At 64.6% G+C, this 43,467-nt stretch carries 36 protein-coding genes and 1 other RNA gene; 21 read left to right on the top strand and 16 right to left on the bottom strand.

Annotation, left to right across the window (positions count from 1 at the left end):
- A partial coding sequence (locus L630_RS21600) for a transposase (protein ID WP_034330568.1) occupies window positions 1-266 on the top strand: 266 nt, incomplete at its 5' end.
- 163 nt (window positions 267-429) lie between these two features.
- Here the strand turns inward: L630_RS21600 and L630_RS21595 are convergent.
- From L630_RS21595 to ffs, 3 genes are all read right to left on the bottom strand, one after another.
- On the bottom strand, window positions 430-753 hold the full coding sequence (locus L630_RS21595; protein ID WP_034330566.1) for a YbaB/EbfC family nucleoid-associated protein: 324 nt from the start codon (window positions 751-753) through the stop codon (window positions 430-432).
- Window positions 754-771: 18 nt separating this feature from the next.
- The gene (locus tag L630_RS0115790) at window positions 772-2,622 is read right to left on the bottom strand and encodes a DNA polymerase III subunit gamma/tau (RefSeq protein ID WP_024849210.1); all 1,851 of its coding nucleotides are present in this window, start codon (window positions 2,620-2,622) and stop codon (window positions 772-774) included.
- A gap of 112 nt (window positions 2,623-2,734) precedes the next feature.
- An RNA gene (gene ffs, locus L630_RS22530) (signal recognition particle sRNA small type) lies at window positions 2,735-2,832 on the bottom strand.
- A gap of 123 nt (window positions 2,833-2,955) precedes the next feature.
- Here ffs and L630_RS0115785 point away from each other — a divergent pair.
- Window positions 2,956-3,378, top strand: a complete 423-nt coding sequence (locus L630_RS0115785; protein ID WP_024849209.1) for an HIT family protein — start codon at window positions 2,956-2,958, stop codon at window positions 3,376-3,378.
- Between the two features lie 20 nt (window positions 3,379-3,398).
- The gene (gene nudC, locus L630_RS0115780; protein WP_024849208.1) at window positions 3,399-4,340 is read left to right on the top strand and encodes an NAD(+) diphosphatase; all 942 of its coding nucleotides are present in this window, start codon (window positions 3,399-3,401) and stop codon (window positions 4,338-4,340) included.
- 399 nt (window positions 4,341-4,739) lie between these two features.
- Here the strand turns inward: nudC and L630_RS0115775 are convergent, their stop codons facing one another.
- From L630_RS0115775 to L630_RS0115765, 3 genes are read right to left on the bottom strand one after another with little or no spacing between them, the layout of a single operon-like run.
- Window positions 4,740-5,648 (bottom strand): DMT family transporter, encoded by a 909-nt coding sequence (locus L630_RS0115775; protein ID WP_198019552.1) that lies wholly within the window; start codon window positions 5,646-5,648, stop codon window positions 4,740-4,742.
- A 2-nt stretch (window positions 5,649-5,650) separates the two neighbouring features.
- Window positions 5,651-6,526, bottom strand: coding sequence for a prephenate dehydratase (locus L630_RS0115770; protein ID WP_024849206.1), 876 nt, complete (start codon window positions 6,524-6,526; stop codon window positions 5,651-5,653).
- Window positions 6,526-7,257 (bottom strand): 3-deoxy-manno-octulosonate cytidylyltransferase, encoded by a 732-nt coding sequence (locus tag L630_RS0115765; protein WP_024849205.1) that lies wholly within the window; start codon window positions 7,255-7,257, stop codon window positions 6,526-6,528. Before L630_RS0115765 ends, L630_RS0115770 begins: the two co-directional genes overlap by 1 nt.
- A gap of 210 nt (window positions 7,258-7,467) precedes the next feature.
- Here L630_RS0115765 and L630_RS0115760 point away from each other — a divergent pair, with 210 nt between their 5' ends.
- From L630_RS0115760 to L630_RS0115700, 13 genes are all read left to right on the top strand, one after another.
- Window positions 7,468-8,223, top strand: coding sequence for a cytochrome c family protein (locus L630_RS0115760; RefSeq protein ID WP_024849204.1), 756 nt, complete (start codon window positions 7,468-7,470; stop codon window positions 8,221-8,223).
- Between the two features lie 208 nt (window positions 8,224-8,431).
- Window positions 8,432-10,261, top strand: a complete 1,830-nt coding sequence (locus L630_RS0115755; protein ID WP_245263766.1) for an extracellular solute-binding protein — start codon at window positions 8,432-8,434, stop codon at window positions 10,259-10,261.
- Entirely contained in the window at window positions 10,258-12,135 is a 1,878-nt protein-coding gene (locus L630_RS0115750; RefSeq protein ID WP_024849202.1) for an extracellular solute-binding protein, read from the top strand. Before L630_RS0115755 ends, L630_RS0115750 begins: the two co-directional genes overlap by 4 nt.
- Before the next feature lie 71 nt (window positions 12,136-12,206).
- Window positions 12,207-13,301, top strand: a complete 1,095-nt coding sequence (locus L630_RS0115745) for a microcin C ABC transporter permease YejB (RefSeq protein ID WP_024849201.1) — start codon at window positions 12,207-12,209, stop codon at window positions 13,299-13,301.
- Entirely contained in the window at window positions 13,301-14,449 is a 1,149-nt protein-coding gene (locus L630_RS0115740) for an ABC transporter permease (RefSeq protein WP_024849200.1), read from the top strand. The genes L630_RS0115745 and L630_RS0115740 overlap by 1 nt, the downstream gene beginning before the upstream one ends.
- Complete coding sequence (locus L630_RS0115735) at window positions 14,446-16,080, top strand: ABC transporter ATP-binding protein (protein ID WP_024849199.1); 1,635 nt, start codon at window positions 14,446-14,448, stop codon at window positions 16,078-16,080. The genes L630_RS0115740 and L630_RS0115735 overlap by 4 nt, the downstream gene beginning before the upstream one ends.
- 17 nt (window positions 16,081-16,097) lie before the next feature.
- The gene (locus L630_RS0115730; RefSeq protein WP_024849198.1) at window positions 16,098-17,048 is read left to right on the top strand and encodes a glyoxylate/hydroxypyruvate reductase A; all 951 of its coding nucleotides are present in this window, start codon (window positions 16,098-16,100) and stop codon (window positions 17,046-17,048) included.
- Between the two features lie 331 nt (window positions 17,049-17,379).
- Window positions 17,380-18,960, top strand: a complete 1,581-nt coding sequence (locus tag L630_RS0115725; RefSeq protein ID WP_024849197.1) for an ABC transporter substrate-binding protein — start codon at window positions 17,380-17,382, stop codon at window positions 18,958-18,960.
- A gap of 171 nt (window positions 18,961-19,131) precedes the next feature.
- Window positions 19,132-20,109: an ABC transporter permease gene (locus L630_RS0115720; protein ID WP_024849196.1), complete on the top strand. Its 978-nt coding sequence runs from the start codon at window positions 19,132-19,134 to the stop codon at window positions 20,107-20,109.
- Window positions 20,110-20,115: 6 nt separating this feature from the next.
- Window positions 20,116-21,066, top strand: a complete 951-nt coding sequence (locus tag L630_RS0115715) for an ABC transporter permease (protein WP_024849195.1) — start codon at window positions 20,116-20,118, stop codon at window positions 21,064-21,066.
- Window positions 21,066-22,694 carry an ABC transporter ATP-binding protein gene (locus L630_RS0115710; protein WP_024849194.1) on the top strand — a complete coding sequence of 543 codons (1,629 nt, stop codon included), beginning with the start codon at window positions 21,066-21,068 and terminating at the stop codon, window positions 22,692-22,694. Before L630_RS0115715 ends, L630_RS0115710 begins: the two co-directional genes overlap by 1 nt.
- Window positions 22,695-22,715: 21 nt before the next feature.
- Window positions 22,716-23,267 carry a DUF924 family protein gene (locus L630_RS0115705; protein ID WP_024849193.1) on the top strand — a complete coding sequence of 184 codons (552 nt, stop codon included), beginning with the start codon at window positions 22,716-22,718 and terminating at the stop codon, window positions 23,265-23,267.
- A gap of 99 nt (window positions 23,268-23,366) precedes the next feature.
- Window positions 23,367-25,529 (top strand): long-chain-fatty-acid--CoA ligase, encoded by a 2,163-nt coding sequence (locus L630_RS0115700; protein WP_024849192.1) that lies wholly within the window; start codon window positions 23,367-23,369, stop codon window positions 25,527-25,529.
- Between the two features lie 1,004 nt (window positions 25,530-26,533).
- On the opposite strand, the gene L630_RS0115695 is transcribed toward L630_RS0115700, so the two are convergent.
- The 6 genes from L630_RS0115695 to L630_RS0115670 form a co-directional block, all read right to left on the bottom strand.
- Window positions 26,534-26,791: a formate dehydrogenase subunit delta gene (locus tag L630_RS0115695; protein WP_024849191.1), complete on the bottom strand. Its 258-nt coding sequence runs from the start codon at window positions 26,789-26,791 to the stop codon at window positions 26,534-26,536.
- Entirely contained in the window at window positions 26,781-27,605 is an 825-nt protein-coding gene (gene fdhD, locus L630_RS0115690) for a formate dehydrogenase accessory sulfurtransferase FdhD (protein WP_024849190.1), read from the bottom strand. The genes L630_RS0115695 and fdhD overlap by 11 nt, the downstream gene beginning before the upstream one ends.
- A gap of 133 nt (window positions 27,606-27,738) precedes the next feature.
- Window positions 27,739-30,630 (bottom strand): formate dehydrogenase subunit alpha, encoded by a 2,892-nt coding sequence (fdhF, locus tag L630_RS0115685; RefSeq protein ID WP_024849189.1) that lies wholly within the window; start codon window positions 30,628-30,630, stop codon window positions 27,739-27,741.
- A gap of 10 nt (window positions 30,631-30,640) precedes the next feature.
- Window positions 30,641-32,197, bottom strand: coding sequence for an NADH-quinone oxidoreductase subunit NuoF (locus L630_RS0115680; RefSeq protein WP_024849188.1), 1,557 nt, complete (start codon window positions 32,195-32,197; stop codon window positions 30,641-30,643).
- On the bottom strand, window positions 32,197-32,676 hold the full coding sequence (locus tag L630_RS0115675) for a formate dehydrogenase subunit gamma (RefSeq protein ID WP_024849187.1): 480 nt from the start codon (window positions 32,674-32,676) through the stop codon (window positions 32,197-32,199). The genes L630_RS0115680 and L630_RS0115675 overlap by 1 nt, the downstream gene beginning before the upstream one ends.
- Window positions 32,677-32,805: 129 nt before the next feature.
- Window positions 32,806-33,702 (bottom strand): LysR family transcriptional regulator, encoded by an 897-nt coding sequence (locus L630_RS0115670; protein ID WP_024849186.1) that lies wholly within the window; start codon window positions 33,700-33,702, stop codon window positions 32,806-32,808.
- A 134-nt stretch (window positions 33,703-33,836) separates the two neighbouring features.
- Here L630_RS0115670 and L630_RS0115665 point away from each other — a divergent pair, with 134 nt between their 5' ends.
- Window positions 33,837-34,412 (top strand): NADPH-dependent FMN reductase, encoded by a 576-nt coding sequence (locus L630_RS0115665; RefSeq protein ID WP_348602265.1) that lies wholly within the window; start codon window positions 33,837-33,839, stop codon window positions 34,410-34,412.
- A 51-nt stretch (window positions 34,413-34,463) separates the two neighbouring features.
- Here L630_RS0115665 and L630_RS0115660 read toward each other — a convergent pair whose 3' ends face one another.
- Window positions 34,464-34,877, bottom strand: a complete 414-nt coding sequence (locus L630_RS0115660; RefSeq protein ID WP_024849184.1) for a YciI family protein — start codon at window positions 34,875-34,877, stop codon at window positions 34,464-34,466.
- A gap of 178 nt (window positions 34,878-35,055) precedes the next feature.
- On the opposite strand from L630_RS0115660, the gene L630_RS0115655 reads away from it, so the two are divergent.
- Window positions 35,056-36,225 (top strand): Mrp/NBP35 family ATP-binding protein, encoded by a 1,170-nt coding sequence (locus tag L630_RS0115655; RefSeq protein ID WP_024849183.1) that lies wholly within the window; start codon window positions 35,056-35,058, stop codon window positions 36,223-36,225.
- Here the strand turns inward: L630_RS0115655 and L630_RS0115650 are convergent, their stop codons facing one another.
- Both L630_RS0115650 and pgi read right to left on the bottom strand, forming a co-directional pair.
- Window positions 36,226-36,936, bottom strand: a complete 711-nt coding sequence (locus tag L630_RS0115650; RefSeq protein ID WP_024849182.1) for an HAD family hydrolase — start codon at window positions 36,934-36,936, stop codon at window positions 36,226-36,228. It lies immediately after the preceding gene.
- 5 nt (window positions 36,937-36,941) lie between these two features.
- Window positions 36,942-38,588 (bottom strand): glucose-6-phosphate isomerase, encoded by a 1,647-nt coding sequence (gene pgi, locus L630_RS0115645; protein ID WP_024849181.1) that lies wholly within the window; start codon window positions 38,586-38,588, stop codon window positions 36,942-36,944.
- Between the two features lie 190 nt (window positions 38,589-38,778).
- Here pgi and L630_RS0115640 point away from each other — a divergent pair, with 190 nt between their 5' ends.
- Window positions 38,779-40,275, top strand: coding sequence for a PLP-dependent aminotransferase family protein (locus tag L630_RS0115640; protein WP_024849180.1), 1,497 nt, complete (start codon window positions 38,779-38,781; stop codon window positions 40,273-40,275).
- A 114-nt stretch (window positions 40,276-40,389) separates the two neighbouring features.
- On the top strand, window positions 40,390-41,967 hold the full coding sequence (locus L630_RS0115635) for a trimethylamine methyltransferase family protein (protein WP_024849179.1): 1,578 nt from the start codon (window positions 40,390-40,392) through the stop codon (window positions 41,965-41,967).
- Here the strand turns inward: L630_RS0115635 and L630_RS0115630 are convergent, their stop codons facing one another.
- Window positions 41,968-42,369 carry a hypothetical protein gene (locus L630_RS0115630; protein ID WP_024849178.1) on the bottom strand — a complete coding sequence of 134 codons (402 nt, stop codon included), beginning with the start codon at window positions 42,367-42,369 and terminating at the stop codon, window positions 41,968-41,970.
- A gap of 111 nt (window positions 42,370-42,480) precedes the next feature.
- Here L630_RS0115630 and L630_RS0115625 point away from each other — a divergent pair, with 111 nt between their 5' ends.
- Window positions 42,481-42,942 carry a carbon monoxide dehydrogenase subunit G gene (locus tag L630_RS0115625; RefSeq protein ID WP_024849177.1) on the top strand — a complete coding sequence of 154 codons (462 nt, stop codon included), beginning with the start codon at window positions 42,481-42,483 and terminating at the stop codon, window positions 42,940-42,942.
- The last annotated feature ends 525 nt before the right edge of the window (window positions 42,943-43,467 follow it).

The following is a 43,467-nucleotide window of genomic DNA, read 5'->3' as shown; positions in this document are numbered from 1 at the left end:
CGGCGGCACTTGCCGGGCTTGCGCCGTTCAACGCCGACAGCGGGCAGAAGCGCGGCCGGCGCGCCATTGCTGGCGGAAGGCCGCGGGTGCGCAAGGCACTCTACATGGCAGCGCTTGGAGCCATCCGGGCAAACCAGCGCTTCAAGGACTTCTACAGTGGCATTGCCCAGCGCTCTGGCTCGAAGAAGGTCGCCATCATCGCCGTCGCCCGAAAGCTCGTCACCGTCCTCAACGCCATGCTCCGGGACGGCAAAGCCTTCGCCTGACAAACACAGTTGCCATGCCTAAACGCGTGCGGCCGCCCGCCGGCGCTGCAAGCCCGGCGCAGGAAACCGTCAAAACAAACAAGCCCCCGAAACCGGAGGCTCGCCTTTTTCCGTAAATGCCGCAGATCAGGCCGAAGCTGAAACGGCCCGATTCGCAAAGTTCCTAGAACGGCAGCTTGAAGCCGGGAGGGATCGGCAGGCCAGCGGTCAGCTCGCGCGACTTTTCCTGCATGATCGCCTCGACCTTGGAGCGGGCGTCGTTGTGCGCGGCAAGGATCAGGTCTTCCAGAACCTCGACGTCGTCTTCCTTGAACAGCGACGGGTCGATCTTCAGCGAGCGCATCTCCGACTTGCCGGAAAGCACGACCTGAACGAGTCCGCCCCCTGCGAGGCCGGTGGCTTCGGTGTTGGCGATCTCTTCCTGCATGGCCTGGAACTTGGCCTGCATCTCCTTCGCCTTGCTCATCATGCCGAGGAGGTCTTTCATACTCGTCTCCACAAAACGTCAGATTTCATCATCGTCGTCGTCAACGCCGGGATCCGGCATCGGATCAGCCGTCGCTTCCGCTTCTTCGTCGTCCTCGCCCGCATTCGGGATGGTCACGTTGACGATCTTGGCGCCGGGGAAGCGCGCCATGATCGCGGCGACCGCCGGATCGTTGCGCGCGTCCATCATCGCGTGCTCGCGCCGCTCGGCCTCGATCTCGGCGAGCGTTGCGCCGCCTGCCTCGCGCGAGACGGTCACCATCCACGGCCGTCCCGTCCATTCCTTGAGACGGTTGGAAAGGTTCGGCACTAGGTCGCGTGGCGCATCGGGCGTCAGGCTTACCTCCAGTCGGCCGGGCTCGATCGAGACCGGGCGCAGGAAGCGCTTGATCATCACCTTCAGCGCGATGTCGCGGTTCGATTCCGCGAGCTTGGCAAGGTCGGACAGCGAGTTGATCTTGACCGCAGGCTCGGTCTCGGGGGCCGGCGCCTGCTCGGGCTGCGGCGCCGCCACGGCTTGCGGCTGGATCTGAGGCTGCGGCTGCGGCTGCGAGGCGACGAGCCGCATGGTCTGGCCGCCGCCATTGACCGGCGCGGCGAAGGTCTGCGTGGCAATTGCCGCTGCCGTGACACCGCCGCCCATCGGCGCTCCGCCATTGCCGCGCGGCACCCCGCCGCCGGAAGGAACGCCGCCGCCCTGCTCCAGCTGCTTCAGCGCCTCGTCGAGCGTCGGCAGCGTCGCGGCATGGGCAATGCGGATCAGCACCATCTCCGCCGCGTTGACCGGGCGGTTCGCCGTCTGCACTTCGGAAATACCCTTGAGCAGCATCTGCCAGGTGCGCGACAGGACGCGCACCGAAAGCTGCTTCGAAAAATCGAGGCCGCGCGTGCGCTCGTCCTGCGAAAGCGCCGCGTCCTCGGCCGCAGCCGGCACGAACTTGATGCGGGTGACGAGATGGTTGAACTCGGCCATCTCGGTCAGCACGGTCGCGGGGTCGGCGCCGGCGTCATACTGCGCGCGGAACTCCGTCAGCGCCCCGGCAACGTCGCCCTTCATCAGAAGCTCGAACAGGTCGATGATGCGGGCGCGGTCGGCAAGGCCCAGCATGTCGCGCACCGTCTCGGCCGTCACCTTGCCCGACGAATGCGCGATCGCCTGGTCGAAAATCGACTGCGCGTCGCGCATCGAGCCTTCGGCGGCGCGCGCGACCATGGCAAGCGCCTCGTCCTCGGCCTCGACGCCCTCGAGCTCTCCGATATGCGCCAGGTGCTGCTTGATCAGCGCGGCATCGATGCGGCGCAAGTCAAAGCGCTGGCAGCGTGACAGGATGGTGATCGGGACCTTGCGGATTTCCGTGGTCGCGAAGATGAACTTCACATGCGGCGGCGGTTCCTCAAGCGTCTTCAACAGGCCGTTGAAGGCCTGGTTCGACAGCATGTGGACCTCGTCGATGATGTAGACCTTGTAGCGCGCGGATACCGGCGCGTAGCGGACCTGCTCGATGATCTCGCGGATGTCGTCGATGCCGGTGTGCGAGGCCGCGTCCATCTCGATCACGTCGACATGGCGGCCTTCCATGATGGCGTCGCAGTGGACGCCCGGCACCGAAAGGTCGACCGAAGGGCGGTCGACCGTGTCGGTCTTGTAGTTGAGGGCGCGGGCAAGAATGCGTGCCGTGGTCGTCTTGCCGACACCGCGCACGCCCGTCAGCATCCAGGCCTGCGCGATGCGGCCGGTGTTGAAGGCGTTGGTGAGGGTGCGGACCATCGGCTCCTGGCCGATGAGGGAATTGAAGTCGCGGGGACGGTACTTGCGCGCCAGGACCCTGTAGGCGCCGGTCTGTGTCGCGTCTTTTCCTGCGTCAGCCATGCCTGCGGCCAAACTCCCCTGCGGAATGCTGCGAAGCCCGAGTTTCGCCGCCGGCAGCCGACTGCGTCAACCGCACGCCGCAGCCGATGCGGCGGATGGCGGAAAGAAAAGGGTGGGAGGCTGGCACGGTGACCCGTGCCGTGGCTCGTTAGGGCTGCTTCCTTCCGGACCTGACCCGGTTGGCGAGTGGCTCGTCCACCACCAACCTCCCACCGTCCATATCGGCAATTCGCCGGCCGAATGCAAGAGGCGATCTGCCCGCCATTCACGATTCGCTTGCAGGCCGCGCTGCAGCCATCTAGCTTCACTGGAAAAACATGGAGAGGAAACGTCGTGATAGGTGCCGGGAAGGCCGCTTTCGAACTCGACCCGCGCCTGGAGCGCGACACTGTGCCCGTGCTGTGGCTCGGCCTGTGCGAACTGAGGCTGATGGACGACAGCCGCTGGCCGTGGCTGATCCTCGTCCCCCAGCGCCCCGGCATCACCGAGCTCCATGATCTAACCCCGCTCGACCAGACGATGCTGATCTTCGAGGCGAATACGGTGAGCCAGGCGCTGAAGCGCCTCACCTCCTGCCGCAAGATCAATGTCGGCGCGCTCGGCAATGTCGTCTCGCAGCTGCACTACCACGTCGTTGCCCGCGACGAGAACGATCCCAACTGGCCGGGCCCGGTGTGGGGCTACGGCCAGCGCGAGCCCTACCGGCGCGAGGACCTGCACCGGTTCATCGACACCATCCGCGCCGCGCTTTCCTGACACCGCAGAAAATTACGAACATGACCTTTGCTCCGCTCACCGGCCCCGAACGCGAGCCCAGCCAGTTCGTCGGCTTCGCCGGCAACCGCATCGACCGCCAGTCCGAAAACCGCAGCGAGGAATCCCTCTCCCAGGCACTCGCCGACCCGCGCGTGCGCATCATGCAGTCACGTGCCGGCCGCATTTACGTGAAGATCGGCGGCGCCGAGCCTGACGCCTATTTTAGCCGTGTCGAGGCAGAGGCGATGAATGCAAAGCTCGACAACGCCGTGCTGCTCGGCATGTCCGAGCTTGGGCCGGTCGTCGTCGCACCCGGCTCGGTCGAGCCCGACGATCTTCCCGAAAACATCAAGGCGATCGACCACCGCTCGATCTACACGCAGGGTCTGCTTTCGTCCGAAGCGACCGGCGAACTGGCGCAGGGCGCGGCGTTGCTCATCTGGCATCACACCCACAAGTTCTGCGGCCGCTGCGGCGGCAGGACGGAGATGCGGATCGGCGGCTACAAGCGCGTCTGCACCCAGTGCGAGACCGAGCATTTTCCGCGCACCGACCCGGTCGCGATCATGCTGGCGGTCAAGGGCGATCGCTGCGTGCTCGGCCGCAGCCCGCACTTTGCGCCCGGCATGTATTCCGCACTCGCCGGCTTCATCGAGCCGGGAGAGACCATCGAGAACGCGGTGCGCCGCGAGGTCCTCGAAGAGTCCGGCATCCGCCTCGGCCGCGTCGCTTACCATGCAAGTCAGCCCTGGCCCTTCCCGCATTCGCTGATGATCGGCTGCTACGGGGAGGCGCTCAACGACGACATCAGCTTCGACGGCAAGGAGCTGGAGGACTGCCGCTGGTTCGACCGGGCGGAGGTCAGAGAGATGCTCGCCGGCACGCATCCGCAGGAACTGCGCCTGCCGCCAAGCGCGGCGATCGCGCACCACCTCATCCGCTTCTGGGCAGAGGCAGAATAGCAGGTTTTCCCATCGACGCCGCGCTCCACGCCGCCCCCTCCACCATGCTTCGCATGGTCCCCCTCCCCCACTTCGTAGGGGAGGATCCCGGAACCGCCGCGCGCGTTCTGTCCCGCCGCTGCGGCTTGAAGGTTCAGGCATGGATGGGCGGAACGCTGAAGGCGAGAAGGTGACGCCAAACCTAGGCGCTGCCGCGGATCCTCCCCTGCGAAGCGGGGGAGGTGACGCCGAAGGCGGCGGAGGGGGCTCATTAAGCGGAGACTTCGAAGGCAAAGGGGCGGCGTAGAAGCCAGACGCGACCAACATGAGGCGCCATCACAAGCGAGCTGCGGGAGAGATCGGGAGACAGACGCAGGCGGGCCCAACCGCAGCATCACTAGAGCCGGCAGCACAAGCGCCCTACGCTTTCTCCCCGTCGCTCTTCCGCATCGATTTCGGCGGCTGCATTTCGCTGGCAATGACGCCAAGCACGATCAGGGCCGCGCCCAGCAGGGCAAGGCCCGGCAGGCGCTCGCCGGCGATGCGGCCAAAAATGCCTGCCCAGACCGGCTCGCCCGCATAGATGACGGTCGCGCGGGTCGGCGAGACTTCCTTTTGCGCCCAGTTCATCGTGAACTGGATGATCGAGCTCGCAACGCCCATGCCGAGCGCGGCAATCAGCCAGATCCAGGAGAAGTCAGGCACGCTCTCGCCCGTGATCGGCATCGCCATGAGCGAGAACACGCCGCCGGAAAGAAGCTGAACAGCCGTGATGCGGCGGCTGTCGACGTCATTGGCAAGGCGGCCGATCAGAATGATCTCAGCGGCCACGGCCACGGCGCAGAGGATAGTCGCAATCTCGCCCACGCTGAGGCTGATCGTTCCGGCATCGGGTCCCGATAAAAGCACGAGGCCTGCAAAGGCTAAGACGATGCCGACCCAGCTCATCAGGCGCGGCAGGCGCCCGAGCACCAGCCACTGCAACAGCGGCACGATCGGAACGTACAGCGCCGTCAGGAAGGCCGACTGGCTGCTGGTGATCGTCTGCAGGCCATAGGTCTGCAGGCCGTAGCCGATCGCCAGCGTGAAGCCGATCGCGATGCCGCCAAAGATTTCGCGGTGGGTAAAGCCGCGCATGCCCTTGTGGAACAGGATGCAGGTCACGGCGCCAGCAGCGAGAAAGCGGATGCCGACGAAGAATGCCGGCCCGCTCACTGTCATCGCCTTCTGGACGATGAGGAACGTGCCGCCCCACACGACGGTGATGGCGATCAGCGCGAGTTCATGGCGCGTGAACGCGAAAATGCCTTTGCGGCCTTGAACCTGCAATTTCAGTCGTCCTGATCCTGGTCCTGGGTCAGGCGGAACGGGTGGGCCTTGTAGACGCCGAGGATGCGCACTTCCTTGGAGAAGAAGGCGAGCTCCTTGAGGGCCTGGGCGACGTTCTTGTCGTCCGGATGCCCTTCGATGTCGGCGTAGAACTGCGTCGAATAGAACTTGCCGCCGAGCTGATAGCTCTCGAGCTTGGTCATGTTGACGCTGTTGGTGGCAAAGCCGCCGAGCGCCTTGTAGAGCGCGGCCGGAATGTTGTGCACCCGGAAGACGAAGGTCGTCATCATCAGTTCGGACGGGTCGGTGCGCGGCGCCCAGCGCTTTTCCTTCGACAGCACGACGAAGCGGGTGACGTTGTTCTCGGCATCCTCGACGTTCTCCTCGATGATGTCGAGGCCGTAGAGCGAGGCGGCAAGGCGCGGCGCAAGCGCGGCCTGGGACCGGTCGCCTTCTTCGGCGACGATGCGCGCGGCACCTGCCGTGTCACCCGAGACGACCGGCTTCCAGCGGTTCTTGCGGATCACCTTGCGGCACTGGCCGAGGGCGTGGATGTGGCTGTGGACCGACTTGATCCCTTCCTTCTTCACGCCCGGCAGGACCATGAGCTGGAAGTGGATCGGCAGGAAGTACTCGTCGACGATGAAAAGGCGCGACTCGGGCAAGAGATAGTGGATGTCGGCGACGCGGCCCGCGAGCGTGTTCTCGATCGGGATCATGGCGAGGTCCGCCTTGCCGGTCTCCACCGCGTTGAACGCGTCCTCGAACGACGGGCACGGCAGCGGCTCCATGTCCGGGAACATGTCGCGGCAGGCGGTGTCGGAGTTGGCACCGGGTTCGCCCTGGAACGAGATCCTGTTGGTCTTGGCAATCATGATTAGCGGCCTTCGATAAGAGCGCGGGCGCGTTCGAGGTCTTGTGGCGTGTCGACGCCGAGCGGGACGGAATTGACGATTTCGGCGTCGATACGCATGCCGGCTTCGAGCGCGCGAAGCTGCTCCAGGCTCTCGCGCTTTTCAAGCACCGACTGGCCAAGCGAGACGAATCGCTCCAGCGCTGCGCGGCGCCAGGCGTAGATGCCGACATGATGGTAGAGCGGGCCTTCGCCCCACGGGGCGGTGGCGCGGGTAAAGTAGAGCGCTCGAAGGCGCGTGGAGCTTACCGGCGAACCCACGATCTTCACCACGCTCGACGTGGTCTTTTCTTCCTCATCAACGATCTCGACGCCGAGCGTGCCGATGTCCACCGCCGGATCATCGAGCGGCGCAAGAGCTGCCTGGATCACGGCGGGATCGATCGTCGGCAGGTCGCCCTGCAGGTTGATGATGGATTCGATCTTCCCTTCCGGATCAAGCGTCTGAAGTGCCTCGAACACGCGATCGGAGCCGGACTGGTGCTTCGTATCGGTCATCACGGCTTCGTGGCCGTGAGCTCGGGCAGCATCGGCTACCTCAGGCGAATCGGTGGCGACGACGACGCGCCCCAAACCGCTCTGTCTGGCGCGGTCGGCCACGTGAACAATCATAGGACGGCCGGCAATGTCCGCAAGGGGCTTGCCTGGCAGGCGCGTCGACGCCATGCGCGCCGGTATAAGAATAAGGACTGACATAGGAATTCACGTGCTCGACAGCTGGAAAAGTGGCAAAACGTCTCACCGGGAAGCGTTCTTATATGTGTTGCAAGGAACGAGCAAAAGACCTAGTTTCCGCGCGATTTTCACCGGCACCCGCCGCACGGGGGATTTCGGCCGCGCAGGACGCAGGTTGAATTGACGCACGGCGGGCCTAGTTGGCCGGATCAAGGGAGCCTTTGGCAGATGATGGATTCGTTCGAGCTCAATAAGCTGATCGGCGCGTTCCTTGCAGTGGTGTTTGTGATGTTTTCGGTCAGCCTTGCGTCCGATACCATCTTCGCCACGCACGCGCCCGAGACCCCCGGTTACGCAGTCGCGGTCGTGGAAGGTGGCGGTGCCGGCGCTGGCGGCGAGGCTGCCGCCGAAGGCCCGTCGATCGCCGAACTGCTGCAGAACGCCGACCCGGCAAAGGGCCAGGCTGTCTTCAAGCCGTGCGCGGCCTGCCACACCGCGGAAAAGGGTGGCGCAAACAAGGTCGGCCCGAACCTCTGGGGCATCGTGAACCGTCCGGTCGCCTCGCATGAGGGCTTCAGCTACTCGGCTGGCATGCGCGAGTTCTCGCAGGGCGGTCAGGTCGTCTGGGACTACGAGCACCTCTCGGGCTTCCTGAAGGCTCCGCGTAGCTACGTCTCGGGCACCGCCATGGCGTTCGCTGGCGTGAAGAAGCCGGAGCAGGAAGCAGACCTGATCGCATACCTGCGCACTCTGGCCGACGAACCGGCTCCGCTGCCTGAGGTTGGCGCGGGCGACGCGGCCCCGGCTGAGGAAGCCGCTCCGGCCGACGCTGCTCCGGCTGCCCAGGAAGCTCCGGCAGACGCTGCACCTTCCGCTCCGGCTGACGCCGCGCCGGCACAGCCTGACACGCAGGACGACGGCACCTCCGCTTCGCCGGAGACTGCCCCGGCCACCGAGGCTCCGGCCGAGCAGCCCGCTGCGCAGTAACGCGGATTTAATCTTCGGATCACGAAAAAGCCGGGTTTAGCCCGGCTTTTTTGTTATCGTTGATCCGGGCGAGGCAAATCACCGGGGGAGCAGTTCCAATCCCCACGCAAGCGGTTACTCTCCCCGAATCGACCCGAACCGAAACCGAGGCGCGAGGACGAAGATGGGAATTTTGAGCTGGCGTAACCTGGTCGCGGGCCTGTCTGCGATGGCAACGCTTTCTGCGGCAGCCCTCCCCGCCAGCGCAGATGAATGGCGCACCACTTCGTCGCTCATCGCCGAGAACGCCGAGACCGCCCCCTTCGAGCGCTACCCGTACGTCAATCCCGGCGCGCCCAAGGGCGGCACGCTGAACAGCACCGCGTTCGGCACCTTCGACAGCTTCAACCCGTTCATCATCCGCGGCACACCGGCTGCGGGAATCACCCAGGTGTGGGAAACGCTGATGGAGCAGTCGCCCGACGAGGCGGGCACCAGCCACGCGCTGATCGCCGAGGCCTTCAAGTACCCGGACGACTATTCCTCGGCCACCTACCGTCTCAGCAAGGACGCGCGCTGGCATGACGGCACGCCGATCACCGCCGAGGACGTGATCTGGTCGCTCAACGTCCTCAAGGAGATCAGCCCGCAATACAGCGGCTATTTCGCCAACGTGAAGGAAGCGGTCGCGCTCAACGACCATGAGGTCGAGTTCCGCTTCGACCAGACCGGCAACCGGGAACTCCCGCACATCATGGGCGACCTCTACGTCCTGCCGAAGCACTGGTGGGAAGGCGAGAACGCGAAAGGTCAGAAGCGCGACATCCGCAACCCGACGCTGGAGCCGCCGCTCGGCAGCGGTCCCTACAAGGTCAAGTCGTTCTCGCCCGGCAACCGCGTCGTCTACGAGCGCGTGAAGGACTACTGGGGCGAGAAGATCCCGGTGAACATCGGCCGCAACAATTTCGACGAGCTGGTCTACACCTACTTCCAGGACGACAACGCCGCCTTCGTCGCCTTCACCAAGGGCGGCATCGAGGACGTGCGGCGCGAGCTCAGCACCCGCCGCTGGGCGGTCGAGTACAAGTTCCCCGCCTTCGAGCGCGGCGACGTCATCAAGCGCGAGTTCCAGCAGGGCGGCGTGCAGCAGATGCAGGCCTTCGTGTTCAACATGCGCCTGCCGCGCTTTCAGGACCGCCGCATCCGCAAGGCCCTCACCCTCGCCTACAATTTCGAGGAACAGAACCGGCTGCAGTTCTTCGGCATGAACAAGCGGCTGTCGAGCTACTGGGAAAATTCCGAGCTCGCATCGCGGGGTCTGCCGGAGGGCAAGGAGCTGGAAATCCTCGAGCCGTTCCGCAAGGACCTGCCGCCGGAGCTGTTCATCGAGGAGTTCAAGCTGCCGGTGTTCGATTCGCGCACGGCCGAGCGTGACAATCTGCGCGAGGCGGTAAAGCTGTTCGACGAGGCTGGCTGGGCCATCAAGGACGGCCGCATGGTCAACAAGCAGACCGGCGAGCAGTTCAAGATCGAGTTCCTCGGCGGCTCGCCCACCTCTGAAGTCATCGCGGGCGGCCTGATCCAGACGCTCAGGCGTCTCGGCATTGATGCCTCGCTGCGCATCGTCGACACGTCGCAGTACGTCCAGCGCTACCAGGCCTTCGAGTTCGAGGCGATCACCGCCGGCTTCCCGCAGAGCGAATCGCCCGGCAACGAGCAGCGCGACTACTGGAGCAGCAAGGCGGCCGACTCGCCGGGCTCGCGCAATGTCCCCGGCATCAAGAACCCGGTCGTCGACGCGCTGATCGACAAGATCATCTACGCCAAGGACCGCGAGGAGCTGGTCGCCGCGACCCGCGCGCTCGACCGCGTGCTCCTCTGGAACTACTACGCGATCCCGCAGTACTACCAGCCGACGATGCGCTTCGCGTTCTGGAACAAGTTCGGCATCCCCGAGCAGCAGCCGCGCTACATCGGCGTCGACCTCATGTCGTGGTGGGTGATCCCGCAGCGGGAGGCGGCGATCGAGGAGAGCATCGAAGTCGAGGCCGGGAAATGACGCAGCGGATCGGCCTTCACCGCCGCAGCTTCCTCGCCCTCGGGGGGGCTGCAGTCATCGCGCCGCAGCTGCCGAGCATCGCCGAAGCCGAAATCAGGACGCAGACACCGCTCTACGGCATCTCGGCGTTCGGGGACCTGAAATACCCGCCGGACTTCAGGCATCTCGACTACGTCAATCCGGAAGCGCCGAAGGGCGGGCGGATCGTGCCGCAGGCGGCGGCGATCAGATTCAACCAGAACTTCAACACCTTCGACACGCTCAACAGTTACGTCCTGCGCGGCAACGGCCCGTTCGGTATGGAGCTGACCTTCGCCAGCCTGATGCAATCCACCTCCGACGAGCTGTCGAGCGCCTATGGCTATGTCGCGCGCACGGTGACGGTCAGCGACGACCGCCGCACCTGGCAGTTCGAGCTCGACCCGGAAGCCTACTTCCACGACGGCTCGCCGATCACGCCGGCGGACGTCGTCTTTTCGCTGACGACGCTGTGCGACAAGGGACACGAGAACCTCGCTTCGTCGCTGCGACAGATCGAGACCGTTGAAGCCGTCGGCGACGACAAGGTCGTCGTCACCGTGCTTGCCGACAGCAACATGTCGACGATCCTCAGCATCGTCGGCGCACCGATCTTTTCCGCCAAATGGTGGGAAGGCCGCGATTTCGAGGCAACGCTGTCCGAAGCGCCTCTTGGCTCCGGCCCCTACAAGCTCGGCCGTTTCGCCTTCGGCTCGTACATCGAGTTCGACCGGGTGCCGGACCACTGGGCGGCCAGGCATCCGCTGATGGTCGGCCGCTTCAACTTCGACCGCATCCGCTACGAATACTACCGCGACCGCACTGCGAGCTTCGAGGCGTTCAAGGCCGGGCACGTCCTGTTCCGCGAGGAATTCACCTCGCGCAGCTGGGCGCACGATTACAACTTCCCGGCCATCCTCGACGGGCGCGTCAAACGCGAGGAGATCCCGGACGAAACGCCCTCGGGCGGGCAGGCCTGGTTCCTCAACACGCGCCGGGAAAAGTTCTCCGACCCGCGCGTGCGCAAGGCGATCGGGCTGCTGTTCGACTTCGAATGGGCCAACGCGAACCTGATGTACAATTCGTATGAACGCTCGGCGTCGTTCTACGAAAAGACGGAGCACAAGGCCTCCGGCCTGCCCGACGAGGCGGAGCTGGCGCTCATGGAGCCGCTGCGCGACTCCATCCCGCCGGAAGCGTTCGAGGAGCCCTACGTTCCGCCGAAGACGGACGGTTCGGGCCGGGTGCGCGAGCTCGCGCGCGAGGCGATGAAGCTCTTCACCGAGGCGGGCTGCAAGCTCGACGGCAACCGGCTGCTCCTCCCTTCTGGCGAGCGGCTGTCGGTCGAATTCCTCGACGATGACAACACCTTCGAGCCGCACCACAACGCCTACATCAAAAACCTGCGCAGCGTCGGTATCGACGCGTCCTACCGCGTGGTTGACGCCTCGCAGTTCACTCTACGCCGGCGCGACTTTGACTTCGACATCGTCGTCGCGCGTTTCCCGATGCCGCTCTACCCGCACCGCTTCATCAAGCAGCTGTTCGGCTCGAGCAGCGCCAACGCGCCGGGCTCGTTCAACCTGGCGGGCATCGCCAGCCCCGCGATCGACGCGGTGCTGGAAAAGGTTATCGCCGCGAAGACCCCGGAAGAGTTCAGGGTGGCGAACCGCGTGATGGACCGGCTGCTGCGCGCCGGGCACTATTTCGTCTTCCAGTGGCACAAGGCCTCGCACTGGCTCGCCTACTGGGACTACTACGACAAGCCCGCCATCCGCCCGAAATATGATATCGGTGTCCTCGACACCTGGTGGACCCGCCCCGAAAGCGTTGCCGCAACCGGCATGAGCGGCTGACGCAAGCTTGCCATGCCATACCAATACGGTAGCTATTGCATGACCATATCTGAAGCCGGATCGACGACCTGATGGGCGCCTATATTCTACGCCGACTTCTGCTGATGATCCCGACCCTGCTCGGGATCATGGCCGTATCGTTCATCGTCATCCAGTTTGCGCCCGGCGGGCCCGTCGAGCAGGTCATCGCGCGGATCACCGGCGAAGGCGGCGACTCGATGGATCGCATCTCCGGTGGCGGCGGCGACATGGCCGTCAACAGCGCGGCCGAACAGGGCGACTTCCGCTATCGCGGCGCGCAGGGCCTCGACCCCGCCTTCATCGCCAAGCTCGAGCAGCAGTTCGGCTTCGACAAGCCGCCGCTCGAGCGCTTCGTCACGATGATCTGGAACTACATCCGCTTCGATTTCGGCGACAGCTATTTCCGCGACATATCCGTGGTCGACCTGATCCTCGAGAAGATGCCTGTGTCGATCTCGCTCGGTCTGTGGATCACGCTGATTTCCTACGCGATCTCGATCCCGCTCGGCATCCGCAAGGCAGTCAAGGACGGCTCGGCCTTCGACGTGTGGACCAGCGGCATCGTCATCGTCGGCTACGCGATCCCCGGTTTCCTGTTCGCGATCCTCTTGATGGTGCTGTTTGCGGGCGGATCGTTCTTCGACTGGTTCCCGCTGCGCGGCCTCGTCTCGGAGAACTGGTGGGACCTTTCCTGGCCCGAGCGCATCCTCGACTATTTCTGGCACCTGACGCTGCCGCTGACGGCGATGGTGCTCTCGGCCTTCGCGACGACGACGCTGCTGACCAAGAACTCGTTCCTGGACGAGATCCGCAAGCAATATGTCGTCACCGCCCGCGCCAAGGGCCTTTCCGAGCGCCAGGTGCTTTATGGCCACGTGTTCCGCAACGCGATGCTGCTCATCATCGCCGGCTTCCCGGCCGCCTTCATCTCGGCCTTCTTCACCGGCTCGCTCTTGATCGAGAACATCTTCTCGCTCGACGGCCTGGGCCTGCTCGGCTTCCGCTCCGTGCTTGACCGCGACTACGCCGTGGTGTTCGCAACCCTCTACATCTTCTCGCTGATCGGCCTCGTCGTTGGCCTGATCTCCGACCTCATCTACACCTGGATCGACCCCCGGATCGACTTCGAGCGGAGGGACGTCTGATGTCGGAGATCGTCGCGAAGACCGAGGTCGAAAACATCCGCCGCGCCAAGCGGCCGTTCCTGTCGCCGCTCAACCAGCGCCGCTGGCAGAATTTTAAGGCGAACCGGCGCGGATACTGGTCGCTGTGGATCTTCCTCGTCCTGTTCGTGCTGTCGATGTTCGCGGAGTTCATCGCCAACGACAAGCCGATCATCGCCTCCTACAAGGGCGAGATCCTGTTCCCGGTGCTGATCGATTACCCGGAGGAAAAGTTCGGCGGCTTCCTCGCCGTCACCGACTACCGCGATCCCGTGATCCAGGAGGAGATCGACGCCAATGGCTGGACCGTCTGGCCGCCGATCCGCTACTCCTACCGCACGGTCAACAACGACATTCCGGAAGCCGCGCCCTCGAAGCCGTCGTGGCTCTACGACCAGGAAACCCGCTGCCAGCGCTACTATGAAGGCGTCGACGATCCCAACTGCATCGTCGGCAACTGGAACTGGCTTGGCACCGACGATCAGGCGCGCGACGTGCTCGCCCGCGTCATCTACGGCTTCCGCATCTCCGTCCTGTTCGGCCTGATCCTGACGCTTGCCTCGGCCGTCATCGGCATTTCGGCCGGCGCGGTGCAGGGCTATTTCGGCGGCTGGACCGACCTCATCTTCCAGCGCGTCATCGAGATCTGGTCGTCGATCCCGGTCCTCTACCTCATCCTCATCATCGCCGCGGTTCTGCCGCCGGGCTTCTTCATCCTGCTCGGCATCATGCTGCTGTTCTCGTGGGTCGCCTTCGTCGGCGTGGTCCGCGCCGAATTCCTGCGCGCCCGCAACTTCGAATACGTCAACGCTGCGCGCGCGCTCGGCGTATCCAACCGGACGATCATGTTCCGCCACCTCTTGCCCAACGCGATGGTGGCAACGCTGACCTTCCTGCCGTTCATCCTCAATGGCTCGATTACGACGCTGACCTCGCTCGACTTCCTCGGCTTCGGCCTGCCGCCCGGCTCGGCCTCGCTGGGCGAACTCTTGCGGCAGGGCCAGCGCAACCTCAACGCGCCGTGGCTCGGCATCACCGGCTTCCTGACGCTGTCGATCATGCTGTCGCTGCTGATCTTCATCGGCGAAGCCACGCGCGACGCCTTCGACCCGCGGAAGACCTTCAGATGAGCCAGCAGCAGCCCCTCCTTTCCGTCCGCGACCTTTCCGTGGCCTTCACGCAGGGCGGCAGGGAATCGATTGCCGTCGACCACATCTCGTTCGACGTCGGCAAGGGCGAGACGGTCGCGCTCGTCGGCGAATCCGGTTCGGGCAAGTCGGTGTCGGCGCTCTCGGTGCTGAAGCTCTTGCCCTACCCTGCCGCGAGCCATCCGTCGGGCAAGATCATCTTCAACGGCGAAGACCTGCTCGCGAAGAACGAGCGCGAATTGCGCAAGGTGCGCGGCAACAAGATCACCATGATCTTCCAGGAGCCGATGACCTCGCTCAATCCGCTGCACACGATCGAGCAGCAGATCGGCGAGATCCTCAAGCTGCATCGCGGCATGGGCGACGCGGCCGCCCGCGCGCGTACGCTCGAACTCCTCAACGAGGTCGGCATCCGTGAGCCGGAAAAGCGCCTCTCCGCCTATCCGCACCAGCTTTCAGGCGGTCAACGCCAACGCGTGATGATCGCGATGGCGCTTGCCAACGAGCCGGAACTGCTGATCGCCGATGAGCCGACCACCGCGCTCGACGTCACGGTGCAGGCGCAGATTCTCGAGCTGCTTGCCTCGCTCAAGAAGAAGAACAACATGTCGATGCTGTTCATCACCCACGACCTCGGCATCGTGCGCCGCATCGCCGACCGGGTCTGCGTGATGACGAAGGGCAAGATCGTCGAGACGGGCCCAACCCGCGAGATCTTTGCCAACCCGCAGCACGAATACACCCGCCACCTGCTCGCCGCCGAGCCGAAGGGCCGCGCGCCGAACCCCGACCCGAACGCCGAGACGGTGCTGACCGGCAAGGACATCAGGGTCTGGTTCCCGATCAAGCAGGGATTCTTCCGCAAGACGGTTGATCACGTGAAGGCGGTCGACGGCATCGACATCGAGGTGAAGGCGGGCCAGACGGTCGGCGTCGTCGGCGAGTCCGGCTCGGGCAAGACGACGCTCGGCCTCGCGCTTTCCCGCATGATTTCCTCCGAAGGCCACATCCGTCTCGGCGACAGGGAAATCGACCGCTACACCTTCAAGCAGATGCGGCCGCTGCGCCGCGAGATGCAGATCGTCTTCCAGGACCCGTTCGGCTCGCTCAGCCCGCGCATGTCGGTGTCGGAGATCATCGAGGAAGGCCTGAAGATCCACCAGCCGCAGCTCAGCCGTGACGAACGCGACGCGATGGTGGTGGATGTACTCAAGGAAGTCGGCCTCGACCCGGCGACCCGCTTCCGCTACCCGCACGAGTTCTCCGGCGGCCAGCGCCAGCGCATCGCGATCGCCCGCGCCATGGTGCTAAAGCCGCGCTTCGTCATGCTCGACGAGCCGACCTCCGCGCTCGACATGAGCGTGCAGGCGCAGGTGGTCGACCTTTTGCGCGACCTGCAGGCCAAGCACCGCCTCGCCTATCTCTTCATCAGCCACGACCTCAAGGTCGTGCGCGCCCTGTCGAACCACGTCATCGTCATGCGCAACGGCAAGGTGGTCGAGCACGGTCCGGTCGAGCAGATCTTCGAGCGGCCGCAGACCGACTACACCAGGGCGCTGATCGCTGCCGCATTCGACATCAAGACCGCGCCCGAGGGCGTCGTCAGCCAGTAATTTCCGGGGGGATTTTCATGAGCAGTTCTGCGCGCGGCCGCATCCTTGTTTCGGTCACGGGATGGGACCCTTCGCAATGGGTGCGCCTGCTTGCGGGCGACCATGAAGTCATCAGCGAGCCGGACGGCCCAGCCGACCCCACCGTCGAATACGCGGTGGTGTGGAAGCACCCGCACGGCAGCCTGAAGCAGTTTCCGAACCTGAAGGCGATCTTCTCGCTCGGCGCCGGCGTTGACCATATCCTCACCGACCCGGACCTTCCCGACGTGCCTGTCGCGCGCATCGTTCAGGAGAACCTGACCCGCCACATGGTCGAGTACGTCACCTGGCGGGTGATGGACCATCACCGGCAGGGCTCAACCTATCGTGCCCAGCAGGCGGAAAAGGTCTGGTTCGAACCGAACCAGCCGACCACGGCGGAAGTCAGCGTCGGCATCATGGGCCTTGGCGAACTCGGCAGTGCCGCGGCTAAGGCGCTGCTTGGCCTCGGCTTCACCGTCAACGGCTGGACGCGCACACCTAAGTCGGTCGAGGGCGTCAACTGCTTTGCGGGCCAGGATGGCCTGCGCGACTTCCTTGCCGCCACCGACATCCTCGTCGTCCTGCTGCCGCATACGCCGGCCACCGAAGGCATTATCGACTACGAGCTGCTGCGCGGCCTTCGCCGCGACAACGCCCTTGGCGGCGCCTCCCTCATCAACGCCGGGCGCGGCAAGCTGCAGAAGGAAGCCGACATCCTTCGCGCGCTTGAGGACGGCACGCTCAAGGAAGCGAGCCTCGACGTGTTCGAGGTCGAGCCGCTGCCCGAGAACAGCGCGCTGTGGAACCATCCGCGCGTGTTCATCACGCCACATGCCGCGGCATCGTCCGACCCGCGCCACCTCGGACCGCTGATCCTCGAACAGATCGCGCGGTTCGAGCGCGGCGAGCCCCTGCTCCACCTCGTGGACATCTCCGCCGGCTACTGAGCCTGCGCAAAGGTCTTCTCCAATAAAAGTTGCGGTTGCGCTGAATCAAAGCGGCGCACGCGACGGCTGTTATTGTCATCCTGACTACTGAGCCCAGCAGAGCGAAGTTGACGCAGCGAAAACACCGCCGCGCAACGGGCATTACAGACGCAGAGATGCCCGTGCGAAAGTCATTTGAAAACAGCATTTTACGACACATCTGCCGTCGTGAGACTACAGGTTATAAACAACCCTTCCAAAACCTGGAGGGCTCCCATAAGCTATTGCCAATCGTAGCCTGGCGCAGACCGGCCGCGGAGAACCTAAAAGAACAAATTGCTTGGGAGTTATCATGCGTAAACTTCTGATTACCGCGAGCGTACTCGCCCTCGGCCTGGCAGTCATGCCTGCGTCGGCCGAAACGATCCGCTGGGCGCGGAATTCGGACGCACTGACACTGGACCCGCACTCGCAGAACCAGGGTACCACCCACACTTTCGTCCATCACATCTACGAGACCCTCGTCGATCGTGACGTCGAAGGCAGCCTCCAGCCGCGCCTGGCTACGGAATGGAAGGTGAAGGAAGACGACCCGACGGTCTGGGTCTTCAAGATCCGCGAAGGCGTCAAGTTCCACGACGGTTCCGACTTCACTGCCGAGGACGTCGTGTTCTCGCTCGACCGCGCCCGCTCCGAGAAGTCGAACCTGAAGCAGCTGCATTCGGCAGTCGAGAGCGTCACCGCCGTCGACGACTACACCGTCGAGGTGAAGATGACCGGCCCGTCGCCGCTCTATCCGAACAACCTGACCAACACCTTCATCATGGACAAGGGCTGGACGGAGAAGAACAACGCGGTCGAGGTGCAGCAGGCTGGCTCGACCGACGACAACTACGCCGTCCGCAACACCAACGGCACCGGCCCGTACATTCTCGAATCCCGCGATCCGGACGTCCGTTCGGTCCTCAAGATCAACGCGAACCACTGGGCCGAGAAGAAGCCGGACATCACCGAGATCATCTACCTGCCGATCGCCGACAACGCGACCCGCGTCGCAGCGCTTCTTTCGGGTGAGGTCGACCTTGTCCAGGACGTTCCGGTGCAGGACGTCGAACGCCTCGCCAATACCGCTGGCATCAACGTCGAGACCGGCCCTGAAAACCGTTTCATCTACTTCGGCTATCGCTTCGGCGACGCGCCGCTGAAGTCGTCGAACGTCACGGACAAGAACCCGATCAACGACCCGCGCGTACGCGAGGCGATGCATCTGGCGATTGACCGCAACGCGATCCAGAAGGTCGTGATGCGCGGCCAGTCGATCCCGACCGGCGTTGCCAACCCGCCTTTCGTCAACGGCTGGACGCCCGAGCTCGCGGCCTATCCGGAAAAGGCTGACGTTGCCCGCGCCAAGGAACTGCTCGCCGAAGCCGGCTATCCGGATGGCTTCTCGATCACGCTCGACACGCCGAACAACCGCTACGTCAACGACGAGGCTATCAGCCAGGCCGTCGTCGGCATGCTCGGCCAGATCGGCATCAAGGTGACGCTGGCATCGCGTCCGATTGCCCAGCACTCGCCGCTGATCCAGAACTCCGAGACCGACTTCTACCTGCTCGGCTGGGGTGTCCCGACCTTCGACTCGGCCTACACCTTCAACGACCTGATCCACACCAAGGCCGGCCACTTCGGCGCCTACAACCCGAGCGGCTACACCAATCCGGAGCTGGACAAGCAGATCGAGTCGCTGGCGACAGAGATCGACCTCGACAAGCGTAACGCCACCATCGCGGAGATCTGGAAGAAGGTTCAGGAAGACCGCGTCCTCCTGCCGATCCACGTCCAGGTGCTCGCCTACGCGATGAAGGACAAGTTCTCGCTGGCGGTTCACCCGGAGAACCAGCCGCGCATGTACGAAGTCACCGTCAACAAGTAACCGTAACCCATCAGCAGCTCGCGACGGCAGCAACCGTCGCGGGCTGCATTAGTTTAAGACCCGAACACCAGCTTCACGGCTTTCCTGCCTCGGCCTTCGAGGTTTCGTCGTGCAGCCGTGCGTCGACCTCCGGAATATTCCGTTGAAGATGCCACTGCGGGGAAAGTAGCCATGCTCGCCTTCATTCTGAGACGGCTCGCACAGTCCATCGTCGTGATGGCTGTCGTCGCGCTGATCGCATTCATGCTGTTCCGATATGTGGGCGACCCCGTCGCTTCGCTGCTCGGACAGGACTCGCGCCTCCAGGACTTCGAGGAGCTTCGTGAAAGGCTCGGCCTGAACGATCCCTTCTACGTCCAGTTCGGCCGCTTCATCGCCAATGCTGTGCAGGGCGAGTTCGGCATCTCCTACCGGCTGCAACAGCCGGTCAGCGAACTGATCCTCAGCCGCCTGCCGGCGACGATCGAGCTGGCCTTCGCGTCGGCAATCATCGCCCTTGTCTTCGGCCTCTCCCTTGGCGTCTTCACCGCGCTCAAGCCGCGCAGCTTCGCCGCCGGCCTCATCATGACCCTGTCGCTCGTGGGCGTGTCGCTGCCGACCTTCCTGATCGGCATCGGCCTGATTTACGTCTTCGCGGTCGAATTGCAGTGGCTGCCCTCGTTCGGGCGCGGTGACGTGGTCAGGATCGGCAGCTGGGACACCGGCCTGCTGACCAGCACCGGCATCCGCTCGCTGATCCTTCCGGCGATCACCCTGTCGCTGTTCCAGCTCACCCTTATCATGCGCCTGGTTCGCGCCGAGATGCTGGAGGTGTTGCGGCAGGACTACATCCGTTTTGCCCGCGCGCGCGGCCTGTCCAACCGGGCGATCAACTTCGGCCATGCGCTGAAGAACACGATGGTGCCGGTCATCACCATCACCGGCCTGCAACTCGGTTCGGTCATTGCCTTTTCGATTGTCACCGAGACCGTGTTCCAGTGGCCGGGTGTCGGCTCGCTGTTCATCAACTCCGTGCAGGTCGTCGACGTGCCGGTGATGGCGGCCTACCTGATGTTCATCGCCTTTGTCTTCGTCGTCATCAACCTGATCGTCGACATCCTCTATTTCGCCGTCGACCCGCGGCTTCGCATCGGCTCGGGGCGGAGGTAAGCAACCATGAGCTCGACCAACAACAGCACCGCCGCGCAGAAGCCGCGGACGCGGTTCCAGCGTATCTGGGACTCCGACGTCTTCTTCTCGTTCCGGCGCTCTCCCGTCACCATCGTTGCGGCACTCGTGACGTTCATCCTGATCCTCGCCGCGCTGCTGGCGCCCTGGATCGCGCCGTACGACCCGTTCAATCCGGCGAGCCTCAACCTGATGGACGGCTTCACCCCGCCCAACTCTGAATCGATGATGGGCAATTATTTCGTGCTCGGCAGCGATCATCAGGGCCGCGACGTTCTCTCGACCATCCTCTACGGCAGCCGCATCTCGCTGTTCGTCGGCTTTCTGGCCACCCTGTTTGCCATGGCGATGGGCATTTCGCTCGGCCTGCTCGCCGGCTATCGCGGCGGCACCACCGACGCGATCATCATGCGCATCGCCGACATCCAGCTCTCCTTCCCGGCGATCCTGATCGCGCTGCTGATCTTCGGCATAGCCCGTGGCATCATCCCCCCGAGCAAGCAGGAAGGCATGGCGGTGTGGGTGCTGATCGTCGCGATCGGCCTTGCCAACTGGGCGCAGTTTGCCCGCACCGTGCGCGGCGCGACCATGGTCGAGAGGCAAAAGGACTACGTCTCGGCCGCCAAGCTGATCGGCGTGCATCCGCTGCGCATCCTCGTCCGCCACGTGCTGCCGAACGTGATGGCGCCTGTGCTGGTCATCGCCACCATTGGCCTTGCGCTCGCCATCATCGAGGAGGCGACGCTGTCGTTCCTCGGCGTCGGCGTTCCGCCAACCCAGCCTTCCCTCGGAACGTTGATCCGCATCGGCCAGCAGTTCCTGTTCTCCGGCGAATGGTGGATCCTGTTCTTCCCCGCCATCACCCTCGTCCTGCTTGCCCTTGCCGTGAACCTTCTCGGCGACTGGCTCCGTGATGCACTGAATCCGAGGCTGCGCTGATGACCGAGCCGATCATTTCCGTACGCAACCTCGTGGTTGAGTTCCCGCTTCGCCGCGGGCTGTTCACGGCCGTCGACGGGGTGTCGTTCGACATTATGCCGGGTGAGATTCTGGGCGTTGTCGGCGAGTCCGGCGCCGGCAAATCGATGACGGGTGCGGCCATCATCGGCCTGATCGAACCGCCCGGCCGCATCGCCAGGGGCGAGATCTATCTGAAGGGCTGCCGCATCGACAATCTGCCGCCCGAGGAGATGAGCAGCCTGCGCGGCAAGCGCATCGGCATGGTCTTCCAGGACCCGCTGACGTCGCTCAATCCGCTCTACACGATCGGGCAGCAGCTGATCGAGACGATCCGCCGCCACCTGCCGCTCAACGAGGCGCAGGCGCGCCAGCGCGCGATTGAGCTTCTTGCCGAAGCTGGCATTCCTAACCCCGAAACGCGCATCGACAGCTACCCGCACCAGTTCTCGGGCGGTATGCGCCAGCGCGTCGTCATCGCGCTCGCCCTAGCCGCCGAGCCTGAGCTGATCATCGCCGACGAACCGACCTCGGCCCTCGACGTGTCGGTGCAGGCGCAGATCATCAAGGTGCTGAAGAAACTCTGCGAGAGCCGCGGCGCGGCCGTCATGCTCGTCACGCACGACATGGGCGTCATCGCCGAGACCGCCTCGCGCATGATCGTGATGAACAAGGGCAAGATCGTCGAGACCGGCTCGGTCGGCGACATCATCAAGCGCCCGAAGGAGGATTATACGATCCGCCTCATCAAGGCGATCCCGTCGATCAAGGACGAGACGCGCCGCCACGAGGTACCCGTGTCGCCGAAGCCGCTGGTCGAGGTGAAGAACCTCACGCGCGACTTCGACCTCTCGCCCGGCTTCTTCGACCGCCTGATCAAGGGCTCGAAGCGCAACGTCGTGCATGCGGTGCGGGACGTGTCCTTCGACATCCGCAAGGGTTCGACCTACGGCCTCGTCGGCGAGTCCGGCTCCGGCAAGTCGACCTGCGCGCGCATGCTCGTCGGCCTCATCAAGCCGACCTCCGGCAACGTGCTGCTCCAGGGTGAGGACATCGCCCGTGGCCTCAGCCAGGAACGGCGGCAGATGGTGCAGATGATCTTCCAGGATCCCTACGCCAGCCTCAATCCGCGCTGGCGCGTCGGCGACATCATCGCCGAGCCGATGCGGGCGCTCAAGCTGGTCTCGAGCCGCAGCGAAGCCGAGGACCGGGTCGCCGACCTTCTCCAGCGTGTGCGCCTCGACCCGATCTCGATGCGCAAGTACCCGCACGAATTCTCGGGCGGCCAGCGCCAGCGCATCGCGATTGCCCGCGCGCTGTCGAGCCAGCCGGAGTTCATCGTCTGCGACGAGCCGACCTCCGCGCTCGACGTTTCGGTGCAGGCGCAGGTGCTCGATTTGATGCGAGACCTTCAAGACGAGTACGGGCTTACCTATCTGCTGATTAGCCACAACCTCGCCGTGGTGCGGCAGATGGCCGACGATGTTGGCGTCATGCACAGCGGCGTGCTTGTGGAACAGGGTCCGGTCGACACGATTTTCGACAACCCGCAGGCAGATTACACGCGTATGCTGCTCAATGCGGTGCCGGACATTTCGAAGGTAGAGTAAGCAACGCTAGGGGAGCTGTATATGGCAGAGGCTTGGGTCGGGGACGTTCTGGACTTCTGGTTCAAGGAGCTGACCCGCAAGGATTGGTTCGAGGGCGGCACGGAACTGGACGAGAAGATCCGCAACCGGTTCCTGGCGCTCTATGAACGGCTCAAGGTCGAACTTGAGGCCAAGAACATCAGCGACGCGAAAACCGCGCTCGCGGCCGTGATCGTGTTCGACCAGTTCCCCCGGAACATGTTCCGCAGCACCCCTGCCGCGTTCGGCACGGACGACCTGGCGCTTGCCATCGCGCGGCGCGCTCTCGACCACAAGTTCGACATCGAACTCGACGACGACGCACGCGGCTTCCTCTACATGCCGTTCATGCATTCCGAGGTCGCGGCCGACCAGGAGCGCTGCGTCGACCTGTTCCGTTCACTGCCCAACGAGGAAGGGCTGAAATACGCGATCGAGCACCGCGACATCATCGCGAAGTTCGGCCGCTTCCCGCATCGCAACCGCATCCTTGCGCGCGAAAACACCGAGGCGGAGAAAGAATTTCTGAAGTCTCATGCGGGTTACGGACAGTAGTGGGAGGACTTGTGTCCCGCGGCCCGCATGGCCATAAATAATCCCACGTCGAACCAGTGCGAAAAGCACGGAAACACGTTGGGCCCTGGGGAGGAAAATTTGGCACGTACACCGGCAAAGAAGCCCGCGGCGGCAAAAGATGCCGCAGCGGAAGGCAAAAAGACTGCACCTGAGAAGGCTGCGCCCGCAAAGACTGCAACGAAGCGGGCCGCCTCCGCCAAGGCGAAAGTTGCCGAGACTGCCGCACCTGCTCCAGCCGAGATTGCAGCGGAGAGCAAGCCGAAGAAGACGGCTGCCAGGAAGGATGCTGCCGCGCCGAAGAAGGCCGTGAAGGCGAAGGCCGAGACGGCTGCGGAGCCCAAGACTGCGGCCCCAGCCGATAGCGCGCCCGCGGCGGAGAAGAAGGTTACCGCCTCGAAAGCCAGGAAACCTTCCGCCACCGCGAAGAAGGCGGAAGCGCCGAAGAAGCAAGCAGCCACCAAGACCGCTTCGAAGAGCAAGGCGAAGGCTGCTCCTGCCAAGGAAGCCACAGCCGCCAACGGCGAATCGGCCAGCGCGAAGAAGGCCGATCGCACGGCCAGCGAGGACGTTCTCACCGCCGCCTCCCAGCCGTGGCTGGCGAGCTATCCGGAGATCGTGCCGCCGGAGATCGGCACCATCACCGACAAGTCGCTCGGCGACATGATGCTGAAGGCCTGCAGCACCTATGCCAACCGCCCCGCCTTCATCTCGATGGGCAAGGAGCTGAGCTACGCCGACCTCGAAAAGGCATCGGAACACCTTGCCGCCTTCCTGCAGTCGCGCGGGCTTGAAAAGGGCGCGCGCATCGCGCTGATGATGCCGAACATCCTGCAGTACCCGGTCGCGCTGATGGCGGCGCTGCGGGCGGGCTATGTCGTCGTCAACGTCAACCCGCTCTACACGCCGCGCGAGCTCGAGCACCAACTGAACGACTCCGGCGCCGAAGCAATCGTCATCCTCGAGAATTTCGCCGCCACCCTGCAGGCGGTGGTCGACAAGACGAAGCTCAAGCACATCATCGTCGCCTCGATGGGCGACATGCTGGGGGTCAAGGGCCCGCTGGTGAACTTCATCGTGCGCCGCGTGCGCAAGATGGTCCCGGCCTGGCAGCTGCTGGACTACATCAGCTTCAAGGACGCGCTGAAACAGGGCAAGACCCGCAGCTTCCGCAAGGTCGAAGTGACCCAGGACGACGTCGCGTTCCTGCAGTACACCGGCGGCACCACCGGCGTTTCCAAGGGCGCGACGCTGCTCCATCGCAACATCCTCGCCAACGTGCTGCAGACCGAATTGTGGCTTGAGACCGCCTACCAAAAGCGTCCGCGCCCGCGCCAGCTGACACTGGTCTGCGCGCTGCCGCTCTATCACATCTACGCGCTCACGGTGAACGCGTTCATGGGCATGCGGCTCGGCGGCCACAACATCCTGATCGCCAACCCGCGCGACATTCCCGGCTTCGTCAAGGAACTGAAGAAGTATCAGATCAACTTCTTCCCCGGCCTCAACACGCTGTTCAACGCGCTGCTCAACAACGAGGAATTCCGCAAGCTCGACTTCAAGTCGCTGCTGCTCACCTTCGGCGGCGGCATGTCGGTGCAGAAGCCGGTAGCCGACCGCTGGCGCGAGGTGACCGGCAACATCATCGCCGAGGGCTACGGCCTCTCCGAGACCTCACCCGTGGTGACCGCCAACCGCTTCGACGCCGACGAGTTTACCGGCACGATCGGCCTGCCGCTGCCCTCGACCGAGGTCGCCATCCGCGACGAGCACGGCAACGACATGCCGCTCGGCGAGGTGGGCGAGCTCCTGATCCGCGGCCCGCAGGTAATGCAGGGCTACTGGAACCGCCCGGACGAGACGGCCAAGGTGTTCACCGCCGACGGCTTCTTCCGCTCCGGCGACATGGGGTTCATGGACGAGCGCGGCTACATCAAGATCGTCGACCGCAAGAAGGACATGATCCTCGTCTCGGGCTTCAACGTCTATCCGAACGAGATCGAGGAAGTGGTGGCGATGCACCCCGGCGTGCTCGAAGTCGCCGCCATCGGCGTGCCAGACGAGAAATCGGGCGAAGTGCCGAAGGTGTTCGTCGTCAAGAAGGATCCGGCGCTCACCGAGCAGGAGATCATCGACTTCTGCCGCGACAAGCTCACCAACTACAAGCGCCCGCGCAAGGTCGAATTCCGCACCGAGCTGCCGAAGACGAATGTCGGCAAGATCTTGCGCAGGGAGCTGAGGTAGCGCTTAGGCAGGCTGAGGCGGTGCTTTTCCAGCGCCCCCTCCACCATGCTTCGCATGGTCTCCCTCCCCCACAAGTGGGGGAGGATCCGCGGGTCGCGGACTTCATCGGACCTGCGTATTTCTTTTGAAGCGGCGTCGACGCGCACTCATTCGAGTCCGGCAATAACCCTGCCAACCGGGTCCTGTCGGGTCGCCTCATCCTGGGCGGTCGAGGTTGTACGCCTGCGTTCCCAACCTTTGCTCAGGAAAACACACCCCTCTCCACCGGCACGCCGGGGATCCTCCCCTGCAACGCGGGGGAGGTGGCGCGAAGCGCCGGAGGGGGCTCGTAGAGAGCCACGGTTGCGGCAAAGCGGCGTCGATCTGCTCGGCGCAAGATTGAAGCGCTTATCCCGACACCGTGGTCCGGGTCACCCTCAGACGAGCCCTGTGCTCAGCCGCCACCGCAGCAGGTCACCGTTCCGGCATGGATCCTCGGCTCAAGGCCGAGGATGACGAAGATTGAGAAGCCTGCGCCTATTGGGAGGCCAAGAACCAAGGGGGCCGAGGGGCGTCTGTCGGCCAGGCGTCAACATCCCCAACTCGTCACCCTCGGGCTTGACCCGAGGGTCCATGCCTGAACGCTTCAGCCCCGCAGCGGTGCAGAACTGCTGCTACCCGTTGAAGCGCTTATCCGGAACACAGCGGTCCGGTTAACCTTCAGACGGATCCTGTGCTCAGCCGCCACCGCAGCACGACGTCACCGTTCCGGCATGGATCCTCGGCTCAAGGCCGAGGATGACGAAGATTGAAAAGCCTGCGCCTATTGGGAGGCTAGGATCCGAGGGGGCGGAGGCGCATCCGTCCACCAGGCATCAACATCCCCACCTCGTCACCCTCGGGCTTGACCCGAGGGTCCATGCCTGAACGCTTCAGCCCCGCAGCGGTGCAGGAATGTGGGGACCACTACGCGTGCACGCGCATATGGCGCCTCGGGTAGCAGACCCTCTCCGAGCTCACCGCCCCTACGCGACCTTATCGGCCGGCGCGGGGCGCTTGATGGAGGGTGCCGCCTCGAGCACGATCGGCTTCAGCCCCTCGCCGCCCGCGTCGAGCACCTCGAACAGGTGGCGGCGCATCCGCGGCTCCCAGAACTTGTTGATGTGTTCGGCAACCCCGGCCACGCCCTCGGCGCGGTTGGTCTTCGACTCAAAGAAGGTGCCGATCTGGTTGGCCATGCGGATCAGCTTGGCATGCGAACTGTGTGCGGCGTCATGCGACATGGCGGATGGCTCCGTCTGAAATGCGATGCGAATGGGTGAAAACGTCGAAATCCTCGCCGCGCACCAGCGCGACGAGCGTCATGCCGGCGGCGTCCGCCGTGCGGATGGCAAGCGCGGTCGGCGCCGATACGGCAAGAATGAAGGGCGCGCCGATGGCCGCCGTCTTCTGCACCATCTCGACCGAGACGCGCGAGGTAACGACCACCGCGCCGGACGATCCGGCAACGCCAGCCTTCGCCAGCGCGCCGGCCAGCTTGTCGAGCGCGTTGTGGCGGCCGACATCCTCGCGGGCGGCCACGATGCCCTTGCCGGGCACGTAGAACCCCGCGGCATGCACCGCGCCGGTCTGGCGGTGGAATGGCTGCTGTTCGGACAAAAGCCGCACGGCCTCGACGATCTGGTCGGGCGTCAGCGTCAGCGGCGAGGTTTTCACCTCGCAGACCGCGCGCATCGCCTCGTCGATCGACTCGATACCGCAAAGGCCGCAGCCGACGGGCCCCGCAAGGCGGCGGCGGCGCGCCTGAAAGCGCGTGTTCGCCTGATCCTTCAGCCGGATCTGGATATCGACGCCTTCGCCGACGTCCTCGACCGTAATCTCCTCGATCTCCTCCGGCGAGGCGATGATGCCTTCCGTCAAAGAGAAGCCGAGCGCGAAGTCGTGGAGGTCCGAGGGGCTTGCCATCATCACCGCATGGGTGGTGCCGGCATAGGAGAGCGCGACCGGCGTCTCCTCCGGCACGTTGCGGTCAGCCGTCCGGATGCCGTCGGCGCGGCGGGTAAGCCTCGAAGTAGACGTGACGGGCGGACGGTTCATGCTGCTTGCTCCAACAGGAATGCCTTTCCCAGCCTAGCACGAGTTGCGCGGTCGCGCCTCCCGCGTGAAGCCGGGGAAGCGCGCCGGGGCGGGCGCGCTTCCTCTCCCCTGAGGACGAGGGGAGCCGGCATTCCTACTCCGCCGCCTCCAGCGAGGCGATCCGGCGCGTCTGGCGGCTGAGTTCCTGGTACTCGCGCTGCCAGTCGCTCGGGCCGTTGGAAGGAGCCACCTGCACCGCCGTCACCTTGTATTCCGGGCAGTTGGTCGCCCAGTCCGAGAAGTCGGTGGTGATGACGTTGGCCTGCGTGTCCGGGTGGTGGAAGGTGGTGTAGACCACGCCCGGCGCCACGCGATCGGTGATCTGCGCCCGCAGCGTCGTCTCGCCCGCGCGGCTCGTCAGGCGCACAAAGTCGCCGTCGCGAATGCCGCGCTGCTCGGCGTCGTGCGGGTGGATCTCCAGCAGGTCCTCGTCGTGCCAGACGACATTCTCGGTGCGACGGGTCTGCGCGCCGACATTGTACTGCGACAGGATGCGGCCGGTCGTCAGCAGCAGCGGGAAGCGCGGGCCGGTCTTTTCGTCGGTCGCCACATATTCGGTGCGGATGAACTTGCCCTTGCCGCGCACGAAGCCGTTGACGTGAACGATCGGCGTGCCCTCGGGCGCTGCCTCATTGCACGGCCACTGCACCGAGCCCATCTTCTCGAGATAGTCGTAGGACACCTTGGCGAAGGACGGGGTCGTTGCGGCAATCTCGTCCATGACATCGGACGGATGGGTGTAATTCCAGTTCAGGCCCATCGCCTGCGCGAGCTTCTGCGTCACTTCCCAGTCGGCATAGCCGTTCTTCGGCGCCATCACCTTGCGCACGCGGTTGATGCGGCGCTCGGCATTGGTGAAGGTCCCGTCTTTCTCGAGGAAGGTCGAACCCGGCAGGAAGACGTGGGCGTAGCGAGCGGTCTCGTTGAGGAAGAGGTCGTGCACAACGACGCACTCCATCGCCGCAAGGCCAGCGGAGACATGCTTGGTGTCCGGATCGGACTGCAGGATGTCCTCGCCCTGGATGTAGATGCCCTTGAAGGTGCCCTCGACGGCGGCATCGAGCATGTTCGGGATGCGCAGGCCCGGCTCTGCCGAAAGCTCGACGCCCCACAGCTTCTCGAACGTCTCGCGCACCGCGTCGGTCGACACGTGCCGGTAGCCCGGGAACTCGTGCGGGAACGAGCCCATGTCGCACGAGCCCTGCACGTTGTTCTGGCCGCGCAGCGGGTTCACGCCGACGCCCGGGCGGCCGATATTGCCGGTCAGCATCGCAAGGTTGGCGATGCCCATGACGGTGGTCGAGCCCTGGCTGTGCTCGGTGACGCCGAGGCCATAGTAGATCGCGCCGTTGCCGCCGGTGGCGTAGAGGCGAGCCGCGCCGCGGATCGTCTCGGCCGGAACGCCGGTCAGCTTCTCGACCTCTTCCGGGCTGTGGCGCGGATCAGAGACGAACTCGGCATAGTCCTCGAACTCGGACCAGTCGCAGCGCTCGCGGATGAAGGCTTCGTTGAAGAGACCTTCGGTGACGATGACGTGTGCGAGCGAGGTGACGATCGCGACGTTGGTGCCCGGGCGAAGTGCGAGGTGATATTCCGCCTCGACATGCGGCGCCTTCACCATCTCGGTGCGGCGCGGGTCGATGACGATCAGCTTCGCGCCCTTGCGCAGGCGCTTGCGCATCCGCGAGGCGAACACCGGGTGCGCGGCGGCCGGGTTGGCGCCGATCACCATGATGACGTCGGAATGCTCGACCGAGTCGAAGTCCTGCGTGCCGGCCGAAGTGCCGAAGGCCTGGCCGAGGCCGTAGCCGGTCGGCGAGTGGCAGACGCGGGCGCAGGTGTCGACGTTGTTGTTGCGGAAGCCCTGACGGATCAGCTTCTGGACGAGGTAAGTCTCCTCATTGGTGCAGCGCGACGAGGTGATGCCGCCGATGGCCTCGCGGCCATACTGGTACTGGATGCGGCGGAACTCGTTGGCGACGTGCTGGAAGGCTTCTTCCCAGGTGACCTCACGCCACGGATCCGTGATCTTCTCGCGGATCATCGGGTTGAGGATGCGCTCCTTGTGGGTCGCATAGCCCCAGGCGAAGCGGCCCTTGACGCAGGAGTGGCCGCGATTGGCCTTGCCGTCCTTGTAGGGAACCATGCGCACCAGCTCATCGCCGCGCATCTCGGCCTTGAACGAGCAGCCGACGCCGCAATAGGCGCAGGTGGTGACGACCGAGCGCTCCGGCTGGCCGATCTCGATCACCGTCTTTTCCGTCAGCGTACCGGTCGGGCAGGCCTGGACGCAGGCGCCGCAGGACACGCACTCGGACTCAAGGAACGGCTGGTGCATGCCGGCCGAAACGCGGCTGTCAAAGCCCCTGCCCTCGATGGTCAGCGCAAAGGTGCCCTGCACTTCCTCACAGGCGCGCACGCAGCGCGAGCAGACAATGCACTTCGACGGATCGTAGGTGAAGTACGGGTTGGACTCGTCCTTCGGCATCCAGCGCACATTGGCGACGCTGCCTTCTAGCGCATCGCGCTTCTTCGCGAAGACGTGATTGTCGCCATCATAGCCGTAGCGCACGTCGCGCAGGCCGACCGCGCCCGCCATGTCCTGCAGCTCGCAGTCGCCATTGGCGGCGCAGGTGAGGCAGTCGAGCGGATGGTCGGAGATGTAGAGCTCCATCACGCCGCGCCGGATGTCCTTGAGCCGGCCCGTCTGGGTGTGAACAACCATTCCAGGCGCAACCGGCGTGGTGCACGAGGACGGGGTGCCGGCCCGGCCCTCGATCTCGACGAGACAGAGGCGGCAGGAGCCGAATGCGTCGACCATGTCGGTCGCGCAAAGCTTCGGGATGGCGATGCCCGCTTCCATCGAAGCGCGCATGATCGAGGTGCCTTCCGGGACGGTGACTTCAAAACCGTCGACGGTAAGCGTCACCATCTTCTCCGACTTGGACGCCGGGGTTCCGTAGTCGATTTCGTGAACGAGACCCATGATACGTCTCCTATTCCGCGGCTTCCGCGACCGTGCGCGGCGCAAAATCTTCAGGGAAATGCGTGAGGGCGCTCATCACCGGGTAAGGGGTAAACCCGCCAAGGGCGCAAAGGGATCCAAACTTCATGGTGTTGCAGAGGTCTGCAACCAGCTCGAGGTTCTTCTGCGGTTCGATGCCGGCAGCGACCTTGTCGAGCGTCTCGACGCCGCGGGTCGAACCGATGCGGCAGGGAGTGCACTTGCCGCAGCTCTCGATGGCGCAGAACTCCATGGCAAAGCGGGCCTGCTTCAGCATGTCGGCGGTGTCGTCGAACACGGTGATGCCGGCATGACCGATGAGGCCGTCCTTGCCCGCAAAGGCTTCGTAGTCGAACGGCGTATCGAACAGCGAGACAGGGAAATAGGCACCGAGCGGCCCGCCAACCTGCACCGCCTTGACCGGACGGCCGGAAGCCGTGCCGCCGCCGATCTCGTTGACGAGTTCGCCGAGCGTGATGCCGAAGGCCACCTCGAACAGGCCGCCATTCCTGACATTGCCGGCGAGCTGCACCGGAATGGTGCCGCGCGAACGGCCCATGCCGAAGTCGCGATAGAACTCGGAGCCCCTGTCCATGATGACCGGGACTGACGCCAGCGAGATAACGTTGTTGATGACGGTCGGCTTGCCGAACAGGCCTTGGATCGCCGGCAGCGGCGGCTTGGCGCGAACGACGCCGCGCTTGCCTTCCAGGCTGTTGAGGAGCGACGTTTCCTCGCCGCAGACATAGGCGCCGGCGCCGGAGCGAATCTCGATGTCGAAGGCGTTCGGCGAACCAAGCACCGTCGTGCCAAGAATGCCGGCACGGCGTGCGATTTCGACGGCCCTCGTCATCGTCGCAATCGCGTGCGGATATTCGGAGCGGATGTAGACGAAGCCCTTGGTCGCGCCAGTCGCGATACCGGCAATCGCCATGCCCTCGATCAGGACGAACGGGTCGCCCTCCATGATCATGCGGTCGGCGAAGGTTGCCGAGTCGCCCTCGTCCGCATTGCAGACGATGTACTTGCGGTCGGCGACCGCATCGTGAACCGTCTTCCACTTGATGCCGGTCGGGAAGCCCGCGCCGCCACGGCCGCGCAGGCCGGAATCGGTCACAGTCTGGACAATCTGCGCCGGCGTGGTGGCGACGGCCTTTTCGAGGCCGCGCAGGCCGCCATAGGCGCGATAGTCGTCGAGAGAGAGCGGGTCGATCACGCCGCAGCGGGCGAAGGTCAAACGCGTCTGCTTCGCGAAGAACGGCAGTTCCTCGACCTTGCCGAGCGCCTTCGGGTGCGCGCCGCCTGAAAGGAAATTCGCATCGAAGAGCGAAGGAACGTCAGCAGCTTTCACCGGGCCGTAGCCGACGCGTCCGTCAGCGGTCTCCACCTCGACCAGCGGCTCCAGCCAGATCATGCCGCGTGTGCCGTTGCGCACGATCTGCGCGTCGAGGCCACGGGCCGCGATCTCGGCGGCAACCGCCTTGGCAACCTTTTCCGCGCCCAGCGCGAGAGCGGCCGCATCCTTTGGAATATAGATCTTCACGGTCATCAGCGGCGCACCTCAGCAACGATCTCGTCGATGGCTTCATCATCGACGCGGCCGATCACCTCGCCGTCGAGCATGGCGGCAGGCGCGCAGGCGCAGAGCCCGAGGCAGTATACCGGCTCGAGCGTGACGGAGCCGTCGAGGCTGGTCTCATGGAAGCCGATGCCGAGCAGACGCTTGATCTTGTCGGCCACCTTTTCCGAGCCCATCGACTGGCAGGCCTCGGCCTGGCAGAGCTTCAGGACGTGGCGTCCGGCCGGCTCGCGGCGGTAGTCGTGGTAGAAGGTGACGACGCCATGCACTTCGGCATTGGACAGGTTGAGGGCATCGGCAATCACCGGCAGGGACTCCTGCGGGACGTAGCCGAATTCCTCCTGGATCTCGTGCAGGATCGGCAGCAAGGGGCCCTCAAGCCACTTCAGGCTGTCGACGATCGCGCGCGTCTGTGTTGCGATTTCGGTACTATGCGCCTGCGAGACCAAGCAGCGCCCTCCCTGTATACACTCGATGTCCCACCGAATGCGCATTCTCAGGATTACGCGCGGTTAAGTCAATAAAGCTGTCTCGTTGATTGATAGAAAATTTCTATTGATGACGGAAACAGTATACAATCATACCAGCCGCTTGCTGGCGACCAGGCGGTGCGCCTCTTCGAGGACAGCCGCTACCAGCGGCGGGCGCGGCTCGCGTTCCGCAGCGACAAGTCCGACCATGTGGCTGGCGTCGGGATCGACGATTGGGATGGCCCGGATCGGCTCGTTGAAGCCGAAGGTTTCGGCAAGGTGCACCGGCATGATCGATGCCCATTTGCCCGTCCGGATATGGCTGAGCAGCACGATCATCGAGTTGGATTCAAGCGTCGGCCGCGTGCTCGATCCGGCAGCGGCGAGATGCTGGTCGATGATGCGGCGGTTCTGCATGTCGGGGGTGAGCAGGCAGAGCGGCAGTTCGGCAATCTCTGCCCAGGTGACCTGCACCCGGTCCGCGAGCGGGCTGCCGGCGGCGGTGATCAGCCGGTAGCGCTCGGTATAGAGTGGCATCGACAGCACCCGCCCTAGCGGCTCGTTGTCGAGATAGGTGATGCCGATGTCGATGTCGAAATTGCCAAGCAGCGACAGGATCTCGACCGAGGTGCGCGACAAGACCGTGAAGGTCACGCCCGGGTGACGCTCGCGAAACGGCGTCGTCAGCATCGGCACCATCGGCAGCGCCGTCGGAATCGCCGCGATGCGCAGGCGGCCGGAAAGACCATGCCGCGCAGCGCGCATCTCCTCCTTCATCGTGCGCGCATCGCCGACGATGCGCCGCGCCCAGGTCAGCACCTGCTCGCCTTCGGGCGTCAGCCCCTGGAAGCGCGAGCCGCGCTTGACCAGCATCACGCCCAGCTGCTCCTCCAGCTGGCGCAGGGCCGCTGAAAGCGTCGGCTGGGTGATGCCGAGTTCCTCGGCGGCGCGGCCGAAGTGCTGCGTTTTGGCGAGGGCGATGAAGAATTCAAGCTTGTCGATCATGGCGGCGACAATAGTGCCTGCGTTTCCCGCATACCAGACCGCCGCCAATGCGGGTTGAGGTTAGCCCAAGAATACCCTTTAGAAGCCCGATCTCGCTCGATTCGCGAGTGGTCATTCGTGAATATGGAATTGCAATGAAACTGAATATCATCATCGGCAGCACCCGCCCGGGCCGCGTTGGTCCCAAGGTCGCCAAGTGGTTCGAGGGCGTCGCACGCGAACAGGGCGCATTCGAGCCGGTTATCGTGGATCTTGCCGACTTTAATCTTCCGGTCTTCGACGAGCCGAAGCATCCGCGCATGCAGGACTACCAGCATGAGCACACCAAGAAGTGGGCGGCCTCGGTTGCATCGGGCGACGCCTACGTGTTCGTCACGCCGGAATACAACTATTTCCCGCCTGCATCGCTGATCAACGCGATCAGCTATCTGAGCCTTGAGTGGAACTACAAGCCGGCCGGCATCGTCAGCTACGGCGGCATTTCCGGCGGCCTGCGCGCTGCCCAGGAGCTGCGCCAGCTTCTGACCACGCTGCGCGTCATGCCGCTGCCGGAAACGGTTCCGCTGCCGATGGTCTTCCCGCTGCTCACCGAAGACGGCCTCAACGCCACCGACCCGATGAAGGACGGCGCCAAGCTGATGCTGGGCGAGCTCGACAAGTGGGCCCGCGCTCTCAGCTCCATGCGCGAAACCCTGCGCGCCGCAGCCTGATTGAGTATCGCGGCAGCGGATCAGATGGTCCGCTGCCGCCCTGGCGCCCGATCAGGCGCCCTTTGCCTGAAGCTCCGGATAGCGCTGAACGATTTCCTGCACCGGCTCGGAGTAATCTTCCATCTCCTGGATCTGCCGCACCTCGATCACCTCGTTGTCCGAGGCCGGGCAGCGCGTCGCCCATTCGATCGCTTCCGCGCGCGACTTCACGTTGATGATCCAGTAGCCGCCAAGCACTTCCTTGGCCTCGGCGAAGGGACCGTCGGTCACCAACGGCTTGCCGCCCTTGAACGAGACGCGCGCGCCGGATGACGGCGGATGCAGGCCGTTCAGGGCCTCGAGAATGCCCGCCTTCTGCAGTTCGTCATTGTACTTCATCATTGCATCGACCCGCTCCGGATCGAGGTCGACTCCCGGCGGTGCGGATTCGTAGCCCTTGGGAATCATCAGCAGCATGAAGCGCATGGTCGTTTTCTCCTTCCCTGGAAGTGGCGCATGCAATGATGACGCGCGCAAACGGCCCCTGCCGACAATTGTGCATGACTTTTTTCGGAGCGGCGACTGAAAAGCATTTTCGCGCCGCGCTTGGTTCCCACCCGGAATTGGACTATCTCAGACCCAGTCAACAGATAGAGCAGTCGCCATGTCCGTTACCAAAGAAGCCGTCCTCGATGCGCTGAAGACGATCAAGGGTCCCGATTTCGAGGGAGACATCGTCTCGCAGGGGTTGGTGTCGGAGATCTTCATCGCCAGCGGGAAGGTGTTCTTCTCAATCACCGTTCCGGCCGCGCGTGCGCAGGAGCTTGAGCCGCTGCGCGCTGCTGCCGAGCGCGTCGTCAAGCAGATCCCCGGCGTCGCAGGCGCTGTCGTGGCGCTGACGGCAGAGAAGAAGGGCGGCGGCATGGAAGCTGCCCCGCCCCGCCCGATGCCGCCGCGCCCGGCTCCGCAGGCCGCACCCCGCGCTGCGGCCCCGGCAGCTCCCTCCGGCCACCAGCCGGGCAAGCGTGGCGTTCCGGGCGTCAATGCGATCATCGCCGTCGCGTCGGGCAAGGGCGGCGTCGGCAAATCCACCACTGCGGTCAACCTGGCTCTTGGTCTTGCCTCGCTTGGGCTCAAGGTCGGTATCCTCGACGCCGACATTTACGGCCCGTCGATGCCGCGCCTGCTCGGCCTCAAGGGCAAGCCTGAGACGATCGACGGCCGCATCCTCAAGCCGATGGAAAAGTACGGCATCAAGGTGATGTCGATGGGCTTCCTCGTCGATGAGGAGACGCCGATGATCTGGCGCGGGCCGATGGTCATGTCGGCGCTGTCGCAGCTCCTGCGCGAGGTCGAATGGGCGCCGCTCGACGTGCTCGTCCTCGACATGCCTCCCGGAACCGGCGACGCGCAGCTGACCGTGGCGCAGCAGGTGCCGCTGGCCGGTGCCGTGATCGTCTCGACGCCGCAGGACATCGCGCTGATCGACGCGCGCAAGGGCCTCAACATGTTCAAGAAGGTCGACGTGCCGCTCCTCGGCATTGTCGAGAACATGAGCTACTTCATCGCCCCCGACACCGGCGCGCGCTACGACATCTTTGGCCATGGCGGCGCCCGCAACGAGGCGGAGCGCCTCGGCGTGCCGTTCCTTGGCGAGGTGCCGCTGACGATGGACGTCCGCGAGACCTCGGATGCGGGAACGCCCGTCGTGGTTTCCAACCCCGAAGGCGCGCAGGCGAAGGTCTATCGCGAGATCGCCCGCAAGGTGCATGAGCGCATCCAGCAGGAGCAGGCGGCGGCGCAGGGCGCCACCCCAGCCATCGTGTTCGAATAATCAGGAGCCGCCGGCAAGATAGGCCGGCAGTTCCGCGATCGATTCCAGAACGACATCGGCCAGCGGCTCGAGCGTTTCGCGCGAGCCGGTGCCCGATAGCACGCCCACCGCAAGGCCAACCCCGCCCGCCTTCGCCATTTCGAGGTCGTGACGATTGTCGCCGACCATCGCAAGCTGCGAGGGCCTCAGTCCCGTCATGTCGCAGAAGGCCCGCACCGTGTCCGGCGCAGGCTTCGGATTGGCGACCGCGTCATAACCGAACGCCGCATCGAACAGCTGGGCGATGCCCAGCGCTGACAAGGTCCGCTCGGCGCCCTGCGTCGAGTCATTGGTGGCGACCGCCATGCGCATGCCGACCGAATGCAGCTGGCGCAGCGCGTCGCGCACGCCCGGCAGCTCCACCGGATTTGCCGCGCCCTCGCTGGTCGTGAAGGCGTCGAAATCGTCGAGGACTTTCTGCCGCGCAGGCAGGTCCAGGTCCGGGAACCAGGTCGCGACGATGTCGGCATTGGTGCCGGCAGCGAACACCGAGTCGGCACGAAAGCATTTTCTGTCGAAGTCGTAACCGACGATCTCGAGCAAATTGTTCGCCCGCTGCCGGTCGCCGCCCGCCGCGCGCAGCGCGAGTTGGTCGGCAACGCCGAACCAGGTCGCGTTGAAGTCGACAAGCGTGCCGTCCTTGTCGAACAGGATCCCCTTGATGCCGAGCAATCTGGCTACTCCGCCTTCGCAAGCGCGTGCAGGTGTCGCACGAGTCCGGCGGTGGAGGCGTCGCGGCCAGCGGCACTTTCCTTACCTTCCACGACAGGCAGGAGGCCCGTCGCCAGCTCCTTGCCGAGCTCGACGCCCCACTGGTCGAAGGCGTTGATGCCAAACAGCTGCGCCTCGACGAAGACGCGGTGCTCGTAGAGCGCAATCAGCCGGCCGAGCGTGTAGGGATCGAGCATGCGATAGAGGATCGTCATCGACGGGCGGTTGCCAGTAAAGACGCGGTGCGGCGCGATCTTTTCGACCTCGTCCTCGGCCACGCCCTTGGCGCGCATCTGCGCCTTTGCTTCCTCGAGCGTGCGGCCCTTCATCAAGGCTTCTGACTGCGCGAGGCAATTGGCGACGAGGAGGTCATGGTGATGGCGCAGCTCCGGCTGGTGACCCTGCGCGGCGACCAGGAACTCGACCGGGATGATGTCGGTACCCTGGTGCAGCAGCTGGAAGAAGGCGTGCTGGCCGTTGGTGCCTGGCTCGCCCCACACCAGCGGGCCGGTGACGGTTGAGACCGCCTTGCTGTCGAGGGTGACGGCCTTGCCGTTCGACTCCATGTCGAGCTGCTGCAGGTAGGCCGGCAGGCGCGCCAGCCGCTGGTCATAGGGAATGACCGCGCGGGCCGGATAGCCGCAAACGACGCGGTGCCAGAAGCCAACGAGGCCGAACAGCATCGGCATGTTTTCGCCCACCGGCGCCGTCCGGAAATGCTCGTCCATCGCATGCGCGCCGGCAAGCAAATCGCGAAAATTCTTCTCGCCGATGGCGATCATGATCGGCAGGCCGATCGCCGACCACAGCGAATAGCGCCCGCCGACCCAGTCCCAAAAGCCGAAGATACGGTCCTGCGGAATGCCGAACGCGCCCACCTTGTCGAGCGCGGTCGAGACCGCCGCGAAATGCTTCGCGACTGCCTCTTCGCCGAGTTTGGCGATGATCCAGCGCCGAGCCGTCTCGGCATTGGTCATCGTCTCGACGGTGGTGAAGGTCTTCGAGGCGACGATGAACAGCGTCGTTTCGGGATTGAGCGTCTGCAACGTGTCGGCGATGTGCGCGCCATCGACGTTCGAGACGTAGTGCGCGCGCGGGCCGTCATGGTAGGGCGCCAGCGCCAGCGTCGCCATGGCCGGACCAAGGTCGGAGCCGCCAATGCCGATGTTGACGACGTCGGTGATCTTCTTCCCCGTCGCACCGGTGATAGTGCCGGAGCGGATGCCCGTCGCGAATTTCGCCATCGCCTCGAGCACTTCGTGCACGCCCGTGATGACGTTTTCGCCGTCGACCAGCACCGTCGTGCCGGGCGGGCAGCGCAGCGCCGTGTGCAGGACCGCGCGCCCCTCGGTGACGTTGATCTTCTCGCCCGAGAACATGCGCTCGCGCTGCGCCTCGACGCCCGCGGCTTCAGCGAGGTTTGCCAGCAGCGACAGCGTTTCCTCGCTCACCGCGCATTTCGAATAGTCGAGCAGCAGGTCATCCAACCTTGCCGAGAACTTCTCGAACCGTGCCGGGTCCGCAGCGAAGGCGGCCCGCATGTCGAGAGAAACATTGGCATTCCGATGGTCCCTCAGCGCGTTCAGCGCTGCGTCGAAAGCCTTTCGGTCCATGGGTGACTCCACCTCGATCCAGGTTGCGCCTGACGATAGCAGGCGCCGCAAAAATGGTAACCCCGGCGATGGATCAAGAACGATCTATCGCTGGCACAAATTGGTCCGATCAATTCTTTTGATTGGCGTAAGACGTTGGGCCAGCCCTTAATGTGTTGAGCCAGATATGGCCAGCATGGGAGGGTTGTTCATGTCGTCGCGCACGGATCCAGCGATTTGGTCGGGCCTGTTCCGGATATCGCCCGATTCGGGCCAAACCTTGCAGGCGCAAATCAGGCAGGCCATCGTCGCGGCCATTCTCGACCGCCAGATTGCCGCATCCATGCCGCTGCCGTCCTGCCGCGTGCTGGCCGAAAAGCTGGGCGTTGCGCGCGGCACCGTGGTGCTCGCATTCCAGCAGCTGGTTGACCAGGGTTTCCTCATTGCGCGCGAACGGCGCGGCCATTTCGTCAATCCGGAAATCCTCGCCGCCCCTGCAGGCCTGCGCAAGGTCGCAACCAAGTCGCCAAAGGAATCGATCGACTGGAAGGCGCGCCGGCGCGTTTTTGCATCCGACATGCCCGAGCCGACCAAGCAGGAAAATTGGATCAAGGCGTCCTACCCGTTCGTCTACGGCCAGTTCGACCCGGCGCTGTTCCCGACCGCCGAATGGCGCGAGTGCAACCGCATGGCGCTCGCCGTGCTCGAGATCCGCAACTGGGCGGCCGACATGGTCGACCGTGACGATCCGCTGCTGATCGAGCAGATCCAGGCGCGGCTCCTGCCGCGTCGCGGCATCTTCGCCAATCCGGACGAGATCATCGTCACGCTCGGGGCCCAGAACGCGCTCTACATGCTGGCGACGCTTCTGATGGGCAAGGGCACCAAGGTGGCGATGGAAAATCCGGGCTATCCGGACGCACGCTCGATCTTCCGCCTTGCAGGCGCTGAGGTGGCACCCGTTCCGGTCGACCGCGAGGGTATCGACCCGACCGCGATCCCGCGCGACAGCGACTTCGTGTTCGTTACGCCCAACCATCATTGCCCGAGCATGGTGGCGCTTTCCGACGAGCGCCGCCGCTTCCTCCTGGACGATGCCGAGCGCAACGACCGCATCATCATCGAGGACGGCTACGACAGCCAGCTGATGGACGAGGCGCCGCAGCAGGCGCTGCGCAGCATGGATCGTTCGGGGCGCGTCATCTATGTCGGCTCTCTGTCGAAGACGCTGGCCCCGGGCCTTCGCCTCGGCTTCATCGTCGCTTCGGCCGGGCTCGTCGCCGAGCTGCGCGCGCTGCGCCGCTTCATGCTGCGCCACCCGCCGGCGAACAACCAGCGCGCCGTGGCGCTGTTCCTGTCGCTCGGTCACCATGAGGCGCTGGTGCGCCGGCTTTCGACCGCCTTTGCCGAACGCCGCCGCCGGCTGGCTCAGGCTGTCGGAGCCTACCTCCCCGAATGGCAGGCTACCAACGCCCCGTCCGGCACCTCGGTCTGGCTTGAAGGCCCGCGCGGCGCCAACGCCCATGCGCTCGCCGAAGTCGCCCGTTCGCGCGGCGTGCTGATCGAGCCGGGCGCGCGCTTCTTCGACAAGCCGGAGCAGAACCAGAACTACATCCGCCTCGGCATTTCATCGATCGCGCTGCAACACATCGAGCCCGGCATCCGCGAACTTGCAACCGCTGCCGGACGCCGTCCCGCCGCAGCCTGAGCCAACCGGTTGATCCAGCCGGGTCGGCTGGATCATCTTCGTCAATTTCCTGGCTCATCCCCCGCGAACGAATGGGGCACATAGTCTTCCCCGGCCCCTGCCGAGGAGACCTGCATGTCAGTCATACTCGATGAGAATGCAGCCACCCCTCACCGCCGCCACGGCGGGCGTGAAGCGAGACGCGCGATGCGCTCCGCACCGCTGGGAGAAGACCTGAGACCGGTGCGCCCCGGCCTCGAAGGCGGCCGCTACAAGCCGCTCGCCGACAGCGACCTCGCCCGCATCCACGAAGCCGTGCTGACGCTGCTCGAAACCGTCGGCTTCGCCAACGCCATCCCCTCTTGCATCGAGGCGCTCACGCGCGCCGGCGCGAAGCTCGGCAACGATGGCCGCATCCGCTTTCCGCGCGCGCTGGTGGAAGACACCATCCGCAACGCCGCCCGCCACTTCACCCTCTGCGGCCAGGACCCCAGGCACGACATGGTCGTGCAGGGCAGCCGCGTCCACTACGGCACGGCGGGTGCTGCCGTTCATGTCGTCGATGTCGAGAAGCGCGAGTATCGCGAGTCGCTCCTGCAGGACATCTACGATGCCGCCCGCATCGTCGACGTGATGGACAACATCCATTTCTTCCAGCGACCGATGGTGGCGCGCGACATGGTCGACCCCACCGACCTCGACCTCAACACGCTCTATGCGTGCGTCACCGGCACCACCAAGCATGTCGGCACCTCGTTCACAGTGCGCGAGAACGTCGCCCCGGCGCTCGACATCCTCTATGCCATCGCCGGCGGCGAAGAGAACTTTCGCGCCCGCCCCTTCGTCTCCAATTCCAACTGCTTCGTCGTCCCGCCGATGAAGTTCGCCGAGGATGCCTGCGGCGTGCTCGAAGCCTGCGTCGAGGGCGGCATCCCGATCCTGCTTTTGTCCGCCGGACAGGCGGGTGCGACAGCGCCCGCGGCGATTGCCGGCGCGGTCGTCCAGGCGGTCGCCGAGGTGCTCGCCGGCCTCGTCTATGTCAACGCGCTGAAGCCGGGACATCCCTGCATCTTCGGCACCTGGCCGTTCGTCTCGGACCTTCGCACCGGCGCCATGTCCGGCGGCTCGGGCGAGCAGGCACTGATGACCGCCGCCTGCGCGCAGATGGCTCAATTCTACGACCTGCCGGGTGGCTCAGCCGCCGGTATGGCCGACTCGAAACTTCCCGACATCCAGTCCGGCTACGAAAAGGGCATCACCGATGCGATGGCGGGGCTGTCCGGTCTCAACCTCGTTTATGAGGCCGCCGGCATGCACGCGTCGCTGCTCGGCTTTTGCCTCGAAAGCCTCATCATCGACAACGACATGATCGGCCAGTGCCTGCGCTGCGTCCGCGGCATCGAGGTCTCGGACGCAGCCCTTTCGCTCGACGTCATCGCCGACGTCTGCCTCAACGGCCCCGGCCACTATCTCGGCCACGAGCAGACGCTTCAGCTGATGCAGACCGAGTATTTTTATCCGGCCGTCGCCGACCGCTTCAGCCCGAAGCAATGGGCCGAAAAGGGCAAGCCAGACATTCTTGCCCGCGCCATTGAGGAGAAACGGCGCATCCTTGCCACCCACTTCCCGCGCCATGTGCCGCGCGAAGTGGACGATGCGCTTCGCGCGCGCCATCCCAACATCCACCTGCCGCGCCGGGCGATGGGCTGGTAGCTATTCGGCGCTCAGATCGTACTTTGCGACGACCTTCGGGCTGATCAGCTTCGAATGCAGTGCCAGCAGCACCAGCTGCGCATCGAAACTTTCCTCGCGGTCGAGCGCCATTTCCAGCCGCCGCTCGGCGTCAGTCAGCGCCTGCTCGCCATTTGCCTCGCGAAAAAGGTCGGGGCCGATCAGGCAGTAAGCGAAGAAGCGCCCCACCGGCGGATAGGCCTCTGGCGGAGGCTCCTCATGCGGCCACTGGTCCTTCATCAGGTTGACGATGGTAAGCTTGACGCCCTCCGGCACCTGCGCCGGATGCAGGTCCGCAGCGCGCAGCGCCGCATCGAGCTGCCGAAGATCCTCCGAGCGGCCGAAGCGCCCGAGGAAGCCGAGCGAGGAATTGCGTCGCGTCATTCGCGTCAGCCTCCATTGGTTTTGCGCGCAGGGCGCCAGCAAATCGTCGCGGCTTATTGCATGGCCGCGTCCCGTTGGGCTACCACCCTAACAGAATGGAGGATGAGTAAAATGGCGCTAGTCATTGAAGGTGAGGAACGTATCGCGGCATCGATCGACAAGGTGTGGGAGGCACTGAATGATGTCGAGGTCCTCAAGGAATGCATTCCGGGCTGTGAAAGCCTTGAAAAGACTTCCGACACGGAGATGTCGGCCGTTGTCTCGCTGAAGATCGGACCGATCAAGGCGAAGTTCAACGGCGCGGTCGAGCTCGTGAATCTCAACCCGCCGAACTCGTACACGATCCAGGGCGAAGGCAAGGGCGGCATCGCCGGCTTCGCGAAGGGCGGCGCGGACGTGACGCTCGAGGCAGACGGCGCGGAGACGATCCTGCGCTATGCGGCCAAGGCCGATGTCGGCGGCAAGATCGCCCAGCTCGGCAGCCGCCTGATCGACTCCACGTCGCGCAAGCTCGCCGCGCAGTTCTTCTCGTCGTTCAACGAGAAAGTCAGCGCGGGCGAAGCGACGGCGTAGGCCAGGCCTAGGTGGTGCGGGTCGGGCAGCACTGTCCCGGCACCGCTGCGGGGTTGAAGCGCTCAGGCATGGACCCTCGGATCGAGCCCGAGGGTGACGAAGATGGAGAGGCGTGAGCCTGAACGAGCCCGCATGTCGTCCGGCCGACACATCGCTGGCGCACATAGAAGCCGGCGCATGAAGTCCCTACCGGGAGAATATCGTCTTCGACATATCCCCCTCGTCATCCTCGGCCTTGAGCCGAGGATCCTGTGTGTTTGCTGAGGTGTAGAATGGTTGCGGGAAGGAGGCCGCTGGCATCCTGGTCGCCTCCGCTTGGGAAAGCAGACCGTGGCATGGCCTGGCCCCTTCCCGCAGTGCTGCTTTGAACCTGAACAGTTGCACGAGGCTGCTTACCCAGACCTCGCACCACAGGAACAGGCCCCATGACCTTACACCCAAACTTCATCGGCTGCGACGTCTCCAAGGACACCCTCGATCTCTTCGATCCCGAAAGCAGCCGCTACCGGCGCGTGGCCAACCGCT

Origin of the sequence: Aminobacter sp. J41 (assembly GCF_000526635.1) — a bacterium.
GTDB lineage: Bacteria > Pseudomonadota > Alphaproteobacteria > Rhizobiales > Rhizobiaceae > Aerobium.
This window is presented reverse-complemented; position numbering and strand designations above follow the sequence as displayed.

Coding starts and splice junctions, on each gene's coding strand:
- L630_RS0115640 (WP_024849180.1), top strand. CDS start 38,779: ATGTCGTCGCGCACGGATCCAGCGATTTGGTCGGGCCTGTTCCGGATA.
- L630_RS0115655 (WP_024849183.1), top strand. CDS start 35,056: ATGTCCGTTACCAAAGAAGCCGTCCTCGATGCGCTGAAGACGATCAAG.
- L630_RS21595 (WP_034330566.1), bottom strand. CDS start 753: ATGAAAGACCTCCTCGGCATGATGAGCAAGGCGAAGGAGATGCAGGCC.
- L630_RS0115760 (WP_024849204.1), top strand. CDS start 7,468: ATGGATTCGTTCGAGCTCAATAAGCTGATCGGCGCGTTCCTTGCAGTG.
- L630_RS0115630 (WP_024849178.1), bottom strand. CDS start 42,369: ATGACGCGACGCAATTCCTCGCTCGGCTTCCTCGGGCGCTTCGGCCGC.
- L630_RS0115720 (WP_024849196.1), top strand. CDS start 19,132: ATGCTCGCCTTCATTCTGAGACGGCTCGCACAGTCCATCGTCGTGATG.
- L630_RS0115670 (WP_024849186.1), bottom strand. CDS start 33,702: ATGATCGACAAGCTTGAATTCTTCATCGCCCTCGCCAAAACGCAGCAC.
- L630_RS0115765 (WP_024849205.1), bottom strand. CDS start 7,257: ATGTCAGTCCTTATTCTTATACCGGCGCGCATGGCGTCGACGCGCCTG.
- L630_RS0115740 (WP_024849200.1), top strand. CDS start 13,301: ATGTCGGAGATCGTCGCGAAGACCGAGGTCGAAAACATCCGCCGCGCC.
- L630_RS0115745 (WP_024849201.1), top strand. CDS start 12,207: ATGGGCGCCTATATTCTACGCCGACTTCTGCTGATGATCCCGACCCTG.
- nudC (WP_024849208.1), top strand. CDS start 3,399: ATGACCTTTGCTCCGCTCACCGGCCCCGAACGCGAGCCCAGCCAGTTC.
- fdhF (WP_024849189.1), bottom strand. CDS start 30,630: ATGGGTCTCGTTCACGAAATCGACTACGGAACCCCGGCGTCCAAGTCG.
- L630_RS0115625 (WP_024849177.1), top strand. CDS start 42,481: ATGGCGCTAGTCATTGAAGGTGAGGAACGTATCGCGGCATCGATCGAC.
- L630_RS0115695 (WP_024849191.1), bottom strand. CDS start 26,791: ATGTCGCATGACGCCGCACACAGTTCGCATGCCAAGCTGATCCGCATG.
- L630_RS0115705 (WP_024849193.1), top strand. CDS start 22,716: ATGGCAGAGGCTTGGGTCGGGGACGTTCTGGACTTCTGGTTCAAGGAG.
- L630_RS0115680 (WP_024849188.1), bottom strand. CDS start 32,197: ATGACCGTGAAGATCTATATTCCAAAGGATGCGGCCGCTCTCGCGCTG.
- L630_RS0115665 (WP_348602265.1), top strand. CDS start 33,837: ATGAAACTGAATATCATCATCGGCAGCACCCGCCCGGGCCGCGTTGGT.
- L630_RS0115790 (WP_024849210.1), bottom strand. CDS start 2,622: ATGGCTGACGCAGGAAAAGACGCGACACAGACCGGCGCCTACAGGGTC.
- L630_RS0115735 (WP_024849199.1), top strand. CDS start 14,446: ATGAGCCAGCAGCAGCCCCTCCTTTCCGTCCGCGACCTTTCCGTGGCC.
- L630_RS0115715 (WP_024849195.1), top strand. CDS start 20,116: ATGAGCTCGACCAACAACAGCACCGCCGCGCAGAAGCCGCGGACGCGG.
- L630_RS0115660 (WP_024849184.1), bottom strand. CDS start 34,877: ATGCGCTTCATGCTGCTGATGATTCCCAAGGGCTACGAATCCGCACCG.
- pgi (WP_024849181.1), bottom strand. CDS start 38,588: ATGGACCGAAAGGCTTTCGACGCAGCGCTGAACGCGCTGAGGGACCAT.
- L630_RS0115750 (WP_024849202.1), top strand. CDS start 10,258: ATGACGCAGCGGATCGGCCTTCACCGCCGCAGCTTCCTCGCCCTCGGG.
- L630_RS0115725 (WP_024849197.1), top strand. CDS start 17,380: ATGCGTAAACTTCTGATTACCGCGAGCGTACTCGCCCTCGGCCTGGCA.
- L630_RS0115635 (WP_024849179.1), top strand. CDS start 40,390: ATGTCAGTCATACTCGATGAGAATGCAGCCACCCCTCACCGCCGCCAC.
- L630_RS0115710 (WP_024849194.1), top strand. CDS start 21,066: ATGACCGAGCCGATCATTTCCGTACGCAACCTCGTGGTTGAGTTCCCG.
- L630_RS0115755 (WP_245263766.1), top strand. CDS start 8,432: ATGGCAACGCTTTCTGCGGCAGCCCTCCCCGCCAGCGCAGATGAATGG.
- fdhD (WP_024849190.1), bottom strand. CDS start 27,605: ATGAACCGTCCGCCCGTCACGTCTACTTCGAGGCTTACCCGCCGCGCC.
- L630_RS0115730 (WP_024849198.1), top strand. CDS start 16,098: ATGAGCAGTTCTGCGCGCGGCCGCATCCTTGTTTCGGTCACGGGATGG.